Source organism: Lysobacter brunescens (assembly GCF_042677005.1).
Lineage (GTDB): Bacteria > Pseudomonadota > Gammaproteobacteria > Xanthomonadales > Xanthomonadaceae > Lysobacter_I > Lysobacter_I brunescens.
The window spans coordinates 113647-171133 of sequence record NZ_JBHTIF010000001.1 but is presented as its reverse complement, the minus strand read 5'-3'; the positions used below and the strand labels follow the sequence as shown (position 1 = coordinate 171133).

Below are 57487 nucleotides of genomic sequence, written 5' to 3'. Positions count from 1 at the left end.
CAGGCATGCCGGCGGAGCAGGCCGCAGCGGGGCATCGGTGAACAAGGGGGGCGCGCGATGATCGACAACGACCATCTGCCTGCGGGCGAGGTTTCCGCGGTTCGCTGGCGCGCGCCCGCCTGCCCGGCCATCGCACCGGGGAACCGGCGTGCCCGGGGGACCGGCCCGCGCGGATGAGCACGAGCATGGCCCGCATCGAACAGCCCCTGGGCTGGTTCCGTGCCGTCGGTCTGGCGGTGCTGGTGCTGCTCGCGCTGGCGAACGCCTTCATGCCGGGTGCGCACCTGCCGGACGAGGGCGTGGCGCCGCTGCCGCTTTCGGTGATCCCCCAGCCGGACAACATCGGGCGCCTGCCCGCGCTGGGCCACGAGGGCCGCGCCCTCCTGCTCGGCGTGGACGAGGCCACCCGCACCGCACGCGCGGAGCTGCGCTTCGAGATCCCGCCGCGTACGCCGGAATCGCCGCAGTGGGTGCTGTGGATGCGTCGGGTGCCGGTCGAATCCCTGAAGGTGGATGTCGACGGCGTGTGGCGGGGCGGCGAGCGCAGCTTCCTGCGTCCCGATGCCGAGCACGTGCCGCTGCCGGTCGGCTATGCCTATCGGTTGCCGTCCACCTGGGAAGGCGAGATCCGCCTGCAGCTGTCCGCCACCGCGCTGCGCACCACCGCGCTGCAGCCGGAGGTGATGACCGAGGCGCGCTACGACCGCGAGGTGCAGCGCACGACCCTGCTCAACGCCTTCGGCTACGCCAGCGTGTTCACGCTGGGCGTGGTCGGGCTGGCCCTGTTCTTCGCCTCGCGCGACCAGAGTTTCCTCTGGTACTTCGTGTTCTGCCTGTCGGCGGGCCTGCTGATGGCGGCGTTCGACGGCCATGCCTATCTGTTCGATCCCTTCGGCCTGACGCTGGTGCTGGGCGGCGCGGGCATGCATGCGATGTCGCTGGTGTTCGAAGTGGCCGCGCTGTGGGTGCTGCTCGACTACGCCGAGACCCGCCAGTCGCGGCCGCTGCTGGAATCGGCGCTCAACCACGCCTGCGTGTTCCTGCTGCTGGTGGCCGGCGTGCTGCTGGCCTGGCGGCAGGCGCTGGACGGCTTCTCCGCGTGGTTCATGCCGCTGGCCTGGCTGGGCGGCTGCGTCGCCGGCGTGGTGATCACGGTGGATGCCTGGCGTCGCCGGGTGCCGCTGGCCGCGCCCGTGCTGCTGTCGGTGCTGGCGCTGGGCGCGGGCATGCTCGCGTGGGAACTCGCCGCGCGCGGCGTGCTTGGCGGCACCCTGTGGACGCTCTACGGCTACCAGGCGGGCCTGATGCTGTGCGCGGCGATGCTGGGCGTGGGCCTGATCAGCCGCATCAGTCGGTATCGCGAGCAGCGCGACCGCGAACAGCGCGCGCGCGCCGATTCCGAGCGGCGCATGTACCGCGAGGCGGTGCGCACCGAACTGCTCACCGCGCTGCAGACCTCGCTGCGCGGCGCGCAGGAGGACGCCATCCAGCCGATCGTGTTCCGGCTGCTGCTGGAGCACCTCCGGCGCGTGGTGCCGACCACCACGGCGGTGGCGGCGGCGCGCGGCTACCACGGACGCGACACCCTGGTGGTGCAGCCGGCGTCGTACCTGGCGGAGATCGAGAACACCATCGGCCAGCGCCTGCAGACCCTGCGCCGGCAGATGGCCGGCAGCCTGGAGCTGCAGCGCCCGGTGACCAAGACCGGCGGCGCGGTGCCGGTGGCGATCGAGGCGCTGGTGGCGTTGCCGGTGCGGCCGCCGGGCTGGGGACTGATCGTGCTGGAGCGCGCGGGCGCGACCGTTTTCCATCCCGACGAGCTGACCGTGGTGCGCGAACTGGCGCGGCTGGCCCTGCTCCAGGCCGACGAGGCCATCGCCGCGCTGCACCTGCGCTACACCGCCGAGGTCGATGCGCTGACCGGTGCGCTCAACCGCCGCAGCCTCGACCAGGCGCTGCTGCGCACCTTCCAGGAGGCCGGGCGCAAGTCGGCGCCGCTGTCGGTGCTGTTCGTCGACATCGACCGTTTCAAGTCGATCAACGACCAGCACGGCCACGCCTGCGGCGACCACTGCCTGCGCGAAGTGGCGCGGATCATCAACGAGCAGCTGAACGAGGAAGACGTGTTCGGTCGCTACGGCGGCGAGGAATTCCTCGTCATCCTCCCCGGCCGGCAATCGGAGATGGCGCGCGCCGTCGCCGAAAACATCCGCGTCGCGCTTGAATCGACCCTCATCGAACACCAGGAACTGTCGCTCGGGCTCACGGTCAGCATCGGCGTGGCCTCGCAGTCGCCGGGCGAACAGCAGCCGCACGCGGCGGTGGATCGCGCCGACAAGGCGCTGTACGCCGCCAAGCGTGCCGGCCGCAACCGGGTGAACGTGGCGCCTGCGGTGTTCGCGCCGCGCGCCAACACGGCCTGAGCCGCCGCGTCGCCCTCAACGAAGGAGAATCCGCATGTTCGAGTCGCTGCTGGGAATCGGTGCGTGGAAACAGCGCATGCCGTCGCCGGACCGCGCCCTGCCGGGCCGCAGCGAGGCGATGCCCCTGCGCAACGTCCACCATGTCCACGGTCGTCCGCTGCGCGACGCCTTCGAGGGCCTGTCGCAGGCGCAGTTCGGCATGGGCTGTTTCTGGGGCGCCGAGCGCAAGTTCTGGTCGCTGCCGGGCGTGTTCACCACGGCGGTCGGCTATGCGGGCGGCTACACGCCGAATCCGACCTATCGCGAGGTCTGCAGCGGCGAGACCGGCCACACCGAAGTGGTGCTGGTGGTCTACGACCCCGCGCAGGTCGCCTTCGACGCGCTGCTGAAGACCTTCTGGGAAAACCACGACCCCACCCAGGGCATGCGCCAGGGCAACGACACCGGGACGCAGTACCGCTCCGCGATCTACAGCAGCACCGAGGCGCAGCATGCGGCGGCGCTGGCCAGCCGGGATGCGTTCCAGGCCGGTCTGACCGCAGCCGGTTACGGTGCCATCACGACGGAAATCGTGCAGCCGGCACCGACGTTCTACTACGCCGAGGACGAGCACCAGCAGTACCTGTCGAAGCATCCGGGGGGCTACTGCGGTCTTGGCGGCACGGGCGTGAGTTGTCCGGTGGGGCTGGCCGGCTGATTGCAGCGGTGATCCAGGCCCCCTTTGGAAAAGGGGGCGAGCGCTTCGATGCATCGGAAGCATGTTTTCTCGGGGCAGGGTGGGCAACGCGAAGCGATTCCGGCTGCGCTCAGCCACCCGTCCAGCGCGGCGGTGCCGCGTGTTCCGGGAGCAGGGCGCGGAGTTCCTTGAACAGCAGCCGTGTTTCGAGCGCGTTCCACACGCGCAGGGCGACTTCGAACGGGTCGAAGGGCTTGGTCAGGTAATCCTTCGCGCCGAGACCCAGCGCGCGATGCCGGGCGGAGCGGCTGGGGTCGGCGGTGAGCACGATCACCGGCAGGAAGTCGCGCGGATCCAGCGTGCGGCCCAGCGCCTCCAGCACGGCGTAGCCGTCCATCTCCGGCATCTTCAGGTCGAGCAGGACCAGGTCCGGCGAGAACGCGCGCACCAGGTCGGCGACCCGGGTCGGATCGGTGGTGGCGACCACCTGGTGGAAGCCTTCGCGCGCGAGCAGGTCTTCGAGCAGGCGCAGGTTGGCGTCTTCGTCGTCGACGAGCAGGATCCGGGAGGCGAACACGTCGTCGCGATTCATGCCAGCAGCCGTGCGAGGGTGGCGTGGAAGCGCGCCACGTCGATGGGTTTGGTGATGACCTCGTCGGCGCCCGCCGCGCGCGCGGCGGCGAGGGTGGCGTCGGTGGCGTCAGCGGTGACCGCGACCACCGGGATGCGGGCCCAGCGCCCTGAGGCGCGCATGTGCGCGATCAGCTGTTCGCCGCGTCCGTCGGGCAGGTGCAGGTCCAGCAGCACCAGGTCGGGCGCCTCCGCCGCCAGCGCCTCGCGTGCGGCTGCCAGCGTGTCGGCGTGGCGCAGGTGCCAGCCCGCTCGGCGCGACAGCAGGGTCTCGATCAGGGCCTGGTTGGACGGGTTGTCCTCCACGCTGAGCACGTGACGCGGCGTCTGCGCTGCGCGATCGCGCGCCGGCGCGGCCTCGTGCGCTGCGGCCGGTGCGCGCGAGGACAGCGGCAGCGCCAGCCACACGCAGGCGCCGCCGCCCGGGGCGTCGTCGAACCCGACTTCGCCGCCCATCGCTTCGACCAGGTGCTTGCTCACCGCCAGGCCCAGGCCGGTGCCTTCCACGGCGGAGCGTTCCGCACCGAGGCGTTCGAAGGGGACGAACAGCCGCGCGCGACGCTCCGGCGGCACGCCGGGGCCTTCGTCGCGGACTTCGATCCGCACGCGTCCGGCCGCCACCGACGACACCACCTCGACCCGTCCCTGCTCGCGGTTGAACTTGATCGCGTTCGACAGCAGGTTCACCAGCACCTGGCGCAGCCGCTGCGGGTCGGCTTCGACCGTGGCCGCGTCGGCATGCACGGCGATCGACACGCCGCGCGCGTCGGCGTTGGGCTGCACCAGCGCCACCGCTTCGCCGAGCACCGTCGGCAGATCCACGGCTTCCGGCGCCAGGTCCAGCCGGCCGGCTTCGATCCTGGCGATGTCGAGCAGTTCGCTGATCAGGCCGAGCAGATGGCGCCCTGCGGACACGATGCGCTGCGCGTAGCGGTGTCCGTCGCGGCCGGCCAGGTCCTCTTCCAGCACCTGGGCATAGCCGAGGATCGCGTTCAGCGGCGTGCGCAGTTCGTGGCTGCTGCGCGAGAGGAATTCGGTCTTCGCCTGGTTGGCCGCTTCGGCGTCCTCGCGGGCACGACGGGTTTCCGCCGCGCGTTCCGCCAGCAGCCGGCTGGCGTCGGCCAGGCGCATCGCGACCTGGGCGAGTTCGTCGTTGCCGTGCGCGTCGGGGGCGAGCGCTTCGCCTTCGCCCAGACGCGAGGCGTCCATCGCCAGCCGCCGTGCGCGCCGCGCGAGGCCCGAGGTGAACCACATCACGGCCGCCACTGCGCCCAGGCCGGCCAGCACGGTCGCGATCTGGGTGATGACCAGGTTGCGTTGGCGCAACAGCTGCGCCGTGCGCGTGCGCCGTTCGAGCTGGCTGGTCTCGTACTCGCGCATCGCACGCAATTCGGCGCGCAGGATGTCGAGCTTGGCCTTGCCCTGGATCAGCTGGCGGCGTTCCGCGTCCGGCTGCAGGTCCGGCGCCAGCAGTTCGCGCCAGCCCTGCATCTTCTCCTCGAACAGCGGGCGCACCCGCGCCATCCGTGCGGCCTGCACCGGATCGGTGATCTCGCGCTGCAGGCGGTCGAGCAGCTCCTGCAGACGCGGTTCGGCGAGGCGGTAGGGATCGAGGAAGGCGTCGCGGCGCACCAGCCGGTAGCCGCGCAGAGCGGCGGCGGTTTCGGCCAGCAGGCTGTGCGCCTCATGCAGGTCGCTCAGCACCTGCAGGGTGCGGCGCACATCCTGCTCGGCGCGCGCGGTCTGTTGTTCGAGACGACCGATCGCCACCACCGCCACGACCAGCAGCAGCATCGGCAGAGCCACCGCCGCCAAGCTCTTGCGCAGCATCGAACCGGCCAGCCAGCGGCGCGCGGCGGCCAGCGGACCCATGCCGGTGCCCGCGCTCATGTCGCCACCCCCTGGCGCATCGCGAACACGGCCGCCTGGGTGCGGTCGGCCAGCGCCAGCTTGTGGAGGATGCGTTCGACGTGGACCTTGGCCGTGCCCGGTGCGATGCCCAGCTCCTCGGCCAGTGCGGCATTGGTCAGTCCGCGCGGCAGCAGGGCCAGCACCTGGCGTTCGCGCCGGGTCAGGCTGGCGAGGCGCGGGTCGGCGCTGCGCCGGGTCCGGCGTGGCGTGGGAGCGGTCGCGACGACATGCGCCGCCAGCATCGCCGCCAGAGCGCCGAGCGCGCGGCGGTCGTCTTCCGGGCAGGGCGCTTCCGGCGCGATCGCGATCGACAGCACGCCGTGGGTTTCGCCGCAGATCGCGATGGGCGCTTCGATCATCCGCATCGGCGTGCGCGGGCCCATCCACCAGTCGAGGGCCCGCGTCGCGCGCGCGGCGATGACGTCGGCCGGGGCGCCGGGCCAGCCGCCGGGCAGGCTGGCGCCGGGCGGCAGTGCGCGGCCTTCGGCGGCGAGCACCTGCCAGCGGTCGCCGCGCAGGCCGAGCACCACGCCGTCGCGCGCCGCGTGCAGCGACAGCGCGGCCGCGAGCAGGCGCTCGCGGGCCTGGGCGGGATCGGTGATCGACGGCAGCGCTTCGGCAGCAGCGAGCAGGCAGCGGAGGCGGGTGGTGTCGCCGGCGTCGCGGCGCAGGGAGGCGCGCCATTCGCCGGCGATGGGGCGGGGGGGGGCGTGTCTGCTGTTCGGCATAGCCCAATGTACGCCGGTCGGCAGACGGTTGCCAAGCGCGGCGCCGGGACACTGGCCCCGTGTTCCGGACACCCGTTCCGGCCCGCAGTCCCACAAAGTCCCTTGACCCTCCCACAGAAGGAAGATCCGCATGCGCATGCTCGCCACCACCCTGTGTCTCAGCCTGTCCCTCGCCGCCGGTACGGCCGTGGCCAAGGACCACAAGGGCAAGACCCACAACGATGCCCAGACCCGCGAGATCGCGGCGCTGTTCGACCGCTGGAACGCCGCCCTGGCGACCGGCAAGCCGAAGCAGGTCGCCGCGCTGTACGCGCAGAACGGCGTGCTGCAGCCGACCGTCTCCAACGAAGTGCGTGTCGGCCCGGCCGCGATCGAGCGCTATTTCGTCGACTTCCTCAAGGCCAAGCCGCAGGGCGTCATCGACGATCGCGAGATCCGCATGCTCGACGCCGACACCGCGCTGGACGCGGGCGTCTACACCTTCACCCTCACCAAGGACGGTAAGCCGGTCAAGGTGCAGGCGCGCTACACCTACCTGTACGAGAAGATCGACGGCGAGTGGAAGATCATGAACCACCACAGCTCGGCGATGCCCGAGCCGACCTCCGCCAGCATCGCCCGTCGCTGATCGACGCGGTTGCATGCCGTTCCCCGGCGCCCTCCGCGCGCTGCGCGGGGGGCGTCTTCGTTCGGGGGACGGCTGGACACGCTCTAGAAGCGCGTCACCGCGCAGACGTAGACCACTTCGCAGGCGCCCGCGCCGCTGTCTTCGCGGGTGAGCGAGCTGCGCCACTGCCAGCCATCGCTGGCGCGCACCTGCACCAGCCAGCCGTCGATGCGCACGCGGTCGTCCGCGTCGATGTCGTCGAGCGCGGCACGCACGGTGTCGTCGGCGGGAATCAGATGCATGTTCGCGCTGCTGCGAATGAGTTCGTCCGGCGGCAGCGGCGGTTCGCCCTGCCAGCGGTAGCGGTAGAAGCGTCCGGACTGCGAGATGTCCAGCTGCGAGAGCACCTGGTCGTCGCGCATGCGGCCCCAGGCCAGGGCCAGGTCGAGCGGCGCGTAGCGCGCTTCGCGATCGTGGCGGTAATCCTCGCGCGCCAGCACGCGTGCGGCGACGCTGAAACCGGCCAGCGGCTCGGCGCTGGCGTCGGCGAGCGCGAAGCCGGGCATGTCGCCGGGGGCATCGCTCTGCAACGTGCCATCGTCGCCCACGCGCTGTATCGGCAACGGGCAGCCGGTCGCGCGCAGCGTGGCGCCGGCCGGCGCGCTGGCTACGGGATCGGGCGCGCCCAACCACCAGGCGCCGGCCGCGACGACGATGAAGATCAGCAGCCAGCGGAGCATCGCAGCGGGCATCGGAACGGACTCAGTCGAAATCGCGCAGCAGCGCCGCGCGCAGCGCAGGCGTGGTGTCGACGCGCAGCGGCATGCGCGCATCGTCGATGCCGAAGGCGAGTCCGGCCCCGGCGCGCAGCGCGGCGATCGCGTCCGCAGTGAAGGCGCAGCGCAGGAAATGCACGGCGGCGGTGCGCGCATCGGTGCTGCGCGGCAGGTCCTCGTCGGCATGCGTGGTCGCGCGACCGAGGCCGTCGACTTCGGCGAAGACGCCATGCTCGATGCCGCCCAGCGCGGCCAGCGCATCGCGTCGCTGCGCCGCGTCCGGATACTCGATCAGCAGGGTCGCGCGCAGGTCGCCGCCGCCGGGCACGAGCAGGTTGTAGGCGTCCAGCTCGGCCTGGATCCCGGCGGGTTCGAAGATGCGCTCGATCCGCAGCATCTCCTGCACCTGGTACTGCACCGTCAGGCGGTCCTCGAATAGCAGCGTGGCGTGCGCCCCCAGCGACAGCCGGCGTGCCCGCTTGTGCGCCAGCACGCGCGCGCGGAACGCCGGGCGTTCGACGGCATAGGTTTCCAGCGGCATCAGGTCGGCGCGGGTGAGCGGCTGCATGGCGCGACGCGTTCAGTCGAGCGCGTTCAGCGCTTTCTGGAAGCGGTTGGCGTGCGAGCGTTCGGCTTTCGCCAGGGTCTCGAACCAGTCTGCGATCTCGTCGAAGCCTTCATCGCGCGCCACTTTCGCCATGCCCGGGTACAGGTCGGCGTATTCGTGGGTTTCGCCTGCGATCGCGCTGCGCAGGTTGCTGGCGGTGTCGCCGAAGGGCAGGCCGGTGGCCGGGTCGCCGCAGACTTCCAGATATTCGAGGTGGCCGTGCGCATGCCCGGTTTCGCCCTCCGCCGTGGAGCGGAACACCATGGCCACGTCGGCGAGGCCTTCGATGTCGGCCTTCTGCGCGAAGTACAGGTAGCGACGGTTGGCCTGGGCCTCGCTGGAGAACGCGAGTTTCAGATTGGCTTCGGTCTGCGAGCCTTTGAGACGCATGCCTTCGGGATGCATGGGGAACGGTGTCCTGCGATCGACGGAGCCGGGCGACGATGCCCGGCGTCGAGGATAGCGCGGAGACTGCGCGCTGCGTCCTGCTCAGCGCTGCGCGCGCACGAACGGCGTCGGTGCCGTGGCCTGCAGGTGATCGGTGTCGAGCAGGTCCGGCGGCAGCGCGCGGAAGACCTCGGCCAGGCGCGACAGGAATTCGGCCATCGCCGAACTGCGCCGCCAGACCATCGCGATGCGCCGGCTGGGGGGCGGGTCGCGGAACGGCAGCAGGCGGATGTGCTGGGCCGGCGCCACCGGCGGCTTGACCGCCAGGGCCGGGAGCAGGGTGATGCCGACGTTCGCCGCGACCATCTGCCGCAGGGTTTCCAGCGAGGTCGCGCGGAAGCCGGATTTCTCCCCGGCGCCGGCCATGTGGCACACGTCCAGCGCCTGGTCGCGCAGGCAGTGGCCGTCTTCGAGCAGCAACAGGCTTTCCTGGCTGAGGTCCTGCATCGTCAGCGGACCGGGCGCGCGGGCCAGCGCGTGCGCCTCGGGGACCGCGAGCACGAAAGGCTCCTCGAACAGGGATTCCACGTGCAGCTGTTCGTCGTGCAGTGGCAGCGCCAGCACGCCGGCGTCGAGCCGGCCCTCGCGCAGCTGGCGCAGGATGACCTCGGTCTTTTCCTCGACCAGCAGCAGCTCCAGCGCCGGGAACCGGCTGCGCACCTGCGGCACGACGTGCGGCAGCAGATAGGGGCCCAGGGTCGGGAAGATGCCCAGGCGCACCGTGCCGGCCTCGGGATTCCGGCTGCGGCGCGCGGCTTCCTTCATTTCCTCCACGTCGGCGACGATGCGGCGCGCGCGTTCGGCGGCGTCGCGCCCGGCGGGGGTTAGCATGATGCGTCGCGGCGCGCGTTCGACCAGCGAGATGCCCAGCTCGTCCTCGAGCTTCTTGATCTGGGTCGACAGCGTGGGCTGGCTGATGAAGCAGGCCGCCGCCGCACGACCGAAGTGCTTGTGATCGGCCAGGGCCACCAGGTACTTCAGGTCGCGCAGGTTCATCGGCGCAGTCTCCTCGACGTGCGGGCCGCCGCGTGGCGGTCCGATGGCGCGGCCTTGCGGGCCGCATCGATACGATGAACGCGCTTGCCATCGTATCGGGGACCGGTCCCGTCAGGGACCGGCGCGGTGTTCAGGATGTCATGCATGCAGTGCGCGCCGGCCAGCCGCATGTCCTGCGCGGGCGGGTGCGATCCGCCTCCGACTTTCGACGACGCATGCGCATGCCGGGTACTGTCCCTTCTGACAGGTTGGCACCGCAGGCGACGAACGCGCCACGACAGGTCAACCCGGTCGTTCAGCTTGCCTGCGCCACGGCGCTTTCCGCGGGCGCGCTGTGCCGGATGAGGTGGTCGAACGCCGACAGCGCCGCCTTCGAGCCTTCGCTCATCGCAATGACGATCTGCTTGTAGGGCACCGTGGTCGCGTCGCCCGCCGCGAACACGCCCGGCAGCGAGGTCTGGCCGCGGTCGTCAATGATGATCTCGCCACGCGGCGTCAACTCGACCGTGCCCTTCAGCCACTCGGTGTTGGGCAGCAGGCCGATCTGCACGAACACGCCTTCCAGCGGCACGACGTGGGCCTCGTGGGTGGTGCGGTCGACGTAGGCCAGCGCGTTGACCCGGCGGCCGTCGCCCAGCACTTCGGTGGTCTGGGCCGAGACGATCACGCGCACGTTCGGCAGGCTGCGCAGCTTGCGCTGCAGCACCTCGTCGGCGCGCAGCTTGCTGTCGAACTCGATCAGGGTGACGTGCTCGACGATGCCAGCCAGGTCGATCGCAGCCTCCACGCCGGAGTTCCCGCCGCCGACCACCGCCACGCGCTTGCCCTTGAACAGCGGGCCGTCGCAGTGCGGGCAGTAGGCCACGCCCTTGTTGCGGTACTGCTCCTCGCCGGGCACGTTCATCTGCCGCCAGCGCGCGCCGGTCGACAGCAACACGGTCTTCGACTTCAGCGAGGCGCCGCTGGCCAGCTGCACTTCGACCAGGCCATCGTCGCCGGCCGGCAGCAGGCGTTCGGCGCGCTGCAGGTTCATGATGTCGACCTCGTAGTCGCGCACGTGGCGCTCCATCGCGGCGGCCAGCTTCGGGCCGTCGGTCTCGGGCACGGAAATGAAGTTCTCGATCGCCATGGTGTCCAGCACCTGGCCGCCGAAGCGCTCGGCGACGATGCCGGTGCGGATGCCCTTGCGCGCGGCGTAGATGCCTGCCGCCGCGCCGGCCGGGCCGCCGCCGACGATCAGCACGTCGTACGGCGCCTTCTCCGACAGTTCCGCCGCTGCGCGCGCGCCACCGCTGGCGTCGAGCTTGGCGAGGATCTCGTCGATGCCCATGCGCCCGTAGGCGAAGATTTCGCCGTTGAGGAACACGGCCGGCACCGACATCACTTCGCGCGCGGCGACCTCGTCCTGGAAGCGGGCGCCGTCGATCGCGACGTGGCGGATGCGCGGGTTCAGCACCGCCATCAGGTTCAGCGCCTGCACCACGTCGGGGCAGTTGTGGCAGTCGAGCGAGAAGAAGGTCTCGAACGCGTAGTCGCCTTCGAGGGCACGGATGCGGTCGATCGTCGCCGCATCGAGCTTCGGCGGATGGCCGCCGACCTGCAGCAGCGCCAGCACTAGCGAGGTGAATTCATGGCCCAGCGGCGTGCCGGCGAAGCGCAGCGAGATGTCGTGGCCCGCGGCCGGGCTGGCGATGGCGAACGACGGCACGCGGTCGCCTGGTTCGCGCGCTTCGCGCAGCGACACCTTGTCCGAGAGCTGGGTCAGTTCGACCAGCAGTTCGCGCAGCTCGCGCGAACCTTCGCCGTCGTCGAGCGCGGCGACCAGTTCGACCGGACGGGTGAGCTTCTGCAGGTAGGCCTGCAACTGGTCTTTCAGATCGGAATCGAGCATGGCCGGGGCCTCGCGGAAATACGGATGGGGGGAGAGACGGCGTTCGCAGCAGCGGCCTGCGGGGCCTGGGCGGGCGCATTCGCGAGAGGGAAGGACTCGCGATACCGGAAGAGAACGGTGCGGCAGGGCGCCCGAGGGCACAGGCCGCTGCTGCGAACGACGCGGTGCGTCGGCGGGAGGGCGGTCCCGGCGAAGCGGACTTCGCCGGGAGGCCTTGGAGGTTGCGCTACGGAGGTACTGCGGGGGTGGAACACGCGTGGAACGTAAGCGGTGGAACGGCCTTGCGACGCACCGGACGGACTGCACGATCCGTCCGGGCGTTGATGCGGTACTGCGTCAGATCTTGCCGACCAGGTCCAGCGACGGCTTCAGGGTCTTGGCGCCTTCGTTCCACTTGGCCGGGCAGACCTGGCCCGGGTTGGCGGCGACGAACTGGGCGGCCTTGAGCTTGCGCAGGGTCTCGGTCACGTCGCGGGCGATGGCGTTGTCGTGGATTTCGAGGGTCTTGATCACGCCTTCCGGGTTGATCACGAAGGTGCCGCGCAGCGACAGGCCTTCTTCCTCGATGTGCACGCCGAAGGCGCGGCTGAGCTGGTGGGTCGGGTCGCCGACCAGCGGGAACTGGGCCTTGCCCACCGCCGGGGAGGTCTCGTGCCACACCTTGTGCGAGAAGTGCGTGTCGGTGGTGACGATGTAGACCTCGGCACCCAGCTTCTGGAACTCGGCGTAGTTGTTGGCCGCGTCCTCGACTTCGGTCGGGCAGTTGAAGGTGAAGGCGGCCGGCATGAAGATCAGGACCGACCACTTGCCCTTCAGGGACTCGTCGGAGACCTGGACGAATTCGCCGTTGTGGAAGGCAGTGGCCTTGAAGGGGACGACCTGGGTGTTGATCAGGGACATCGTGTTCCTCGATGGTGGTGGGTAATGGGTGGGAAGAAAGGGTGCATCAATCGCAATGGTGGCTAGTTTAGGCAGCATCTATTGATACATCCAATGAATTGGCGCAATTGAATCAATAGTCGTTGCCTATCGTTTGGGTCTGCAGTCCGTCGCGGCCTTTCCGATATGCTTCCGCGCCCGGCCCGGATCAAGGGCAGGCCCGCCCCTGATGTCCGGAATCGAGATGCCCGTCGCCACCGTGCAATCGCTGCTGCAGGCCCCCGACGCCCGGGATCCCGCACTCGACGCCGCAGATGCCGAACTCCTGCTCGCCCACGTTCTGGGCCGCTCGCGGTCCTGGCTGTATGCCCATCGCGACGATCAGGTCGAGGCCGTCGATGCCGAGCGCTTCCGTGCCCTGCTGGCGCGACGCGCGGCGGGCGAGCCTGTGGCCTACCTGACCGGGCGGCGCGGTTTCTGGTCGTTCGACCTGCGGGTCACGCCCGACACCCTGATTCCCAGGCCCGAGACCGAATTGCTGGTCGAGCTGGCCCTGGCCCGCATCCCGCCGGAGGCGACGGCGCCCCGGCTGGCCGACCTCGGCACCGGCAGCGGGGCGATCGCGCTGGCGCTGGCGCACGAGCGCCGCCGTGCCCGGGTGATCGCGGTGGACCTCAGTCCGGGTGCTCTGGAGGTGGCCAGGGGCAACGCGTCCGAGCTGGGGCTGGTCAACGTCGAATTCCGCCAGGGCGACTGGCTGGCGCCGCTGGCCGGCGAGCGCTTCGACCTGATCGCCAGCAACCCGCCTTACATCGCCGAGGGCGATCCGCATCTCGACGATCTCCGCCACGAACCCGCGCCGGCCCTGTCCTCGGGCCGCGATGGCCTGGATGCGATCCGCACCATCGTCCGCGAGGCGCCCGCGCACCTGCTGCCGGGCGGCTGGCTGCTGCTCGAACACGGCTGGGACCAGGGCGAGGCGGTGCGCGACATCCTCGACGCTGCGGGCTTCAGCGAGGTCAGGACCGATCGCGATCTCGAAGACCGGGATCGGGTGAGCTCGGGCCGCTGGCCCGGCTGACCCCTCCGCTACACTGCGCGCTCGTTTCGCATCCCCCGACTTCCGAGATCGCCCATGCGCACGCTCTATCCCGAGATCGAACCCTTCGACACCGGCACCCTGCAGGTCGACGACCGCCACGTCCTCTACTACGAGCAGTGCGGCAACCCCCACGGCAAGCCGGTCGTCCTCCTGCACGGCGGCCCGGGCGGCGGTTGCAGCGCGAAGATGCGCCGCTTCCACGATGCCTCGAAATACCGCATCGTCCTGTTCGACCAGCGCGGCGCCGGCCGTTCGACGCCGCATGCGGACCTCGTCGGCAACACCACCTGGGACCTGGTCGCCGACATCGAAAAACTGCGCACGCATCTGGGCATCGAGCGTTGGCAGGTCTTCGGTGGTTCGTGGGGCTCCACGCTCGCGCTGGCGTATGCGGAAACTCACCCGGAGCGGGTCACCGAACTGGTCCTGCGCGGCATCTTCATGCTGCGTCGCTGGGAGCTGGAATGGTTCTATCAGGAAGGCGCGTCGCGCCTGTTCCCGGATGCGTGGGAGCACTACGTCAACGCGATTCCGCCGGTCGAGCGCCACGACCTGATCTCCGCGTTCCACCGCCGCCTGACCAGCGAAGACGAGGCGACCCGCCTCGCCGCCGCGCGCGCGTGGAGCGTGTGGGAAGGCGCCACCAGCTTCCTGCATGTCGACCAGGACTTCGTCGCCGGTCATGAAGACGCGCACTTCGCGCTGGCCTTCGCGCGCATCGAGAACCACTACTTCGTCAACGGCGGCTTCTTCGAGGTCGAGGACCAACTGCTGCGCGACGCCCGCAAAATCGCGCACATCCCCGGCGTCACCGTGCACGGCCGCTACGACGTGGTCTGCCCGATCCAGAACGCCTGGGACCTGCACAAGGTCTGGCCCGCCGGCGAACTGGTCATCACCCCCGCGTCCGGCCACTCCGCGTTCGAAGCCGAGAACATCGACGCGCTGGTCCGCGCGACGGACAAGTTCGCGGGCTGATCTGCGGGGCTGGCCGACGTGACGGCCGTGCAGGATCCACGATGCCTGTGCAGCCTGCACGAAAAGCGCGGCACGCCATGCGTGTCGCGCTGCGAAACTGAATGCCGGTGTGTTCGCGACATGCGATGCACTTGAGTCGCGGCGGATGGCGTCGACAATCGATACGCACACCCACTGTCGCCGCCATCACGCGGCGCAGGTCGTCTCATCCATCGCAGGAGATCGCCATGAGCACCATCGATCGTCTTTCCGAGCGAGGCACGAGCCTCGTGACCCATGCGCGACAGGCCCTCGGGTCGGGCGCGTCGAGTCTGCCGAAACTGCTGGAGGCCGGTGCGATGCTCGGCGTCGCGAAGACAGGACTTCGCGCGGCGACGACGTTGGCTCGTCGCAACCCCGCGCTCGCCATCACTCTGGGTGTGGTCGGTGCCGGTGTGCTGGCCTATCGCTTCCATCGCAGGCGTGCGGATGCGAAGGCGGCGTCGACGCCGATGAAGCTGACTGTGCATCGCACGGCCGATCGTGATGGCGATGCTGGCGATGCGCACGCGGATGGCAAGGCGGCGAAGAAGACTCCGCGCAAGGCGTCGGGAAGCCGAGGCGCCACGCGCGCGAAGTCGGCTTCTCGCGACGAGTGAGCGCCTCATGCATAACGCAGCAGACACCCCGCGCGAGCGGGGTGTCTGCTTTTCTGCGTCACGGCATCAACCGCACTGCGGCGCGGTGGTCGCCAGGTTGGTGTTCGCACCGGCGGTGCTGAACACGATGCACTTCACCTGTGCGGCCGGGGCGATCTGCAGGCTGTAGGGCAGGGCTTCCGGAAAGGCGCGCGTGGTCTGCCAGTTGGTCGCGTTCACGCCGCCGCTGCCGGGCGAGGTCCAGGTGATGCCGCTGCCGACGAAGTTGTTGCGCAGGTCCCAGTAGCCGATCTGCGAGCTGTCGCGCGAGGTCACCGGATTGGCGACGTTCTCGAAGTAGTTCGCCTGGATCAGCGACACGCCGCCCATGCGCACGTTGATGCCCGAGGTCGAGACGTTGCCGAAGTAGTTGTTGGCCATGTGGGTCAGGCCGAAGCGCTGCAGCGGCAGGCGCGACTGCACGTTCTCGAAGCGGTTGCGGTAGTAGGTCGTGCGCGCGGCGCTGTGTTCGGTCGAGCTGTCGCTGTGGCCGTTGAGCGAGACCTTCTGGTAGGTGTGGATGTGGTTGTACGACAGCGTGACGTTGAACGCGCCGCGCTTGATGTCGATACCGCCGTCGAAGCTGGCGTCGCCCGCGCCCGGGCACTTGGTCAGCGAGGCGAAGATCGTGTTGTGGTCGATCCAGATCTTCGACGGGATGCGTCCGCTGCCACGGCCTTCGACGGTGATCGAGTCCGCGCCTTCGCCGCCTGGCAGCAGGCCGATGGTCATGTTGCGGACGATGATGTTCTTCGAGTTGCCGACGATGAAGATGCCGAAGTTCGCCGATGACCCGGCCGCGCCCAGGATGGTGATGTCGCTCTTGTCCTTGATCTCGACCACGTTCGGCGCCTTCTGCCACTGCGCGCAGACATCGGTGATGCTGCTGTAGCTGAAGCGACCGGTGTAGTTCAGCACCAGTCCGCCGGTGCCGCTGTAGGCGTTGATCGCGGCGCGCATCTGATCGGGGGTGCTGACGTTGACGGGCGTGCGGCCGCCGCCGCCGGTGGTGCCTGCCGCGTAACCCATGGCCTGGGCGCTGGCGTTGCCCGCGAAGGCGAGGCCGAGCATGACCAGGCTGGCCAGAAGACCGGGGCGTCGCTGGATGAGGGCGTTGCGAAGGGTGTGCATGAGCGTCTCCCTGCTGGAAGTGATGGGGGAATCCCTGTTCCGCTGCCGCGCTCCGCGAATGCCTGCGCGCGTCGTCGTGGCAGGCGGCATTCACCGCTGAATGACCACCGGTGTCAATTTGCGCCGCAGCAGGCATCCGGGCATGAAGCGTCGCGATCGTTTTCGGCATGGCGCGTGGTCCCGCGTGTGCGTGCCGGCGCCTGTCCGCGAAATCCAGCGACGAAACAGTCGATTGCATGCATTGCTGTCCTGCAGCGCACGGCTCGTGCGAATGCGTCGCGCAACCGTGAATCGTGATGGACGCCCGTGATCATGGCGATTCGTTATGTCTGCAGGGACATCGGAAAAATGTGCTGGCGTCGCCGCGATCCGCGCGGCGCATGCGCATCTGCGGGCGAACCCGAGGGCGCAGCGCGGCAGCCGTCACCCTGCCGGATGCTGGGCGAGGCGTCGGCGCAGCGCCGGCAGTTCACCGACGGAGGCCATCTCCTGCAGGTGCTGCAGCCAGGTGTCGACGCTGCGGCAGGACAGCGGTTGCGAGGCTTCGGGGCGCCAGCGCACGCGATCGCTGGCCAGGGCCTGCAACTCGTCCTGCACGGCCTGCAGGCGTGCCTGGGGCCAGCCGGCCGCCTCGCCGATCTTCAGCCCCAGGGCCAGCGCCTGCGTGGCGTCGCTGTGCGCCACCAGCATCCCGGCCAGCCTCCGGCATTCGGCCTGGCGGCCGGGGGCTTGCTCGACGCAGCGCGTCATCAGGAAGCGTTCGCCGGGCGAGGGCAGGGCGGCGGCGCGAACGTCGACCTCGGCGGCCAGCGCAAGCCGCAGGTAGCCGGGCACGTCGGCAGGCAGGGCCTGCTGGGTCACCAAGGCCAGCGCCTGCGGAACATCCTGCCAGCGGCGCGCGCGCAGCAGGCCCTGCCAGGCCTCGTCGGCGGCCGCAGGATCTTCCTCGGCCAGCGCAGCCCAATGGCGGGCGTTGTCGGGCTCGATGCGCAGCCTCGTTCGGATCAGTTCGCGACGGCAGGCGCTGCCGAGATCGCCCTTGTCGGTGCCGATCAACCGCCCGCAGGCGTCCTCGGCCCAACCCAGCGCGACCGGATCGGGTTCCGCCATCGCCGACTGCAGCGTGGCCTGCGCCCAGGCGTGCCAGACGAGCGGGTCCTCTGTGTCGGGACGATCCAGCAATTGCGCCGCGACGCGGGCGCGCGCACGGCCATCCTGGCGCAGCGCTGCCAGCAGTCGTGCGCGGGTCTGCGCCAGCGGGTCGCTGCCTGTCGATGTCGAGAGGGCTGCCAATCCGCCCGCACCGTCGGCCGTCAGCGGTGCATCGCGCAGCCCGCAGACCTCGACAGGCTGCGGCCCGTGCGCGTCGACGACGGCGGCCGCTGGTGCGTGTCGCGCGTCCGGCGTGCGAGATGGGCGGGCGCCGCGCACGCCCGGATCGGCGTCGCGATCGATCGCAGCGCTTGATCGCACTTCGGCCGGATCGGCCCAGATCCATGCGCCGAGCGCCGCGACTGCGGCAGCCAGCGCCAGCGCATGTCCTCGCGAGGCTCGCGAGGCCCGCCAATCCTGCGCGCGGTGTTCGTCGCCATCGCGGCGCTGCGGGTGCGATCCGTGCACCGGGGACGTCATGGCGTGTCCGCAGGCATCAGCCGCACGAGCCGCGCGCCGTACAGCAGCAGCGCGCCGTCGGCCGGATCCACCCAGACGCCCTTGAGGTGCTCCCGGGTGTGGGTGAACACCGCGCGCCAGCTGCGGCCATCGTCGTCGCTGCGCAGCAGGGTGCCGTCGCGACCGGGCATCCACCAGGCGCGGCGCTGCGGGTCCCAGGTGGGGCGGCGCAGCGCGGCGGTGGTCGGCACGTCCACGGCGTGCCAGTGCAGGCCGCCGTCCGTGGAGCGGATCAGCGCGCCGACCGAGCCGCCGAGCCACACCGCCTCGCCAGCGGCATCGTGCTGCAACCAGGACCAGGCGGCATCGGGAAGCGGCTGCGCCACCGCGACCCAGTCGGGCGCAGCCGGCGGCGTCTCGTCGTCGGGCGGGGCGATGGTGCCGTCGTTCGGCAGTTCTGTGCGCAGCACCACGCCGCCGTCGCCGGCCAGAAGCAGCGCGCGGCGATCGGGCGTCGGCCCACCGGTGCGCAGCACGTCCGACCCGAGTGTCTGCAGCGCCCACTGCGTGCCGTCGCGGCTGCCGCGCTGCACCGTCCCCTTGGCCTGCTCGCCCAGCCCGCCGCCCACCAGCCACGGACGACCATCGGGACCGGTGAAACTGCCGTACACCGGGTCGGGCGAGGGCAGCGGCACGTCGTGCCATTCGCCCAGTCCGCCGTGCACGCGGGTCAGCTGGCCGCCGCTGCCGTGCAGCAGCACGACCGGCGTGCCGGGCAGGGGCAGCAGGCCGAGATGTTCCCGGCCATGGCCGGTGCTGTGGGTGCGCCAATGTTCGCCATCGGGTGCGACCATCACGGCGCCCTGGCCGCCGCCGACCACCACGCTGCCGATCGCGCGATCGGCGTGCAGGGCGAACAGATAGGCGGGTTCGTGCAGCTGCGTGAAGGTGTGGCTGCGCCAATGGCGACCGCCGTCCTCGGAGCGCGCCAGGGTGCGATGGCTGAGTGCTGCGAGCAGTGCCGAATCGCCTTTCGGCGAGACGACGTCATGCACGTACAGGCGCGGCGCGTCGTGCGCCACCGTCCACGTGGCGCCATCGGCGCTGCCGTGCAGGACCAGACCGCCCGGCCCCACTGCGACGAAGCCGCGCAGCGCGTCGCTCCACGCGACGGCTTCCAGGTCCGGCCGGCTGTCCAGCGCCGGCAGCTGAACTGCCCGCCACGCGCGGTCGGGTGGCCGGCCATGCAGCAGCAGGCCCCCTTCGCCGGCCAGCACCCAGTGGCGACCATCGGGGCTGCTGGCCGCGCCGCGCAGGAAGCGTTCCGGCAACGCGCCGCAGTCGCGCCACGATGCGCCGGACGCCTCGCGCCACGCGCAGGCGCCCGCACTGCCGGTAGCCACCCAGCCGCCCGGCGCAGGCAGTGGCGAAAATCGGGTGAAACTACCGCGTGCGCTGCGGTAGACGCTGGCTGCAGTCGAAGACTTCGATGCATCGGCCGACAACGCGAGCAGTCGGCCGTCCGCCATGGCCAGCAGCACGCCGCCGTCATCGGCGGCCAGCGCATCGATGGCAGGCATGGTGGCGTTGTCGGCGGCGGGCAATCGGCGCTCGCGCCAGGCGCTGTCCGGGCCTGCGTCCTGCCAGAGTCGTCCGTCGGCGCCGCCCACCCAGGCCGAACCGTCGGTGGTCAGGACCACGGTCGTGAACGCGCCCTGCGGGCGATCGGGCATGCCGGCCTCGGCCGCGATCCCGTGCCATTGCGCGCCGCCGTCGATGCTGTGCAGCAGTGTGTCCTGCGGCCCGACTGCCAGGCAGCGCCGGAGGTCGCAGGCCACGGCGGCCAGATCCCGTTCGGGCGCCAGCCGGCTGGCGCCGGATGTCGTGTGTACAAGAGCGTGGTTCCAGCGCCGACCGCCGTCGGCACTGTGCAGGAGCAGCCCACCATCGCCGACCGCGACGAGCGAGGCACCGGCGGTACGGTCCGATGCTTCGGCGACCGCGCGGATGCGCCGGTCGTGGAATGTCTGCGCTGGTTGCCAGGCACCCTTTTCCGCGACATCGGGCGAAGCCGCGTCGTATCGCCAGAGGCTGGCGTCGCTGCCCCAGACCAGCAAGGTTCCGTCGGCGCTCGCCGTGATCCCGGCGAGGTCGGGATTGAGCACCGTGACCGTCGCCGGCAGCTCGGGATCGTGTTCGAAAGAGAGGGCTGCATCGGCCGTGCCGGCCATCCAGGCCAGCACGGCCGCGCAGCCGATGAAGCGCATCGGACACATGGTCGGTCTTCCGCTTCGCGTGATGCGGGCTCAGAAGCGGGTGATGTCCGCCCGCGTCACGTTGCAGTTGGCGGTGCCCCACTGCGGACCGATCTTGGTGGAACTGCCCTGGCCCTTGATGACGCCGCGATACGCGATGCAGGCTGCGTTGGAATCGCTGGTGCTCGTGGAATTCCAGTTCTTCCAGCGGATGCTGCGGATCGTCGCCACATCGCCGTAGTTCGTGTTGATGCCGGCCATGCCCGAGCTGAGCGTGCCGTTCACGGTCACGTTGCTGATGTTGACCGTGCGCTTGCCCTGCGAGCTGCAGTCGCCGCAGGCGCGATAGAGCTTGCCGTTGGAGCCGTTGACCGCGAAGTTGGTGATGGTGACGGTGCTGCCGATGCCGTTGTGCTGGAAGATCTTGTCGTTGCCGGCGTTCGCGCTGCCGCCGGTGATCACCATCGTCTTGCCCGAGCCACCCTTCATCGTGGCGGCGTCCTCGCAGACATCGGCCCAGGTGACGTTCTCGAGGCGGCAGTTGCCTTCGCAGTGGATGCCGTCGGCAGCCGCGCCGGCCTGCAGCCTCACGTTGCGCACGATGCCGCCGTCCTTGACCAGGATCACCGGCTGCTGCGATTCGCTGCCGCCGTTGCACGAGGTGCCGACGGTGGCGCCGCCGAAGTCGCGGGTGCCGGTGACGGTGATCGTGGCGCTGGCGGCGAAGGGCACGCCGATCAGCAGTGCGGTCGCGAGGATCTTCTTCAGTTCCAGTTGCATGTCTATCTCCTTGCAGGTGCGGATGGAAGGAAAGGATGGGAACGAGCGCTGTTCCGCTGCCGCGTCTGTCTGCGCCGGATCTCTGCATGGCATCGTCGCGGCCGGGCCATTCACGGAAAAAATGACTACCGGTGTCAATTTGCGCTGCAGCAAATGCGCATGCGCCGGATCCGCCGCCGAGCGAGTGCGCGCGCGATGTCCGGCGTCCGGAGTTCGCGCGGCTGTCCGTCGAAATCATCGAGAAAACATGGGTATGCGCCTGATGCTGTCCTGCAGCGAGCGGATCGTGCACAGGCTGCGGTCGACCAGGAATCGTGATCGATGTCCGTGGTCATGGCGATGCGAAATGTCCGCATGGACATCGAGAAATCAGGGCGCGTGTCGTGTTCGCCGCGCGAAATCCGGCACCCGGATGCGCGACGCCCGCACCCTTGCGGGCGCGGGCGTCGATGCTTGGGCACGTCGAAACCCTCAGTCTTGGACAGCGGCTTCGCGTCGCGCCGTCACGCTCGCCGATGCACGGGCAGGAAGCAGTCGCGCCTTCAGCGCATCGTCGTCGGCCTTGAGCGCTTCGCCGTGCGCCGGGCGCGCCAGGCATGCGGCGAGCGCGGGCGGCGGCGGCACGGCGTGGCCGACCAGCGGTTCGACGATGGTCTCGAACTTCGCCGGGTGCGCGGTCGCGACCACGCTCCACGCGCGCTGGTCGCCCTTCGCGCGCAGGATCTCCAGCACGTGCAGCGCGCAGGCGGTGTGCGGGCAGGCGACGATGCCGTGGCGCTCGGGCGCAGTCGCGATCGTCCTGCGGATCACGTCGTCGTCGACGGCGAACGCGCGCAGGCTCGCGCGCAGCGACTTGTCGTCGCCGAGCCAGCAGGTCAGGCGTTCGAAATTGCTCGGTGCGCCCACGTCCATCGCATTGGCCAGCGTGGCGCGCGTGGCCTGCGGCGAGTACGGCGCGCCGGCGAAATAGCGCGGCAGCACGTCGTTCGCGTTGGTGGCCAGCACGATCTCGCCGATCGGCAGGCCCATGCGCCGCGCCAGCCATGCGGCGGCGGCGTTGCCGAGGTTGCCGGTGGGGACGATCAGGTTCAGCGCTTCGCCATGCGATTGCATGTGGTGCAGCGCGGTGTGCGCGTAGTACGCCACCTGCGGCAGCAGGCGACCGAGGCTGATGCTGTTCGCCGAGGTCAGCGCGCGCTTCTCGCGCAGGTCGCGATCGGCCAGCGCGGCCTTGGCCATGCGCTGGCAGTCGTCGAAGGTGCCGGCGACGCGGAAGGTGCGCACGTTGTCGCCCCAGCATTCCAGGCCATGCGCCTGGCGCGGCGACACGCGGCCGTCGGGATAGAGGATCACCACCTCGAAACCCGGGCGCTTGTGGAAGGCCCCGGCGACCGCCGCGCCGGTGTCGCCCGAGGTCGCCACCAGGATCGTGGTCGGCTCGGTGTCGCCGCGTGCCGTGCGCAGCGCGCCGAGCGCTTCGGCGAGGAAACGCGCGGCATAGTCCTTGAACGCGGCGGTGGGGCCGTGGAACAGCTCCAGCACGTGGTCGCGGCCATCATGCTGCGGACCCGTCAGCGGCAGCAGCGGCGCATCGAAATCGTAGGCGCGCGCGCACAGTGCGGGCAGCGCCTCGCGCAGTACCGAGCCAGCAAAGTAAGGCGCGAGCACCCAGGCCGCAGTTTCGGCGAGCGAAACCGGCGGTTTCCCCGGAAGGGTCAGCTGCAGGATGCGCTCGGGCACGTACAGGCCGCCATCGGGCGCGAGGCCCGCGATCAGCGCGTCGTCGATCGGCGTCGGTGCGGTGCCGTGACGCGTGCTGACGAACGACAGCGGCTGGGACAGGGATTGCGAACTCACGGCAGCACCTCTGCGCGCGGACCGGCGACGGGAGAAACGTAGGCGCGGGCGTCGTAGCCCGCCGAGACGAAGCCCTCGCGCATCGCTGGGGCGGCGGCCTCCGCCTGCGCCTTCGAGGCGAACCAGGCGAACACGCTGGGTCCCGCGCCGGAGATGCTGGCGCCGAGCGCATCGTGATCGAGCGCGGCCTGCTTCACCTGCGCGAAGCCCGGGATCAGCTGCGCGCGGCGCGGTTCGACCAGCACGTCGATCAGCCCGTCGCGGATTAGCTGCGCGTCGCCGCGCTGCAGGCCGGTAAGGAACAGCGCGAGATGCGAGGTCTGGTGCACCAGCTGCGACAGCGGATAGGGCTCGGCCAGCGCGGCGCGCGCGCGGCGGGTCTCCAGCACCTGGTCGGGATGCACGACGACGCAGTGCAGCCAGTCGGGCACGTCGAGCGCGATCATCCGGTGCGGCGGCGCCAGGACCACGCCGCCGAGCAGCATCGGCGCAACGTTGTCGCCGTGGACGCTGCCGCTGGCGACCGATTCGCCCTGCAGCGCGAAGGGATACAGCGCGTCACGGGACAGCGGCGCGTCGAGCAGGGCATTCGCGGCGACCAGCGCGGCCACGCAGGAGGCCGCCGAACCACCGAGGCCGGAGCCCAGCGGAATGCCCTTCTCCAGTTCGACCTCGAAACCGAAAGGCAGGGACAGCGCATCGCGCAGCGCGATCAGGGCACGACCGGCGGTGTTGCGCTCGGCTTCGAGCGGCAGGCTGTCGGCGCCGGGCACGTCGCCGCGGATCGCGCGGATGCGCACGACCGGCGCATCGATGCGGCGCACGCTGGCGATGTCGCGCGGGCCGTCGATGGCGTGGCCGAGCAGGTCGAAGCCGACGCCGATGTTGCCGACGCTGGCGGGAGCGAACGCGCGCACGGCGACGTCGGCGGCAGGAGGTTGCGGTGCATTCATGGCGATGGGCGAGTTCATGCGAGGGCTCCCGGGTGACGGGCGCCGAGGGTGCTGGCGATGGCGAGGATATCGCCGAACACGCCTGCGGCGGTGACATCGGCGCCGGCGCCCGGGCCCTGCACCACCAGCGGGTTGTGCGCGTAGCGGCGTGTCCGGAACTGGATGAGGTTGTCGGTGAGGCGACTGCTGAGGCTGGCGTGGCCGGCTTCGGGCGTGGCCAGGCCGACGCGGGCCGCGCCTTCGCTGTCGAGCCGGGCGAGGTAGCGCAGGCTGCCGCCCTGGGCGCGGGCGGCGTCGAGGCGCGCCTGCATCGGTGCGTCGAGCTCGTGCAGGCGATCGAGGAATTCCTCGCGCGAGACCTGCTGCAGGTGCGCCGGTACCAGGCTTTCGATCTCGACATCGGCCAGCGACAGCGTCGCGCCGGCCTCGCGCGCGAGGATCACCAACTTGCGCGCGACATCGGTCCCGCTGAGGTCGTCGCGCGGATCGGGCTCGGTGTATCCGAGTGATTTGGCCTCGGCGACCAGTTGAGAGAACGGCACGCTGCCGTCGTAGCGGTTGAACAGCCAGGCCAGCGTGCCCGAGAGCACGCCTTCGATGCCGGTGAGCGTGTCGCCGGTGTCGAGCAGCGAGCGCAGGGTCTGGATCACCGGCAGGCCGGCGCCGACCGTGGCTTCGTAGCGGAACAGGCCGCCGCGCTGCTCGGCTTCACGGATCGCGCGGTAGCGCGACCAGTCGCCGCTGCCCGCATGCTTGCTCGGCGTGACGACGTGGATGCCCATCGCCAGCCATTCCGGATAGCGCGCGGCGACCGTGTCGCTGCCGCTGCAATCGACGATCAGCGCATGCGGCAGGTGCTCGGAGCGCACGTGTGAGACGAAGCGGTCGAGGTCGAGCGCTTCGCCCGATGCCGCCAGCGTGCCGGCGGCCGAGGCCGGATCCAGTGCCGTGTTCGACAGCAGCATGCGCTGGCTGCTCGCGACCGCGCGCAGGCGCAGGTCGAGGCGGTGTTCGCGCTTGCTCGCGTTGGCGAAGCGCGGCAGGGCATCGGCGAACTGCGCGAGCAGGGCGCGGCCGACGTTGCCGGGGCCGATCACGCCGACGGACAACGTCGCCGGCGACAGCCAGAAGGCGCTGTGTGCCGCGCGCAGGCCGCGCACCGCGTGCTCGGCGGCGATCGCGACCGAGATGTTGCGCTCGCTCGCGCCCTGGGCGATCGCGCGGATGTTCACCCGAGCCCGCGCCAGGCCCTCGAACAGCCGTGCGGAGATGCCCGGCTGGCCGACCATGCCGTCGCCGACGGCGGCGAGCACGGCGATGCCGTGGGTGGTGTCGACGCCTTCCACCTGGCCATCGCCGATCGCTTCGGCGAACGCGGCTTCCACCGCTTCGCGGCCGCGTTCGGCATGCGCGGAGGGCACGACGCAGCAGATCGAGTGTTCGCTGGAGCCCTGCGAGATCATGGTGACGGAGACGCCGGCCTCGCGCAGCGCGGCGAACATGCGCTCGGCAGTGCCGGGCACGCCGATCAGGCCGGCGCCGCTGAGTTCGAGCAGGGCCATGTCGCCGACCAGGCTCAGGCCCTTCACCGGCGAATGCGCCGGGTCGCTCTCGCTCTTCTCGGCGATGCGCGTGCCGGGCGCGGCGGGATTGCGCGAATTGCGGATCAGGATCGGCAGGCCGGCCTGCATCGCCGGTGCCATCGTCTGCGGATGCAGCACCTTCGCGCCGAAATAGGCCAGTTCGCAGGCTTCGGCATACGACATCGAGGGCAGGCAGACCGCGTCGGGCACCAGGCGCGGATCGGCGCTGAGCACGCCGTCGACGTCGGTCCAGATCGTCAGGTCCTCGGCGTCGAACAGAACAGCGAAGATCGCGCCGGAATAGTCGCTGCCGTTGCGGCCGAGCGTGGCGCAGCGGCCTTCGGCATCGCGCGCGACGAAGCCGGTGACGACCACGTCGCGCTGCGGATGGGCGATGCGCCACCCCGCGAAGCGTTTTCGCGTTTCGTGCCAGTCGACCGCGACGCCGAGTTCGCCCGGATGCACGACGAGCACTTCGCGTGCATCGAGTCGTGCCCAACCTGCGGCCTCGCCGCCGAGCGCGGCCTGCATCAGCCGCGATGACCACACTTCGCCCATGCCCTGGATCTGCGCGAATTCGTGCGACTGCAGTGCCGCGCGCGAGGCGACCGCGTCGAGTACTGCGGAAAACGCCGAGAACTCCGCGTCGAGCCAGCCGATCAGGCCGTGCTTCGCGTCGGGATCGAGGCGCAAAGCCTCGCTGAAATGACGGTCGCGCAGCTTCGACCATGCGTCCTGCCATTCGCCGCCGTCGCCGGCGATGCGCGCGAGTGCCGTCAGCGCATCGGTGACGCCCTGCATCGCGGAGACCACGACCGCGCGCGGCGCGGGCGAATCCTGGATCAGTGCGGCGACGTGCCGGTAGCGCTCCGCGTCGGCGACGCTGCTGCCGCCGAACTTGTGCGCGCGACAGGCGGAAAGCGCAGGCTCGGCGGCATCGCGATCCATCGCATGCGCCGCGGCGGGATGTGGGTCGAACGAATCCATGTGAAGCTCCAGGTTGGAGCCCCGTGCCGAGAGAGTGCGGGTGTCTTCCCCCCGCGACCCTGTTCGGGTGCGGGGCGGAAGGGGAAGGTTTTACACCGTTTCGCCGTCGCAGCCCGCACCGCCGGTGGTACCGGTACCGGTGAAGGTCATGGTGGTGGTAATGACGGTGCCGCCCGCAACGACGGTCCCGCGCGTGGCGCGGAAGGCGATGTCGGCGAGGGCGGTCGTGTTCGGCATGGGACAAGGTTTAAACGAAGGAAAGGCGGGGCGTCAAATGGTTTTTGGTTGTCTCTGATCGACGGCGGGGTATGGAGACGGCATCGCGGAGGCGTCGCAGGCGATGAAACATGACGTGGGTCGCGATAAAGGGGCTGTACGGCGAGATGCGTGAGGCTGAAACCCATCCCCACCCAACCCCTCCCCTTGAAGGGGAGGGCTTCAAAGCAAACCGCTCTGCTCCCTCCCCTTCAAGGGGAGGACTGGGGTGGGGATGGGTTTGACGTGCCGGGCGTTCCGATTGCCTTCAATCCCGCATCACCACCGCTTCGCATTCGGTTTCCAGGCGCTGCAGCACGGCCTTCGCCATCGCCAGCGTGTCCAGTGCGGCGCCCTGCGGCGCGAGGTCGGCGGTCAGGCAGCCATCGTCGATGGCCTGGGCCACGGCCTTCTCGACGCAGCGCGCTTCCTGCTCCAGGCCCAGCGAATGCCGCAGCAGCATCGCCGCGCTGAGGATGGTGCCGCAGGGGTTGGCGATGCCGCGGCCGGCGATGTCCGGTGCCGAGCCGTGGATCGGCTCGTACAGGCCGGAGGTGCCTTCGCCCAGCGAGGCCGAGGGCAGCAGGCCCATCGAGCCGGCCAGCATCGAGGCTTCGTCGGTGAGGATGTCGCCGAACATGTTCTCGGTGACGATCACGTCGTACTCGCGCGGACGGGCGATCAGGTGCATCGCCATGCTGTCGACCAGCTGGTGCTCCAGGCGCACGTCGGGGAATTCCTCGGCGGCGACGCGCGAGGCGACCTGGCGCCACAGGCGCGAAGTTTCCAGCACGTTGGCCTTGTCGACCGAGACCACGTACTTGCGGCGACCGCGTGCGAGCTGGCAGGCGCGACGGACCACGCGCTCGATCTCGGCGACCGAGTATTCGCATAGGTCGCTGGCGGTGGTGTCGGTGCGGGTCTTCTCGCCGAAGTACACGCCGCCGGTGAGCTCGCGCACCACGATCATGTCGACGCCGGTGAGCAGGTGCGACTTGATCGGCGAGGCGGTCAGCGCGACCGGATGGGTCTTCACCGGGCGCAGGTTCGCGTACAGACCCAGCGCCTTGCGCAGCTTCAGCAGGCCCTGTTCCGGGCGGATCTTGCCGTCGGACCACTTCGGGCCGCCGACCGCGCCGAGCAGGATCGCATCGGCCTTGCGGCAAGCGTCGAGCGTAGCGTCGGACAGCGGCGCGCCTTCGGCGTCGATGGCGGCACCGCCGATCAGGCGATGGGTGAAAGCGAAGGTGTGGCCGTAGCGACGGCCGACGCTTTCCAGCACGGAGACGGCGGCGGCAGTGACTTCCGGGCCGATGCCGTCACCGGGCAGAACGACGATTTCAGCGCGCATGACAACGTTGCTCCTCGAAAGACTGGATGGCGGAAGATTGTTTCAACAGGTAGCCGAGCTGATCGACGCCTTCGAGCAGGCAGGTGCGCGCGAAGCCGTCGATCGGGAAGGCGAAGCTGCGGCCGTCGGGCAGGGTGACGGTGCTGGCGGCGACATCGATGTCGAGTTCGATGCCCGGATTGGCCAGCAGTTCGTCGACCACGGCGGCGTCGAGCACGATCGGCAGCAGGCCGTTCTTCAGCGAATTGCTGCGGAAGATGTCGGCGATCTCGGCGCTGATCACCGCGCGCAGGCCGAAGTCGAGCAGTGCCCACGGTGCGTGCTCGCGCGAGGAACCGCAGCCGAAGTTGCGGCCGGCGACGAGGATCTGCGCGCCCTGCGCTTCGGGCCGGTTGAGCGCGAATTCGGGATCGGGCGTGCCGTCCTCGCGGTAGCGCCAATCGTTGAACGCGACCGTGCCCAGGCCGGCGCGCGTGGTCGTGGTCAGGAAGCGCGCCGGGATGATCCGGTCGGTATCGATGTTGGCGTCGGGCAGGCAGACGGTGCGCGAACGCACCCGGGTCACGGCCTGCGTGGTGCTGGCTTCGGCGCTCATGTGGCGACCTCCTGCAGGTAGCTGCGAGGATCGACGACTTCGCCGGCGATGGCGCAGGCGGCGGCGGTGTACGGCGAGGCGAGCACGGTGCGTGCGTCGCGACCCTGCCGGCCTTCGAAATTGCGGTTGCTGGTGGATACCGCGAGTTGGCCCGGCGCGACCAGGTCGCCGTTCATCGCGATGCACATCGAGCAGCCCGGCTCGCGCCATTCGGCGCCGGCCTCGCGGACGATGCGATCGATGCCCTCGGCCTCGGCGTCGCGCTTGACCTGCACCGAACCCGGCACGACGAGCATGCGCACGCGCGGATGCACTTTCTGGTCGAGCAGGAGTTCGGCGACCTGGCGCATGTCGCTCAGGCGGCCATTGGTGCAGCTGCCGACGAAGACCACGTCGACCGGCTGGCCGATCAGCGTGTGGCCGCCGGTGAAGCGCATGTAGTCCTGGGCGCGGCGGGTGTCGTCGTCGTTGGCGACCGGGATGCGCGCGTCGATCGCGGCGACCTGGCCCGGATGGGTGCCCCAGGTGACGGTCGGCTTGATGTCGCGCGCGTCGATGCGCACGACGCGGTCGAACGTCGCGCCGTCGTCGCTGCGGAGGGTGCGCCAGTGTTCGATCGCCTTCGCGAAGTCGTCGCTGTCGCGCTGTCCACCGCCGGGCGCGCGCGGCGTGCGGGCGAGGAATTCGAAGGTGACCTCGTCCGGCGCGATCAGCCCGGCGCGCGCGCCGGCTTCGATCGACATGTTGCAGACGGTCATGCGTTCTTCCATCGACAGCGCGCGGATCGCGCTGCCGCGGTATTCGATGACGTGGCCTGTGCCGCCGTCGACGCCGATCACGCCGATGACATGCAGGATCAGGTCCTTCGCGGTCACGCCGGCGCCCAGCGCGCCCTCGACTTCGATCGCCAGCGTCTTCGGCTTGCGCTGCAGCAGGCATTGCGTGGCCAGCACGTGGCCGACTTCGCTGGTGCCGATGCCGAAGGCCAGTGCGCCGAACGCGCCGTGCGTGGCGGTGTGGCTGTCGCCGCAGACGATGGTCATGCCCGGCTGGGTCAGGCCCAGTTCCGGGCCGATGACATGGACGATGCCGCGATGGTCGCTGCCGAAGTCGAACAGTTCGACGCCGTGGCGCGCGCAGTTGGCGCGCAGGGTGTCGACCTGGGCGCGGGCCTGGTCTGTGTAGTAGGGCAGCACGCCGTCGGCGCCGGCGGGCAGCGTCGGCGTGGAATGATCGAGCGTGCCCTTGGTGCGCTCGGGGCGACGCGGCGACAGGCCGCGCGCGTCGAGTTCGGCGAAGGCCTGCGGCGAGGTGACTTCATGGATCAGGTGCAGGTCGATGTACAGCACGCCGGGCGCGTCCGCGCTTTCGGGCACGACCAGGTGCGATTCCCACAATTTGTCGAACAGGGTTTTCGGTTGAGTGGACATGATGAGTGAAGTGGCTCTGTGGAAATTCGGATGGAGTCGGGCGTCAGACGCCGACCGCGATGTCGCGCGGCAGTGCGCTCGCGGCGCGTGGCGCCACGTCGCCAGCGGCCTTGCCATGACGGCGATGCAGGCGGTTCGCGACATCCAGCCAGGCCAGCGCGCTGGCTTCGAGGATGTCGGTGCTGGTGCCCGACCCAGTGACTTCGTCATGGCTGCCATCGGCGCAGCGCACGCGCGTGGTCAGGCTGGCCTGGCCCTGCGCGTCGTCGCCGGTGGTGACGTTGGAGACCTGGTAGCTCTCGACTTCCAGGTGCAGCGCGGTCGCGCGACCCAGCGCGGCGAACAGCGCATGCACCGGGCCATCGCCGGTGGCGGCTTCGGTGACGCGCTCGCCCTCGGGCGAACACAGGTCGACGCTGGCCGTGGGCAGGATGCCGTCGCCGACGCCGGTGCTGACATGCAGTCGGTTCAGGCGCCAGCCGCCGACGTTGCGCGCGTCGCTGCCCAGCGCCAGCGCTTCGAGATCGGCATCGAAGACTTCGCGCTTCTTCTCGGTGAGCGCCTTGAAGCGGCCGAAGACCTGGTTGAGCTGCGCCTCGTCCAGCGCGAAGCCCAGTTCCTTCAGGCGGTCGGCCAGCGCGGCGCGGCCGCTGTGGCGGCCCATGATCATCTGCGACTTCGCCCAACCGACTGCCTCGGGACGCAGGATCTCGTACGTGCCGCGATGCTTGAGCATGCCGTGCTGGTGGATGCCGGATTCGTGCGCGAACGCATTCGCGCCGACGATGGCCTTGTTGCGCTGCACGTTCATGCCGGTGATGCGGGTCAGCAGGCGCGAGGTCGGCACCAGGCGCGTGGTGTCGATGCCGGTGGTCGCGTCGAAATACGCGCGCCGGACGTCCAGCGCCATCACGATCTCTTCCAGCGCGCAGTTGCCGGCGCGTTCGCCGATGCCGTTGATGGTGCACTCGACCTGGCGCGCGCCGCCTTCGATCGCGGCCAGGCTGTTGGCGACCGCCAGGCCAAGGTCGTCGTGGCAGTGCGCGCTGAACACGGCCTTGTGCGCGTCCTTCACGTTAGCGCGCAGGTATTCGAACAGCGCGCGGATCTCGCCCGGCGTGGTGTAGCCGACGGTGTCGGGGATGTTCAGCGTGCGCGCACCTGCGGCGATCGCGGCGCTGCAGATCTCGGCGAGGAATTCGGGCTCGGTGCGCAGCGCGTCTTCGGCGGAAAACTCCACGTCCTCGACGTATCTGCGCGCCAGGGTCACGCCCATGATCGCGCGCTCGATCACCTGGTCCCTGCTCATCTGCAGCTTGTGCTCGCGGTGCAGCGGGCTGGTCGAGATGAACACGTGGATGCGCGGGCGTTCGGCGTCTTCCAGCGCGCGTGCGCAGGCTTCGATGTCGCCGGTGTGGCAGCGCGCCAGGGTGGCGATGCCGGCGCCGCGCACGTCGCGGGCGATCTCGGCGCAGCCCTGGAGGTCGCTGTCGGAGCTTGCGGGGAACCCGGCCTCGATCATGTCCACGCCGAGCTCGGATAGCGCATGCGCGAAGCGGAGCTTCTGTTTCGCGGTCATGCTGCAGCCGGGCGATTGCTCGCCATCGCGCAGGGTGGTGTCGAAGATCGCGACGCGTGCGCTCTCATTGCGCGCGACGTCGGCGACGTTGGGGTCGTTGTCCATCAGGCGATTGCCTCCAGAGCTGTGACGAAGGTGTCGGGGGATGCGGCAGGTGTGCCGGGTGAGTTGCCCAGTGATGTGCCGGGGGGTGTCGAAGTCGATGCGACCACCGCCGGACGGGCCGGCAGTCGAGCGATGCGATTGCGGTATTCCGAAGGACGTGCATCTGAGGGTGGCGCGGGATCGTGCGCGCGGCGGCGCGGCTTGCGCGGTGCGCGCGGACGCACGTCGGACAGCAGACCGGCCAGCACCATCGCGTCGATGTTGCCGCCGGAGACCACGGCGCACTTGCGCTTGCCGGCGACGCGGCGGCCGGCGGCCAGCGCCAGCGCGCCCGCGCCTTCGGCGATCACGTGTTCTTCCAGTGCGAGCCGCACCAGGGTCTCGCGCAGTTCGGCTTCGCGGACGATGACGATGTCGTCGATCAGTTCGGACAGGATGCGGCGGGTCAGCAGGCCGGGTTCCTTCACGCGCACGCCGTCGGCCAGCGTGGCCACCGGCGGTGCGCCGGGCGCTTCGTTGCGCAACGCGCGCGCCATCGCATCGACATGCTCGACCTGCGCGCCGACGATGCGCACGCCCTGTGCTTTCAAGGCCAGTGCGACGCCGGCCGCGAGACCGCCGCCGCCGATCGGCACCAGCACCACGTCGGGCGCCAGGGAGGCGATCTCCAGACCCACGGTGCCCTGGCCGGCGATCACGTCGGGATCGTCGAAGGCGGACAGGAAGCGGTAGCCGTTGCGTTCGGCCAGCTGCAGCGCGAATGCGCGCGCTTCGTCGAAGGTGTCGCCGTGCAGGCGCACGGTCGCGCCCCAGTGCGCGACGCCGGCGATCTTGGTCTGCGGCGCGCCGTGCGGCATCACCGCGATGGCCGGCACGTTCAGGCGATAGGCCGCCCAGGCCAGGCCCTGCGCATGGTTGCCGGCGGAGGCGGCGATGACCGGACGGTCGTCGCCGCGTTCGCGCGCGGCCAGCAATGCGTTCAATGCGCCGCGCACCTTGTAGGAACCGGTGCGCTGCAAGTTCTCGAGCTTCAGCCAGCAGCCGAAGCGTTCGGCATGGTGCAGCGGCGTCGGCGGCAGGTAACGCCGCAACCGGGCCTGCGCGGCCAGCACGTCCATCGCACCGACCGATGCGATGGGTGCGGCCGCGCCGCTGGTCGCGGTGCGGTTAACGTCTCCGACAACGTCGCTGCCTTCCATGCTCAGACCTCCGTGAGCCAATGCGCGCCGGTGCGGCTTTCGCCACGCACGGCGGCCGCATAGGCGGCGGCGATCTCGCGGGTCACCACGCTGTCGCGGAATGCGTGGCCGTCGATCTCGGCGATCGGTGCCACTTCCGCGGCGGTGCCGCAGGCGAAGACTTCGTCGGCCTCGACGAATTCCTCGAAACGCACCGGACGCGATTCGGCGCCGGTCAGCTGGATCAGGGTGTCGCGGGTGATGCCCGGCAGGGCATCGCGATGCTCGACCGCGGTGACCTTGCCGCCACGCACCATGAACAGGTTCGCGCCGGTGCATTCGACTACGAAGCCGTCGGCATCGGTGAACATCGCCTCGTCGAAGCCGCGACCCTTGGCATCGCGCTTGGCGAGGATCGAGTTCACGTACGCGCCGCACAGTTTCAGCGGCGGCAGCGAATCGGCGGGATTGCGCCGCCACTTCGACACCGACACGCGGGTGCGGTTGCCGCCCAGGTGCACGTTGGTCGCGGTGGTGGCGACCATCAGGTGTTCGGGCTTGCCCTCGACATCCAGCCCGAAGCCGCCGTCGCCGTACCAGGCCAGCGGGCGGATGTAGGCATCGCCGTGGCGGTTCGCGCGCATCGTCGCCAGCACGGCCTCGGTTGCCTGGGCCGGGTCGAAGCGCATGCCCAGGGCCTCGGCGCCCTTGCGCATGCGTTCCATGTGCTCCGCGAGGCGGAACACGGCGGCGCCTCGCTTGGTCGCGTAGGCGCGGATGCCTTCGAACACGCCGCTGCCGTAGTGCATCGCATGGGTGCCCAGCGTGGCCTGCAGCGCGCGCGGGTCGGCGAGTTCGCCGTCGTACCAGAGCTTCTGCGTCGTGGCCGTCGCGCTCGGCTGCGCGGCGGCTTTCGGACGTTCGAGCGTGGCGGATTCCGTCATTGACATGGCTGCACCTGCACGTCGAGGCAGTCGTAGAGCTTGGCGAGCTGCTGGTGCAGGCCGTCGGCGGCGCGATCGCCTTCGACGGTCATCTGCAGGTGCCAGCGGTCTCCTTCGGGCCTGGTCTCGCCTTCCACCGCGACGGGCTTGAAGCCGCGTCGTTCGGCGGTGCCGAGCACCCGGGTCAGCGCGCCTTCGGAATGGCGCAGGGTCAGATCCAATCGGTAGCGCATGGGGGAGCTCCTCAGGACGATGCGGGGGTGATGAGTGCCGGATTGGCGAGCGAGGGATTGGCGAGCGCGGGTGTGTCGGTCTGCGCCGTGCCGATCTGCTGCAGCGCGTCGGGCATCAGGCTGCCGATGCATTCCAGCGCGACCGGTTCGTCGGCGTCGGCATGCATCATTTCGGTATTGCTGCGGTTCGGCGGGACCAGTGGCCACACGTTCGCGGCCTGGTCGATCGCCACGTGCAGCAGCACCGGGCCGGGTTCGGCGAGCATCGCCTGCAGCGTCGCTTCCATGTCGGTGGCGCGATCGAGTTTCAGCGTCTTCACGCCGAACGCCTGCGCCAGCGCGCAGAAATCCGGGTTGTCGGACAGGTCGATCTCGGAATAGCGACGCTCGAAGAACAGTTCCTGCCACTGGCGGACCATGCCCAGTGCCTGGTTGTCGAGCAGCACGATCTTCACCGGCAGGCGGTAGCGCGCGACGGTGGCCAGTTCCTGCACGTTCATCAGGAACGAACCGTCGCCGCTGACGCAGATCACCTGCGCGGATTCGCTTTCCATCTGTGCGCCGATCGCGGCCGGCAGGCCGAAGCCCATCGCGCCCAGCGCGCCGCTGGTCAGGTGATTACGCGGATGGTCGAAGCGCCAGTGCTGCGCCACCCACATCTGGTGCTGGCCCACGTCGCAACTGACGATCGCCTGCGGCGCCAGTTCCGACAGGCGCTTGAGCAGCGAGGGCGCGTACACCAGGTCGCCGGGTGCGTCGTAGCGCGGCGCGGTGGTCTGCTTCGCATGCAGGCAGGCATCGCGCCAGGCATGGCGGGTCACGCCGTGGCGACCGCGCAGGTGCGCGGCGGCCGCAGGCATCATCCGCTGCAGGCTGATCGCGATGTCGCCCTGCACGGGCGCGTCGGCGAAACGCAGCTTGCCCAGTTCGCAGGCATCGACGTCGAGATGCACGACGCGCGCATGCGGTGCGAATGCAGCCAGCTTGCCGGTGGCGCGGTCGTCGAAGCGCGCGCCGACCACGAACAGCAGGTCGCATTCCTGCACAGCCAGGTTCGCCGCACGTCCGCCGTGCATGCCGAGCATGCCCAGGTTCAACGGATGCGCGGCCGGCAATGCACCCAGCGCCTTCAGCGTGAGCACGGTCGGGATCTGCGTGGCGTCGACGAATTCGCGGAACGCCTCGATCGCGTTGCCCAATGCGATGCCGCCGCCGCCGTAGATCACCGGCTTCTGAGCGAGTGCCAGCTGCGCCAGCGCCGCATGCAGCGCCGCGTCGCTGGCGCCGGGCACCGGCGACACCGGCGCCGGTGCATGCGCGGGCAGATGCGAGGCATCGGCGATCTGCACGTCCTTCGGCAGGTCGATCAGGACCGGTCCCGGCCGGCCTTCGCGGGCCAGACGGAACGCTTCGCGCACCACTTCAGGCAATTCGTCGATCGTGCGCGGCAGGAAGTTGTGCTTCACAATCGGCATGGTCATGCCGAACACATCCAGTTCCTGGAACGCGTCCGTGCCCATCAGCCCGGTCGCGACCTGGCCGGTGATGCAGACCATCGGCACCGAGTCCAGCATCGCATCGGCAATGCCGGTGACCAGGTTCGACGCCCCCGGGCCGGAGGTCGCGACGCAGACGCCGACGCGACCGCTGGCGCGCGCGTAGCCGTTCGCGGCGAACGCGGCGCCCTGTTCGTGCCGGACCAGCACGTGTTTGAGCGCGGAGCCATGCAGCGCGTCGTAGAAGGGCATGATCGCGCCGCCCGGATAACCGAACAGCGTGTCCACGCCTTCCGCACGCAGCGCTTCCACCAGCCAGCGGGCACCGTTCATCACGCAGTCTCGGCAATGGGATGGGTGGATGGCTTCTGCGCGGACTGCGCAGCGCCCTGCTGTGAAGCCGCTTGCGACGCGGCGCCCTGCTGCAGCCACTGCATCTTGGCGCGCAGCTGCTTGCCGACGGCTTCGATCGGATGATCCTTGTCGGCCTGCTGGTAGCGCTTGTAGTTCGGCAGGCCGGCGTCGTATTCGGCCACCCACTTCTGCACGAACGTGCCGTCCTGGATCTCGGTCAGGATGTCCTTCATGCGCGCCTTGGTGTCGGCGTTGATCACGCGCGGGCCGCTGACGAAGTCGCCGTACTGCGCGGTTTCGGACACGAATTCCAGCATGCGGGTGATGCCGCCTTCGTAGAACAGGTCGACGATCAGCTTCAGTTCGTGCAGGACTTCGTAGTAGGCGATCTCCGGCTGGTAGCCCGCTTCGACCAGCGTCTCGAAGCCCGCCTGCACCAGCGCGCTCGCGCCGCCGCACAGCACGGCCTGTTCGCCGAACAGATCAGTTTCGGTCTCTTCCTTGAACGTGGTCTTGATCAGGTTGGCGCGCGCGCCGCCGAGGCCGCCGGCGTAGGTCTTCGCGAACTCTTCGGCGCGACCGCTGCGATCCTGGTGCACGGCGTAGATGCAGGGCACGCCGCGACCGATCTCGTATTCGCGGCGGACCAGCGCACCCGGGCCCTTGGGCGCGACCAGCACCACATCCAGGTCCTCGCGCGGCGAGATCATGCCGAAATGCACGTTCAGGCCGTGCGCGAACAGCAGGCAGGCGCCCTGCTTGAGGTTCGGCGCCAGCACCTCGTTGTAGAGCTTCTTCTGCACCATGTCCGGGGTCAGCACGGCGACGAGATCGGCGTTGGCGACGGCTTCGGCGGGCGTCTTCACGGTGAAGCCGTCGGCTTCGGCCTTGGCTTCGGTCGGGCCACCCGGGCGCAGGCCGACGACGACATCGAAGCCGGAATCGCGCAGGTTCAGCGCATGCGCGCGTCCCTGGCTGCCGTAACCGATGACTGCGATCTGGGGCTTGGCGACACTGTTCATTTCAGGATCCTTGGGGAAGTTTCGAGAGAGGGAGATGGGTACTGCGTCTTGCGCGGCGCCCCGGTGCGGGACGCCCGGGATTCAGGCGGGAACGGCGTCCTCGCGTGGTTCGGTGGCGAGCGCGGCGTCGATGCGACGGGTGTCGTCGAGCGGACCCGGCGAGGTCACCGCACCGCGCGAGGCGGAGCTGACGTCGCGGGCGAACTTCGCCAGCACGCCGTGGCGCACGCGTGGCGTGATGCGCGCCGCGTTGCGCGTCAACAGGTCGGCGGCCACGTCGAGGCGACGCGAGACGACATCGATCGTCACCACGTCGCCGTCGCGCAGCTTCGCGATCGGACCGCCGCGCGCGGCTTCCGGCGACACGTGGCCGACCATGAAGCCGTGGGTCGCGCCGCTGAAGCGGCCGTCGGTGATCAGTGCCACGTCGTTGCCCAGGCCCTGGCCGACCAGCGCGGCGGTGACCGCGAGCATCTCGCGCATGCCGGGGCCACCGGCAGGACCTTCGAAGCGGATCACCACCACGTCGCCGGCCTGGATCTGCCGCGCCTGCACGGCGGCGAACGCGGCTTCCTCGCTGTCGAACACGCGCGCCGGGCCGCTGTGCTTCTCGCGACCGTGGCCGGCCAGCTTCACGATGCAGCCTTCCGGCGCGAGGTCGCCGTAGAGGATCGAATAGCCGCCGCGCGGCTTGATCGGGTTGTCGACGGTGCGCACGACGTACTGCGTCGGCGAGACCTGCGCGGCTTTCGCGTCCTCGAAAAAACTGCGGCCGGCGACCGTAGGGATATCCTCGATCAAGCCGGCCGCCATCAGCGCCTGCGCCACCAGTGCGGTGCCGCCGAAGTCGAACATTTCCGCCGCCGTGTAGCGGCCGCCCGGCTTCAGGTCGGCGATCACCGGTGTGTTGGCGCTCGCCGCTTCGAATTCCTCCAGGTCGAACTTCACCCCGGCCTCGTGCGCGATCGCCAGCAGGTGCAGCGCGGCGTTGGTCGAACCCGCCGTCGCCGACACCGCGCGCGCGGCGTTGCGCAGCGCGGACAGGCTCAGCAGCTGGCGCGGCGTCGGGCCGCCGTCGCGCAGCAGCTGCATCACGCGCTCGCCGCAGCGTTCGGCCGACTTCGGCTTGTCGGGATGCGTGGCCGGGATGTCGTTCTCGCCCAGCGGCGACAGGCCGAGGAAGGTCAGCACCATCGCCATCGTGTTCGCGGTGAACTGGCCACCGCAGGCGCCCGCGCCGGGGCAGGCCTTGCGCTCGATTTCGTCCAGTTCCGCATCGTCGATCCGGCCGGCCGAATGCGCGCCCACGGCCTCGAACACGTCCTGCACCGTCAGCGCGCGTTCGGCGCCCTCGCTGCCGTCTGCGTGCTTCGACTTGCACTTGCCCGGCATGATCGTGCCGCCGTAGAGGATCACCGTCGGCACGTCGAGGCGCGCGGCCGCCATCGCGGCGGCGGGGATGGTCTTGTCGCAGCCGACCAGCAGCACCATCGCATCGAGGCAGTGGCCGGTCACCGCCAGTTCGATCGAATCGGCGATGGTCTCCCGCGAGGCCAGCGAGGCGCGCATGCCGTCGCTGCCCATCGCGATGCCGTCGGTCACCGCGATGGTGTTGAACTCGATCGGCGTGCCGCCTGCGGCGATCACGCCGCGACGCACGTCCTGGGCCAGGTCGCGCAGGGTGATGTTGCAGGGCGACACGTCGGACCAGGTGTGGATCACGCCCACGAAAGGCTTGGCGATGGCCGCATCGTCCAGGCCCGTGGCGCGCAGCATGGCGCGCGCCGGTGCGCGTGCGGGGCCTGCTTTGATCGCGTTGCTGTGCATCTGTTTCGGATTCCTCGTGAACGTAAGAGCGTCTGGTTCGAGAAACCCGGGTCCTGAAAAGCGAAAACCCCCGCACCTTCTTCAGGTGCGGGGGTTTTTTTGAACCCGGGTCGTTAGTCGCGCAACCCTATCCCGCACCTGATGGCGTGGTAATAAGAACGACGACGACAAGAATGAGCGCCTGTGCGGCGATGACGGTGTTGATGAGTAGCGGCTGCGACACGATCGCCTGCGCCGCACGCATCGGTGCGGTGTCGCGGGTCTGGAAGTGGTTGCTGCGCTGCGTCATGTTTTTCAGAGGAACATGCGGGTGTGTGGATTGTCAAGCCGGGTCGTTGTGACGATTTGGAATGTCACCCGAGCGGCCGAAAGTGCGTCCATTTTCTTCTTTCGAATCAAGGGTATGGCCCATTCGCGGGCGCATGCTTTCGTTGCATTCGAAACCGTTTTCGGGCTCGCTCAATCTTCGGCCAGCACGATCAGCTGGTCGTTCGGCGCGAAGACGATGCGTTCGGACTTGTTCGGATTGACCTTCACGCCGAAGCCCTTCGATGCATCGTTGCCGTCGGCGACGACGCGGTAGCCGATCGCGGTCTCGCCGCGCTGCGCTGCGGCTTCGAGCACGGTGTGGAAGTCCACGTCGCGGCCGATGGCGATGTAGTCGCGGGCCGGCCGGATGTAGATCTCGGAGCCTTCCGAACTGAACAGGTTGCGGAACACGAGGTCGAGGTGTTTGTTCTCCGACAGCTGCGACAGCATCAGGCTCACCAGCTTGTCGCTGACGATGAAGTCGTCGGCCTTGGCGACCTGGGCCAGCGCGCGGTTCCGCATGTCCATCATCTCGCTGACGATGTTCAGGTTGCGGCCGCTGGCCTCGGCGATGTTGCGCAGGTGCAGCAGGCAGATCAGGGTCTGGGCGTCGGCTTCCTGGATCGGCTGGCGGGTGTCGCTCATGACGATGATGTGGTCGTAGCCGGCGACATCGACCTGTTCCAGGGTGTCGCGGCTGGTGATGTCGCCGGTCAGCAGCGCCATGCGCTGCCGGGTCAGCGACGCGGCGGCGGCCAGGCTGGCGTCGTCCTCGCTCCAGCCGCGGATCACGGTGACCTTCGAGCCGCGGGTGACGTAGTTGTCGAGTTCGCGGATCACTGCTTCTGTCTTCTCGTTCCAGCCGAGCACCAGGGTACGTTCCGGCACGGGCTCGGCGGGCTCGCCGCGGACGATGCAGGACAGGTCCGGTGCCGGCGGCGCGGTCTTCGACGGGATCAGGGTGTCGTCGTCCTCGCTGATCGCGATGATCCGGTCGTCGGCCTGCAGCCCGGTGTCCATCGGTGGATTGATCAGCGCTTCGCCGTCGGCGCGCATGATCCCGATGACCGTGGAGTCCTCGAAGCTCGACAGCACTTCGCGGTAGCGACGACCGGCCAGTGTGGCGGCCTCTGTGAAGTAGATCTCGGCGCCGTCGAAATCGAGCAGTTCGGTGTAGACCACACTCAGGCCGGACTGGCGGCAGGTCTGCGCGGTGACGCGGGCGATCAGGTCGCCGCCCTGGACGAACACGGCTTCGTCGCCGCCGACCAGATGCGCGGCTTCCAGGTTATGCGCATCGCGGATCTCCGCAACGATGTGATACGGCGTCTCGCGACGGTCCGGGTTGTTGGTGATCGCCAGCACCGACTTGATCACGTGGATGTCCGGATTCTCCGTCTCCGGCGCCAGCACGATGATCGAGCGCGCCTCGTGCGGTGCGGCCACGGCCAGGTCGTCGAGGTCGAGCGGGTTGCCGCTGCGGCAGATCACGCGCGTGTTCTTCGTGCTCGGGAACTTGGCGCGGATGTCGTCCTCCATGTCGACCTTGTCCATGTCGGCGAGGATGACGATGCACGGGTTCTTCTGGTTCTCGTTGGCGATGATCAGTTCGCCGATGATCGAGTACACCTTGCTCGACCAGCCTAGGATCAGGGTGTGGTTGCGCTCGATCACCCGTGAGCGGCCCTTGCGCATCTCGTGCAGGCGCGACTCCAGGCCGGAGGTGATCGTGCCGATCAGCATGCTGACGATGAAGATGCCGCCGAGGGTGACCGCCAGCATCAGGGCGCGCAGGGCCCAGCCCTGGTCGCCGGCCAGCGTGCCCGGGTCCATCGCGTGCAGCATGCTTTGCCAGGCGCCTTCCAGCGGGCCGATCTCGCTGGCCGTGTCGCCGGGTGTGGTGCCCAGGCGCAGGGCCCAGATCGCCGCCGTTGCCAGGGCCACGATGCCGGCGGAGAGCAGGGCGAGCCAGCCGATGATGGCGATGGGGCCGCGGGAGAGGGTGTTTTCGAAGCGGTATCTGAGCAGGTCTCGCCAGGAAGCGCGGCTGGAGTGCGGCATGGACGTTCGGAGGGGTACGGACGGAGGAGGCCGATTGTCGTCCCATCCCGCGGAAAATGAACAGGGTCGAACTGTCAGGTGCGTGCCCGGGCACGGCGGCTCGGCTGGCAGCCCGGCGCCGGGAATGGTTCAATGGACGCTTGGAAGCGGGGGTATCGCCGGTCCACCCGGCGATTGAGACACACCCTTCGAACCTGATCCGGTTGAGACCGGCGTAGGGAAGCTTCGCAAGCGCGCCGGGCGTTCCGTCCGGCCGCCCGCGCCGCCGCTTCGTCCCGATCCCGCCACCGCCCGCGCGGAGGCCCTTTCCACAGGACGATGTCGATGAATGCCGTACCTTCCACCCTCCTGCAGCAGACCGAGCAGTTGTCCGAGTCGGTGACCCGGCCGATCCCCGGCTCGCGCAAGATCCATGTCGAAGGCTCGCGGCCCGACCTGCGCGTGCCGATGCGCGAGATCGCGCTGAGCCGCACGCCGACCCTGTTCGGCGGTGAGGACAACCCGCCCGTCACCGTGTACGACACCTCCGGCCCGTACACCGATCCCGATGCCCGCATCGACCTGGCCCTCGGCCTGCCCGCGCTGCGCGCGCGCTGGATCGAGGAGCGCGGCGACACCGAGGTGCTGACAGCGCTGACCTCCGAGTTCGGCCGCGCCCGCGAATCCAACGCGAAGCTCGACAGCGTGCGCTTCCCGAACCGTGCGCTGCCGCGTCGCGCGAAGGCCGGCATGAACGTCTCGCAGATGCACTACGCGAAGCAGGGCATCATCACCCCGGAGATGGAGTTCGTCGCGATCCGCGAGAACCAGCGTCTCGAAGCCGTGCGCGAGGCGCACCTGCTGATGCAGCATCCGGGCGAGAACTTCGGCGCGAACATCCAGAAGATCATCACCCCGGAATTCGTGCGCGACGAGATCGCACGCGGTCGCGCGATCCTGCCGAACAACATCAACCACCCGGAAAGCGAGCCGATGATCATCGGCCGCAACTTCCTGACCAAGATCAACGCGAACATCGGCAACAGTGCGGTGTCGTCGGGCATCGCGGAAGAAGTCGAGAAGCTGGTCTGGTCGATCCGCTGGGGTGGCGACACGGTGATGGACCTCAGCACCGGCAAGCACATCCACGAAACCCGCGAGTGGATCATCCGCAATTCGCCGGTGCCGATCGGCACGGTGCCGATCTACCAGGCGCTGGAGAAGGTCGACGGCCGCGCCGAAGAGCTGACCTGGGAGATGTTCCGCGACACGCTGATCGAACAGGCGGAGCAGGGCGTCGACTACTTCACCATCCATGCCGGCGTGCTGCTGCGCTACGTGCCGCTGACCGCGAAGCGCACCACCGGCATTGTCAGTCGCGGCGGTTCGATCATGGCCAAGTGGTGCCTGGCGCATCACAAGGAGAACTTCCTCTACACGCACTTCGAGGAGATCTGCGAGATCATGAAGGCCTACGACGTGGCCTTCTCGCTGGGCGACGGCCTGCGCCCGGGCTGCCTGGCCGACGCCAACGATGCCGCGCAGTTCGGCGAGCTGGAGACGCTCGGCGAACTCACGAAGATCGCGTGGAAGCACGACGTGCAGACCATGATCGAAGGCCCCGGCCACGTACCGATGCAGCTGATCAAGGAAAACATGGACAAGCAGCTGCGCGAGTGCGGCGAAGCGCCGTTCTACACGCTCGGCCCGCTGACCACCGACATCGCGCCGGGCTACGACCACATCACGTCCGCGATCGGTGCGGCGATGATCGGCTGGTACGGCACCGCGATGCTCTGCTACGTCACGCCGAAGGAGCACCTGGGCCTGCCGAATCGCCAGGACGTGCGCGACGGCATCATGGCCTACAAGATCGCCGCGCACGCCGCCGATCTCGCCAAGGGCCATCCCGGCGCGCAGATCCGCGACAACGCGCTGAGCAAGGCGCGCTTCGAGTTCCGCTGGGAAGACCAGTTCCACCTCGGCCTCGACCCCGAGAAGGCCAAGGAATTCCACGACGAGACCCTGCCCAAGGACGCGCACAAGGTCGCGCACTTCTGCTCGATGTGCGGCCCGCACTTCTGCTCGATGAAGATCACCCAGGACGTGCGCGACTACGCTGCCGAGCACGGCGTCGACGAAGCGAAGGCGCTGGAAGCGGGCATGGCCGAGAAGTCCCAGGAATTCCGCGAGAAGGGTGCGCAGGTGTATCACAAGGAGTGATGCGGCGCGTTCCCGATACACGAAGGTCGCCCTCGGGCGGCCTTCATCGTTGCGCGGAACCGTGCGTCGGCGGGTCAGTCGACGACGTCGAACGTCAGCCCTGCCAGTGCCCGCAAACGCTCCACCAGCGTCATGCCCATCGCCGCGCCGGAGGTCCACACGCCGCCGGGCGTGCGCGTGCGGTCGACGTCGCGCAGCAGGCACAGCGCGGATTCGGCGATCATCTTCGAGGTCGAGCCGTAGCCGGGATCGCGGTCGCCGGTGACGCGGGTGGTGATGCGCCGGCCGTCGGCGGTCTCGCCGAAGAACAGGAGTTCGTAGCGGCCTTTCTCGCGCTGTTCGCGGTTCGGGCCGTCGCCGGGCTTGGGCAGGGCGAAGCGCTTGAGCAGGGCGCGCGTGGGCGCGAAGGCGAGCAGAACGTTCTGCAGGTTCGTCTGCCGCTGCATCTTCTTCGCGCGTTTCTCGCCCGTGGTGCCTTCGCCGGTCAGCATGCGTTCGCTGTACATGAAGTCCGCGCCCCAGGGGTGGCCGAGCAGGGCATGGGTGCGGTGCACGTTCTTGGTGTTGATCGTCGCCATCACGAACGGCGCGGTCCACTGTTTCGCGAGTTCGTCGTAGGCAGCGACATGGTCGGCCGGCTGGCGCGCACCCTTGAAGCCCGGCGTCAGCGCGAACGGGTCGACCAGCGTGCGGCGCAGGCCAGGGTCGCGTTTCATCGCTTCGATCGTGGCCAGCATGCTGGCGATGGTGCCGCCGGAGAAGGTGCCCTTCATCGTCTTCACGCGGCCGTGGACGCGGGCCAGCGGTGCGCCGAACCGCGCCAGCGCCTCGTGCTGCGCGTGGACGACGCCGAGATCGAACGGAATGGAGTCGAAGCCGCAGGAGAACACGATGCGCGCGCCGCTGGCCCGTGCGGTGTCCTGCAGCTGCGGGATCATCTTCGCCATCCAGCCCGGTTCGCCGCAGAGGTCGACATAATCGGTGCCGGCTTCGGCACAGGCGCGGATCAGTGCCTCGCCATGCAGCTGGTATGGGCCGACGGTGGTGATGACGGCCCGCGCGTTGCCGACCAGCCTGCGCAGGGCATCGGCATCGCCCGCGTCCGCGACCAGCAGCGGCAGGTCTGCGGGCAGGCCGAGGGCGTCGCGTACTTCGGCCAGTTTCGTCGCGCTGCGTCCGGCGATGGCCCAGCGCAGCGAGGCGTCGCCGCCGTGGGCGGCCTGGAGGTACTCGGCGACCAGCCGGCCGGTGAAGCCGGTGGCGCCGAAGACGATGAGGTCATAGGGTCTGTCCATGACCCCATCTTGGCATGCCGACAGGGGGCGCGGCCACGCGGGGCGACCGCGCCGGTGCCGTCACTCGGCCGTGACCGACCCGGTGCGCGGGTAGATGCGGTAGTTGCGGCCATACCCGTTGTCGCGGACGCGGATCTCGTCGCCGGCGGCGCCGTCGAGATTGACGTAGTTCAGCAGCGACCACCACCTCCCGGCATTGAAGGTGTTGCTGCCGTTGATGAACTGCACGTTGCCGGTGCGCGGGTAGATGATGTTGATGTTGCCGTCGCCGCGGGCGACCGCGATCTCGTTGCCGGTGGTGCCGTCGAACTGGCGCACGCCGTCGCTGAGGATCGCGTACTGGGTGTTGATGGCGTAGTTGCTCATCGACCCGGTGACATAGCTGTAGACGCTGATGTAGTTGGGCTGGATCAGGATGAGTTCGGCACCGGCCGTGCCGTTGAGATCGCTGACGCAGTTGGGGATGCCCGGGTCGTTGCAGATGGCCCAGCTGCCGCCGCTCACCGGCGTGCTGCTCATGCTGCGCGTACGGTAGTTGTAGACGCGCAGCGCGGAGCCGTTGGCGATCGGGATCTCGGCGCCGGGCTGGCCGTCGAGGTCGCGGATGCCGTAGACCGCGATGGCATAGGTGCCGGACATCGGCTGCGAGCTGGTGCTGCGTGCGCGGTGATCGACGATCCGCAGCGAATCCGACGCCACGATGACGATCTCGTTGCCGGCGACGCCGTTGAGGTCGGTGATGCCGTTGGGCGACGCAGCCCATGAGCCGGTGCTGATCTGGTAGTTGTAGCTGCTGCGCGAATTGTGGTTGATCACTTTCAGCGCGCCGCCGATGTTGATCGGGATTTCGGCGCCGGGCGTACCGTCGAGGTCCTGCACGCTGGTGAAGTTGCCGTACAGCAGGGCCCACGAGCCGCTGCTGACCTGGTAGTTGTAGCTGCTGCCGTTGCTGCTCCTGACGGTGATGTAGGCACCGTTGTTGTAGACCGTCTCGGCGACGCTGTCGCCGTCGAGGTCGGCGCTGCCCATGAGGACGCCCTGGGCGGATGCGGTGCCCGGCAGCCATGCGCAGGCGATGAGGGCCAGCGCGGCGAGCGTGGCGCCCGCGCGCCTCGCGCTGGCCTGGATGATTGTGTTCTGGATCCATGTGAATCGCATCGAAAACTCCTTGTCTCTTCGGGGAAATCCGGCTGGGGGATGTGGATGCGTGCCGGATGCCGGTTCGCGGCACGCACGGCGCCGGCGGACGATGACCTGTCCGTCGACGTGTTCGGCGATGGGGGCGGCGCGCAATGCGCCTGTGCGGTGGCGGATTGCGATGTACGGCTCGTCTCCTGTGGGCGTCCTTTCCGGGGCCGGCCAGTGCCGGGATCGATGACGGTCTTCCTTGCGGCTTCGCATCGCGATGCGCACCGCGCCGTGGTCGACAGGGTGACCGCTCGGCGTCTCATTCTTCAAGCGCGGGCATTGCCGCACGGTAGACTGTGCGGGCCGTTCGTCGGCCCTGCATGGGCCGCTTGAGACCGAACGTGACGCCGTGCCGACATCCGTGTTCGAGGGAATCCGCGTGCCCAATCCCCTGTATGACCGCCTGTTCGCTCCGCTGGCCGATCGGCCTGGTGCGTTCCTGCATCTCGACGGCGACACCTCGCTGTCCGGACCGGACTTCCTCGCGATGGTGCATCGCGCCGCCGCCGCGCTGCGCAGCCTGGGCGTGCGTGCCGGCGACCGCGTGGCGCTGCAGGTGGCGAAGACGCCGGAAGCGCTCGCGATCTACGGCGCGACGGCGGCGACCGGCGCGGTGCTGCTGCCGCTGAACACCGCGTACACGCCGAGCGAGGTCGAAGCGTTCGTCGCCGATGCGACGCCGCGCGTACTGCTGGTCGACCCGACGTGTGCCGAGGCGCTGTCGCCGGTGTGCGCGCGCCACGACGCGACGCTGACGACCCTCGATGCCTCCGGTCGCGGCCGCTTCCGCGAGCTGTGCGATGCGCAGTCGTCCGGGGCGGTGGTCGAAGCCCGCGAGGCGAGCGATCTCGCGGCGCTGCTCTATACCTCGGGGACCACCGGGCGCTCGAAGGGGGCGATGCTCAGCCAGGGCAATCTGCTGTCGAACGCGACGACGCTGGCGCAGGAATGGCGCTTCGGGCCATCGGACGTGCTGCTGCATGCGCTGCCGATCTTCCACACCCATGGCCTGTTCGTCGCCTGCAACGTGTCGCTGGCCAGCGGCGCTTCGATGATCTTCCAGCCGGGCTTCGACCTCGATGCGATCCTGCTTGCCCTGCCGCAGTCGACCGTGCTGATGGGCGTGCCGACGTTCTACACGCGCCTGCTCGACGACGATCGTTTCGATCGCGACCTCGTCGCGCACATGCGCCTGTTCGTGTCCGGATCGGCGCCGCTGCTGGCCGAAACCCATGTCGCCTTCGAGGCGCGCACCGATCATCGCATCCTCGAACGCTACGGCATGACCGAGACCAACATGAACACCTCGAACCCCTACGACGGCGAGCGCCGCGCCGGCACGGTCGGCCGGCCGCTCCCGGGCGTCGAGGTGGTGGTGACCGATCCCGCGACCGGCGCGCCGCTGCCGGTCGGCGAGACCGGCATGGTCGAAGTCCGCGGGCCGAACGTGTTTTCCGGCTACTGGGGCATGCCGGAGAAGACCCGCGAGGAGCTGCGCGACAGCGGCTTCTTCATCACCGGCGACCTCGGTCGCTTTGACGACGACGGTTATCTCGCCCTGGTCGGCCGCCAGAAGGACCTCATCATCACCGGCGGCTTCAACGTGTATCCGAAGGAAGTCGAACTGCTGCTCGACGAACAGCCGGGCGTGCTGGAGTCCGCGGTGATCGGTGTACCGCATCCGGATTTCGGCGAAGCGGTCTTCGCCGTGCTGGTGGCGAAACCCGGACACACCATCGATCGCGACGCCATCGACGCGGCGCTGCGCGAGCGCCTGGCGCGCTACAAGCAGCCCAAGGGCATCGAGATCGTCGATGCCCTGCCGCGCAACACGATGGGCAAGGTGCAGAAGAATCTGCTGCGCGATCGGTTCGGCGATCGGTTCGTCTGAGTGCTTGCGGCGCAGCACCCGATTCCATGCCAAGGGGCCAACCCATCCCCACCCCAGCCCTCCCCTTGAAGGGGAGGGGGCAAAGCGCTGTGCTTCGAAGCCCTCTCCTTCAAGGGGAGGGTTTGGGTGGGGATGGGTTCGATTCAGCGGTTTTAGTTTTGCTCGTGGTGCGGGTGCATCCGCTCACGACGCGTAGGTGTACACGAAGTACAGGTGCATCAGCGCCAGGGCCGCGAGCAGGCAGCCGGCGGCGATGTGCAGGGCGGTGGTCCATTGGCCCCATGAGGCGAGCTTCTCGCCGGGCAGCAGGTTGAGCAGCGCGCCGGCGACCACGACGAGCATGGTGACGGCGAAGGTGACGTGGAGGAAGCCCGTGTGCGCGAAGCCGGCGTGCAGCACCAGCATGACCAGCATCGCGAGGCCGAGGATGCGGTGCGCCAGCTGCAGCGTGCGCAGCCATGCGGCCTGGACCAGGCGACGCTTGATCAGGGCCAGCGACAGGTCGAAGGCGAGCAGGCCGACGAGGATGTAGCCGGTGAGCTGCTTGTAGGCGTCCATCCGCTGTAGCGGGACCAGCGCGTTCAGGCGCGGCGGCCACAGCCAGGCGATGCAGGCGATGATCACGCCGATCAGCGCGCACCACGATGCGGCCATCAGCGCGGTCTGGTACGCGGATTTCGGGCGGGACAACCGCGGCGCCTGCGCGCTCATGGCGACAGCCCCGCCGTGCCGGAGAGCGGCGGCTCGCTGCCGTCATTGCCCTTGTCCTTGTCCTTGCTCTTGCCGCCTGCGCGCGCGCTGTCCCCTTCGGTCCGCGCCAGTGCGCGCGCGCCATCGCCGTGCGCCTGCATCAGCAGGTTGAGCGTCGCCATCGAATTGCGCGCTTCCACGCGCTGGCGGAAGGTGTCCAGGTCGGGCAGATAGCGGCCATCGCCCGGCCAGCGCGTGCCGAGTGTCGGGCGCGCGGCGTCGGCGAAGCCTTCGGTCTTCTTCAGGTAGGCCGCATAGGTGTCGATGGCCGACGCCCGGTAGGCCGCGAGGATGTCGATCAGCTCCTGCGTGGACACCTTGTCGCGCGCGAACGACCAGGTCGTGGCACCCATGGTGTCGTTGAGTTTCCAATCCTTGCGCGGGCTCTTCGGATGTTCGTTGTGGCAGGTGACGCAGGCCGGTGCGCTGGCGATGTCGGGGAACATCGCGGTGTGGCGGCCGGTGCTGGCGTCGCGGAAGAACTGCGGCTCGCCGCTGCGGTCGATCTTCGCGAAGTAGTCGTTCTGCACGCCCTTGAACGCGTTCGAGGTTTCGATCGGGAAGTTCGAGCCCAGGAACAGGCTCAGTTCGGGCACGCGCTGCTGCAGGCGGTTGGCGGTCTCGCGCAGCAGCAGTGCAGGCAGCGGGCCGGCCTCGACATGCTTCTGCTTCCAGTCCTCGGCGTATTTGAGGCCGTTCTTCAGCCCGGGCGTGACGATGTCGGCGGTGTAGATCGCGCGCACCGAGGCGTTTTCGGCGTCGAGCATGCGGAACATCACGTCGACCGGCACGTCGCGCCCGCCGCCGGTGGTGGCGTCGAGATCGGCGGGTGCAGTCACGAACAGGTAGATGCCGAGCACCGACAGCGCGGCGAGGGCCAGCACGGAGCGGGGGATCTTCGGCAGGGTCATGGCGAGGTCTCCGGCGACTCGGCTTTGAGGATGCGCTCGCCGTAGGGCGAATCGGCGCGACGCAGGTAGGCGGTGACGGCCTCGGGCGTGATGGCGTCCTTCAGCTCGTGCGGCGGCGTGTGCGGATGATTGCCGTGGAAATCGTGGCAGGCCAGGCAGGTGTCCCAGCGTTGCTCGCGCACCAGGACCGCATGCGTGGGGCGCGTCGGATCGTCCTTGACTGCCATGTCGCTGTGGCACGCGGCGCAGAAGCCGGCGTTGGTCTGGCTCACGCGGGCGCCGGTGTGCTCGCGATGGCAGCTGACGCAGGTCTGCGGCGCCAGTTCGCGCCGCGCCTGCTCGAAGCGCGGTTCGAGGAAGCGGTGCGGCGCATGCCGGTCGTCGGGGTTGTCGTGGCAGCCGGCGCAGGTGGCGTTGTCGACATCGCGCATCCCGAAATCGGCACCGTCGCCGCGCAGGCCGACCAGGTGCTTCACCTTCGCCTGCAGCTGCTGGCGCATCGTGCCGGGTGCTTCGCGATGGCAGTCGACGCAGGCCAGGTCCTCATGGCCCGGCGCGTGGGCCGCATTGGGCACGAACTTCGCCAGTGCCGGCGCCAGCAGCACCAGCGGCACGAAGGCGACCGCCAGCCCAGCGGCGTAGGCCAGCTTGCGGATGCTCGGACGCGGGCGCGCGTTGGTCTTGAGGAAGAAGGCTTCGACGCGCACGTCGGCATCGGGCACCTCGGCCTTGTGCAGGCCTTCGAGCAGTCGGCGCGTGTAGCCCGGCGGGCCGCAGACGTAGAAGCGCGCACCGGGGAACTGGCGGACGGTTTCGAGGATGTCCTCGTTGTCGATGAAACCGTCGGCGTCATCCGCGCGCAGGTGGCAGCTGATGTCGCCGCTGCTCGCGGCGGAGGCTTCGATGTGGTCGGCATAGACCATGTCGCCGCGATGCGCGGCGCTGTAGTCGATGTGCAGGCTGCGGCCGGGGCGCAGGCCGTGCAGCAGCGACAGCGCGAGGGTGACGCCGACGCCGGCCGAAAAGCAGACCACGGCGCGCCCGTCGTCGGCATCGGCTTCGCCGGCGGGCACGGCGATGCGCATCGGGATGTCGGCGAACGCGGCGTCGTCGGCATCCAGCAGGCGCGCGCTGAGCTGGCCGTCGGGAATCCGCCGCATCGCGATGCTGACCGTGTTGCCGTCTTCCGACTGCCTGACCACGGTGTAGGTCCGCGTGACCCAGGTGTCGTCCAGCCAGGCCTGCACCACGACATGCTGCGCCGGCAGCGCCTGGGGGTAGGGCGGCCAGCCGGCGAGCTGCATGTCGATCTGCACGATCCGTCGCTGCGGATCGCGGTCGTCGGTCAGCGTGGTGCGGGTCGCATTGGCGACTTCGTACCAGGGCGACTGGCCGAGCATTTCCTGCACCAGCGGGCGGCAGCAACCGCAGTGCAGGCCGCAGCCGAGCTGTGCGCCGAGCGATTCGAGGGTGGAGGCCGGTGCGGTGGCGATCGCGGCCTTGATGCGCCCCCGGCTCACGCCGGCGCAAAGGCAGACCAGATCGTCCTGGTCCTGCGATTGACGGAGGGGAATCGCTTCCATGCAGGTCCTTTGCGGCCGCCCGTGAACGGAGGTCGCGGCAAGGTGACGGCCCGGCGGGCCGCTCGAGTCCATTCGATGCGCGGTGCATCGAAACATCCGATGCATCGCGCGGTGTGCGGGCCTCCTGTGGCGCGCCATGTGCCCGGCGTGCCTCCCGCGAACGTCATGGTTAACAATCCAGCGACACTTTTTCAAGCGGCGCTGTCGGTGCGATGCAACAAATTGCGAACGTCTAGTCGCTTCGGCGCATCCTGCGCAGGGCGGTCCTGCTTCCCGGCGCGCGATGTCTTCCGATATTCCTGCTCACGCGGAATCGCACGGGCGACGGACAGCCGGCGCGATCCATGGCAGCATGCGCGTCGACGCCGCCGATGGCCTGCGGAAGAGGATGCATGGACAAGACCCTGCTCAGATCGATCGCGCATCTGCGTCGCCATCCGGCGGGCCTGCTGCTCGCCGCGCAGCTGTGCGCGGTGGTGCTGTATCCCGTGCTGGACGATTCGGGTGCCGGCCGGCTGGTCTTCGGCACGTTCAGCATCGCCGTGCTCGCACTCGTGCTGTGGGTGGTCAACCGCAGTCCGACGATCAACTGGATCGCGTGGCTGCTGGCCGTCCCGGCGGTGCTGCTCTCGCTGCTGGCCGACATCGTGGATGCGCCGCAGTTGCTGGTGGTCGCGCACATGCTGGAGGCGGCACTGTATTTCTATGCCGCGATCGGCCTGATCATCTACATGTTCGGCGACCAGCGCGTGACCCTGGACGAACTGCTGGCGGTGGGCGCGACCTTCACCCTGCTGGCCTGGGCCTGGGCCTTCGCGTTCTCGGTCTGCCAGGCCTGGTATCCGGGCAGCTTCACCGGACCGGCCGGCCTGGATACGCCCCGGACCTGGATGGAGCTGCTGTTCATGAGCTTCAGCGTGCTGTCGGGGGTCGGATTGAGCGACATCACGCCGATGACCGCCCCGGCGCGCGCGCTGGTGATGCTGGAGATGTTCGCGGGCGTGATGTACATCGCGATCGTGGTGTCCCGCCTGGTCGGGCTGTCGGCGGCGCGCGTCCGGGGCGGCTGAGTCCGTTCAGTCCTGCCTGCGGCGCCCGCGCCGGCGTACGCCCGTGACTTCCGGCATCGGTGCCGGGGGCCACGCCTGATAAGCTTGGGCCACGCCTCTCGATACGGCCATGCTCAAGTCCCATCAGAACCTCCTCCAGCCGCGGCCGTCCGACCGCGTGCGCATCGGCGACCGCGTCGTCGATATCCCGTTGCGCGAAATCGCGCCGGCGGATGGGGGCGAGCCGGTGCGGATCACGCTGAAGGCGCTCGGCGTGCTGCTGACGCTGGTGGCACATGCAGGCAAGCCGGTCAGTCGCGAGGCCCTGTTCGAATGGGTCTGGCCCGACACCCTGCCGACCGACGACGTGCTGACCCAGGCGGTCACCCAGCTGCGCAAGGCGTTCGGCGACGACCGCGAGCGTCCGCGCTACATCGAGACCATCGCCAAGCAGGGTTACCGCCTGGTGGCGCCGGTGGCCTGGGTGCTCGATGAACCGGCGGCGGACCCGCAGATCGATGCGCCACTCGCCGCCACCGCGCCCGTTCCGCCGTCGGCGCGAATACACCAGGCCTGGCGTCTCGCCGGCGGGATCGCGCTGGTCGCGCTGGTCGCCGGCGGCCTGTCGTGGATCCGGCGTCCGGACGCGCCGGCCCCCATCGTGTCCGCCACCGCTGCGACGGCGCCTGCCATCTCCCGCGTCCTGGCCAGCTTCGTGCGCATCGCATCGCTGCCGCAGTCGGAAGAGTGGCCGAGCCTCTCGCCCGACGGCGCGCTGGTCGTCTACAGCCGGGTCAATGCCGACGGCGGCGCGTCGCTGGTGCTGCAGACCGCATCGGCCACCGCGCCGCGCATCCTGACCCCGCCGCAGCCCGGGCAGAACGACGTCATGCCGGCCTGGTCCCCGGACGGCCAGCGGATCGCCTTTTCCCGCGTCGTCGGGACGCGCTGCCGGATCATGCTGGTGCCGGTGAGCGGCGGGCTGGCCCAGGAAGTCGGCGACTGCCTGGCCGACGACGTGCATCCGGTGTCGTGGTATCCCGATGGTCGCGCCCTGATCGGCGCGCAGCGCCCGGGCGGCAAGTCCAAGCCGGTCGAGCGCGCGCTGCATCGCATGTCGCTGGCAGAAGGGCGCTGGCGGCGCATCGACTACGTGCGCTCGCCCTCCGACGAGGACATGTCGCCGGTGGTCTCCCCCGATGGCCGCTGGATCGCCTTCCACCGCAATCTGTCGATCGCCGACATCTGGCGCATGCCCGCCGAGGGCGGCACGCCCGAGCGCCTGACCAATCTGCGCACCAACCTGTATGGCCTGGCCTGGGCGCGCGACAACCGCCACCTGGTCTTCGCGCGCTACCGCGAGGGCCGGATCTACCTCAATCGCCTCGATACCGAGACCGGGCGCATCGTCGAAGCCGTCGCCGGCAACGACAACATGACCTACCCCTCGGTCGCGCGTTCGGGCGATGCCGTCGCCTTCGAGGTCGACAGCCGGCAGTCGCGCATCCGTCGGGTCGTGCTGGCCGATGGCGAGTCGGCGATGTCCACCTCGCGCCAGCTGTTCGAAAGCAGCGGCTCCAATCTGTTGCCGGCGATCTCCCCGGACGGCCACCAGGTCCTGTTCTACTCCAGTCGCACCGGCGACCAGCGCCTGTGGTGGCAGGACAAGCGCGATCCCGACAGCCTGCGGTCCTTCGATGGCTTCGTGCCCGTGCCCCGCTATCCGGCGATGTGGCATCCGTCGTCGGGCACGGCGCTGGTCATCGGCAAGGAGCGCGGCAAGCCCTACGGCATCTATGAGGTCGATCCCGCGCGCGGCCGGATCACGCGCCTGCCCGCGCCTGATCGCCAGCCGGTCCATGTCGCCTGGCATCCCGATCCCGACCGCCTGCTGGTCGTCGCCGATCGCGGCGAGGGGCGCCTGGGCCTGACCCTGTACGACCGCAGCCAGTCGCCGTGGCGCCCGCTGGCCCATCTGTCCGACGTGGCCTCGACCGTGGTCGATGGCCGTCGCGGGCGGATCGTCATGTCCATGGCCGCCAGCCCCGAGATCCGCAGCACCGACCTGCAGCTGGGGGATGTGCGCCCGGTGGATACGGTCACCATTCCGCGCCGGGCCCGCTCGATGGTGATGACCGGGGACGGCGTGCGCGTGCTCGACTCCGACCCCGACTGCCTGTGGCGCTGGCGACCGGTGGGGGAGGGCAGGAGCGAGGGTGCGGTCTGCCTCGGCAAGGTCGAATGGTTCCTCGAAGGGGTCACCCACGACCCGGCCTCCAACGCGCTGTACCTGTCCGTGGTCGAGGAGATGCGGGCCGATATCGGCATGCTGCGGCTGTCCGCATTCGATGCGCCGCCGGCCGACAGCAGCGCGTCTTCCGCCGTAACGCCTTGATCTGCAAGGTTTCGGAACGATTTCGGATCGACTTCGTGTCGATTTAGGAGAAATCTCAGGGGGATTTCCTGCCGATGTGCCGTCTTTGGCCCAAACCGTGAGGCCTCATTCGGCACGGAGCGGACCCCCATGTACGCGAACCCTTCCAGCGCAGCTTTCGCCACCCCCTCGCTCGTCCCCCCGGCACTCGCCCCCAGGGGCGTGATGCCGCTGGCCCTCCCGATGACCCGGCGCCCGCCCGGCATCGAGCTGTCGACGCACCCCGCCGAATCGCTGGCGCGCTGGTGCACGGTCGGCCGGTCCGGCCACCTGCGGCCGGCGGAGCGGGGCTTCTCGATCTGGTTCCAGCTGCGCGGACGGACGCGTCTGACCGCCCGAGAGGGTGCGTTCGACCTCGGTCCCGGCGAATGGCTCGCACTGGAGCGCGACTCGGCCCCCGACCTGCAGGCGGGCGCGCACGGCGCGACCCTCGGCCTGGTCCTGACCGGCGACGCCGCCAGCCGCAGCCGGCCCGACCTGCTGCCCGGACACGGCCGGATGACGTCGCGCGACCTGCGCATCGCGCTGCGGCTGTGGCGCAACGGCCAGCGCCTCGCGACCCTCGCCGGCCGAGACCCGCTGCAGGCGCAGCGCGCCCTGCAGTCCCTGCTGGTGCACCTCGCGACCCAGCAGCGCGGCATGGAAACCGCCATCGCCCGCTGCCCCGGTCGCTCGGTCCGCCGCAAGCGCCAGGTCTTCGGCCGCATGCAGCGCGCCCGCCTGTTCCTCGAAGGCAACCGCCATCGCGTGGTGCGCCTGACCGAACTGGCGGAACTGACCAGCTTCTCCAGCTGGTATCTGTCCAAGACCTTCCACGCCATCTACGACGAAAGCCCGCAGGCCGCTTCGGTGCGCCTGCGCCTGGAACGCGCCTGCGAACTGCTGGCCCAGTCGGACTGCGCCATCGGCGAAGTCGGCGCCGCCTGCGGCTTCGACAACAGCTGCAGCTTCGCCCGCGCCTTCCGCGCCCGCTTCCGGATCACCGCCAGCGCCTACCGCGAATCCGTCCGCGCGGAGCGTCACGCCCGGGGCTGACGGTTCCGGCCCGGGCCGGGATGTCATCATGTCCGCCGAGCCGCGCGGTAGCGAGCAACCGCGCGCTGGCAACGTGAGGGGTGGGGCATGGGTGTGGAGAACACGGGCGGGCCGCGCGCGTCGCGCGCATGGCGCCTGATTGCAGCGCTGCTGCTGTGGGCGCTGGCTTTCGATGTGCTGGCGATGCGGGAGATCGAGCCGGGTGAAGCGCCCGAGCTCGGGCCGGGCGAAGGCTTGCTCGCGATCGTGTTCGACTCGGATTTCTACATCGACGGCGCAAGGTTCGAGCGCGTCGACCGTGCGTTCTCCCCGGGCTTCATCCCGAAGCTGCAGGCAGGACGCACGATCAAGCTCTACGCCGTGCCTGCGGGAACCTATCGCTGGACGAAGATCACGTTCGATCGCGGCTGGCATTCCTACCGTTACATCGACCTGAGCAAGGACCGCGAATACCGCTTCGAGGTCAAGCCCGGCGTGCTGGGCTACGCGGGCGATGCCGTTTTCCGCGCGCCCGCGGGCAGATCGATCTCCGTCCATATCGCCAATCGATCGTTGCCCCTGCTCGACTGGCTCGCGAAAACGCACCCCGCATCGCTTGAGCGCTACGGGTTCGCCTACAGCGGCATGTTCCCGGATCCGTTCCCTGACTTCTATCGCGCGGCGCTCGCCCGCCTGGAGCGCGTCCCCGACGATCTCGACAAGGGCCTGGAGCCTCCGATGCCGGGCGTGCTGCCGATCCCTGCGGCGGACATGTGGCGCAGGTCGCAGACGCGCGATTTCGCGCTCAGCCCGGACGGCACGCTGATCGCGATGGAAGTCCGCCTCGAATCCGGCGGCGTCGGACTGGATCTGGTCGACGTGGTCTCGGGCACGGTCGAACGCATCTTCACGGCACCGCTGGCGTTCGGCACCGTGCGATGGGAAAGCGAGGGCGTGCTCATGGCGGGCATCGCCGGCAACGGCATGGAATCGCTGCACATCTTCCGGGTCGGCATGCAGCCGGGCGGGGATCGCAAGGTCGTCCATCTCGCCGGGCCCGCCGGCAACATTGTCGACGATACGCCCGACAAGCCGAACCATGTTCTCTTCCAGGATTACGACCGTACCGGGAAACTGATGGTCCACGCGTTGCGCCTGGACAATCAGGAATCCCTGCGCGCCTTCCGTCGCACCAGTTCTACCCAGCGACTGAACAAGGGCGTGGTCGACGATCGCCTGTGGTTCGCGGATGGCCATGAACGCCTGCGTGCCGCGCTCGCGGTGCGCGGCGACGACATCGTGCTGATGCACGGCGAGGGCGCCACCTTCCGCGAAGTGCTGCGCCTCGGGGCCGACAACGAATTCACGCCGGTGATGCTGTCCTTCGACGGCGATCTCATCTATGGGCTGAGCGATGAAGGTCGGGGGCAGCGCGATCTGGTCGTCTTCGATCCCGCGCAGGGGCGGATCACGGAAACGGTGTTCACGCGCCCCGGTTCGGATGTCCATTCGCCGATCTTCGGGCCCGACAGGCGGCCCATCGGCGTGAGGTATTACCAGGGTGGCCGGCTCACGAGCGAGTACTTCGATCCCGGGCATGCGGCACTAGATGCGAGATTGAGCGCCGCCTTCCCCGGCAAGCTCGTGGTCCCGGTCAATCGCAGCCGGGACAATCGCAAGTTCCTGGTCTGGGTCGATGCCAGCGATTCGCCGCCCAAGCTGTTCTACGTCGACCTGGACCGCAAGCACGCGGAGCTGGTCGACGATTTCTACCCCGGGCTCGCGGCGCGCAGGATGGTGGCGGGGAAGAGTTTCACGGTGAAGAGCCGGGACGGCATGCAGATCGAAGCCTTCCTGACGCTGCCGCCGGGCGAAGGCAAGCGGCCGCTCGTGGTGATGCCGCACGGCGGCCCGATCGGCGTGGCCGATCGCCTGCACTTCGACCC

General features: G+C 69.4%; 45 protein-coding genes, 1 pseudogene and 1 riboswitch (1 of these 47 cut by a window edge). Of the genes and pseudogenes, 12 read left to right on the top strand and 34 right to left on the bottom strand.

Features of this window, described 5'->3' with window-relative positions:
* Nucleotides 1-185 precede the first annotated feature (185 nt).
* The gene (locus ACFQ0E_RS00735; protein ID WP_386821793.1) at nt 186-2423 is read left to right on the top strand and encodes a sensor domain-containing diguanylate cyclase; all 2238 of its coding nucleotides are present in this window, start codon (nt 186-188) and stop codon (nt 2421-2423) included.
* A gap of 46 nt (nt 2424-2469) precedes the next feature.
* A complete protein-coding gene (gene msrA / locus ACFQ0E_RS00730) occupies nt 2470-3120 on the top strand; it encodes a peptide-methionine (S)-S-oxide reductase MsrA (protein ID WP_386823990.1) in 651 nt (216 codons plus the stop codon).
* A gap of 109 nt (nt 3121-3229) precedes the next feature.
* Here the strand turns inward: msrA and ACFQ0E_RS00725 are convergent, their stop codons facing one another.
* The 3 genes from ACFQ0E_RS00725 to ACFQ0E_RS00715 are packed head-to-tail and all read right to left on the bottom strand — an operon-like array spanning nt 3230 to nt 6368.
* A complete protein-coding gene (locus tag ACFQ0E_RS00725) occupies nt 3230-3691 on the bottom strand; it encodes a response regulator (RefSeq protein WP_386821792.1) in 462 nt (153 codons plus the stop codon).
* Nucleotides 3688-5619 carry an ATP-binding protein gene (locus ACFQ0E_RS00720; RefSeq protein ID WP_386821791.1) on the bottom strand — a complete coding sequence of 644 codons (1932 nt, stop codon included), beginning with the start codon at nt 5617-5619 and terminating at the stop codon, nt 3688-3690. The genes ACFQ0E_RS00725 and ACFQ0E_RS00720 overlap by 4 nt, the downstream gene beginning before the upstream one ends.
* Nucleotides 5616-6368: a helix-turn-helix transcriptional regulator gene (locus ACFQ0E_RS00715; RefSeq protein WP_386821790.1), complete on the bottom strand. Its 753-nt coding sequence runs from the start codon at nt 6366-6368 to the stop codon at nt 5616-5618. Before ACFQ0E_RS00715 ends, ACFQ0E_RS00720 begins: the two co-directional genes overlap by 4 nt.
* Before the next feature lie 136 nt (nt 6369-6504).
* On the opposite strand from ACFQ0E_RS00715, the gene ACFQ0E_RS00710 reads away from it, so the two are divergent.
* The gene (locus ACFQ0E_RS00710) at nt 6505-6996 is read left to right on the top strand and encodes an SgcJ/EcaC family oxidoreductase (RefSeq protein ID WP_386823988.1); all 492 of its coding nucleotides are present in this window, start codon (nt 6505-6507) and stop codon (nt 6994-6996) included.
* Nucleotides 6997-7079: 83 nt separating this feature from the next.
* Here the strand turns inward: ACFQ0E_RS00710 and ACFQ0E_RS00705 are convergent, their stop codons facing one another.
* The 6 genes from ACFQ0E_RS00705 to ahpC form a co-directional block, all read right to left on the bottom strand.
* Nucleotides 7080-7715 (bottom strand): hypothetical protein, encoded by a 636-nt coding sequence (locus ACFQ0E_RS00705; protein ID WP_386821789.1) that lies wholly within the window; start codon nt 7713-7715, stop codon nt 7080-7082.
* 22 nt (nt 7716-7737) lie between these two features.
* Entirely contained in the window at nt 7738-8319 is a 582-nt protein-coding gene (locus ACFQ0E_RS00700; RefSeq protein ID WP_386821788.1) for a DUF3501 family protein, read from the bottom strand.
* 12 nt (nt 8320-8331) lie between these two features.
* The gene (locus tag ACFQ0E_RS00695) at nt 8332-8748 is read right to left on the bottom strand and encodes a rubrerythrin family protein (RefSeq protein ID WP_386821787.1); all 417 of its coding nucleotides are present in this window, start codon (nt 8746-8748) and stop codon (nt 8332-8334) included.
* Between the two features lie 99 nt (nt 8749-8847).
* Nucleotides 8848-9801, bottom strand: coding sequence for a LysR substrate-binding domain-containing protein (locus tag ACFQ0E_RS00690; protein ID WP_386821786.1), 954 nt, complete (start codon nt 9799-9801; stop codon nt 8848-8850).
* A gap of 295 nt (nt 9802-10096) precedes the next feature.
* The gene (gene ahpF, locus ACFQ0E_RS00685; RefSeq protein WP_386821785.1) at nt 10097-11692 is read right to left on the bottom strand and encodes an alkyl hydroperoxide reductase subunit F; all 1596 of its coding nucleotides are present in this window, start codon (nt 11690-11692) and stop codon (nt 10097-10099) included.
* A gap of 336 nt (nt 11693-12028) precedes the next feature.
* The gene (gene ahpC / locus ACFQ0E_RS00680; RefSeq protein WP_386821784.1) at nt 12029-12592 is read right to left on the bottom strand and encodes an alkyl hydroperoxide reductase subunit C; all 564 of its coding nucleotides are present in this window, start codon (nt 12590-12592) and stop codon (nt 12029-12031) included.
* A 223-nt stretch (nt 12593-12815) separates the two neighbouring features.
* Here ahpC and prmC point away from each other — a divergent pair, with 223 nt between their 5' ends.
* From prmC to ACFQ0E_RS00665, 3 genes are all read left to right on the top strand, one after another.
* Nucleotides 12816-13652 carry a peptide chain release factor N(5)-glutamine methyltransferase gene (prmC, locus tag ACFQ0E_RS00675; RefSeq protein ID WP_386821783.1) on the top strand — a complete coding sequence of 279 codons (837 nt, stop codon included), beginning with the start codon at nt 12816-12818 and terminating at the stop codon, nt 13650-13652.
* Between the two features lie 54 nt (nt 13653-13706).
* The gene (gene pip / locus ACFQ0E_RS00670; protein WP_386821782.1) at nt 13707-14651 is read left to right on the top strand and encodes a prolyl aminopeptidase; all 945 of its coding nucleotides are present in this window, start codon (nt 13707-13709) and stop codon (nt 14649-14651) included.
* A 227-nt stretch (nt 14652-14878) separates the two neighbouring features.
* Entirely contained in the window at nt 14879-15289 is a 411-nt protein-coding gene (locus tag ACFQ0E_RS00665; protein WP_386821781.1) for a hypothetical protein, read from the top strand.
* Between the two features lie 66 nt (nt 15290-15355).
* Here the strand turns inward: ACFQ0E_RS00665 and ACFQ0E_RS00660 are convergent, their stop codons facing one another.
* From ACFQ0E_RS00660 to ACFQ0E_RS00565, 20 genes and pseudogenes are all read right to left on the bottom strand, one after another.
* The gene (locus tag ACFQ0E_RS00660; protein WP_386823986.1) at nt 15356-16399 is read right to left on the bottom strand and encodes a pectate lyase family protein; all 1044 of its coding nucleotides are present in this window, start codon (nt 16397-16399) and stop codon (nt 15356-15358) included.
* A gap of 483 nt (nt 16400-16882) precedes the next feature.
* A complete protein-coding gene (locus tag ACFQ0E_RS00655) occupies nt 16883-18091 on the bottom strand; it encodes a hypothetical protein (RefSeq protein WP_386821780.1) in 1209 nt (402 codons plus the stop codon).
* On the bottom strand, nt 18088-20346 hold the full coding sequence (locus ACFQ0E_RS00650; protein WP_386821779.1) for a WD40/YVTN/BNR-like repeat-containing protein: 2259 nt from the start codon (nt 20344-20346) through the stop codon (nt 18088-18090). Before ACFQ0E_RS00650 ends, ACFQ0E_RS00655 begins: the two co-directional genes overlap by 4 nt.
* Before the next feature lie 30 nt (nt 20347-20376).
* Nucleotides 20377-21105, bottom strand: coding sequence for a pectate lyase (locus tag ACFQ0E_RS00645; protein WP_386821778.1), 729 nt, complete (start codon nt 21103-21105; stop codon nt 20377-20379).
* Between the two features lie 471 nt (nt 21106-21576).
* Nucleotides 21577-22935 carry a threonine synthase gene (thrC, locus tag ACFQ0E_RS00640; protein ID WP_386823984.1) on the bottom strand — a complete coding sequence of 453 codons (1359 nt, stop codon included), beginning with the start codon at nt 22933-22935 and terminating at the stop codon, nt 21577-21579.
* 23 nt (nt 22936-22958) lie between these two features.
* Nucleotides 22959-23933 carry a homoserine kinase gene (locus ACFQ0E_RS00635; protein ID WP_386821777.1) on the bottom strand — a complete coding sequence of 325 codons (975 nt, stop codon included), beginning with the start codon at nt 23931-23933 and terminating at the stop codon, nt 22959-22961.
* A complete protein-coding gene (gene thrA, locus ACFQ0E_RS00630) occupies nt 23930-26485 on the bottom strand; it encodes a bifunctional aspartate kinase/homoserine dehydrogenase I (RefSeq protein ID WP_386821776.1) in 2556 nt (851 codons plus the stop codon). The genes ACFQ0E_RS00635 and thrA overlap by 4 nt, the downstream gene beginning before the upstream one ends.
* A gap of 90 nt (nt 26486-26575) precedes the next feature.
* The gene (locus ACFQ0E_RS00625) at nt 26576-26722 is read right to left on the bottom strand and encodes a hypothetical protein (RefSeq protein WP_386821775.1); all 147 of its coding nucleotides are present in this window, start codon (nt 26720-26722) and stop codon (nt 26576-26578) included.
* Between the two features lie 286 nt (nt 26723-27008).
* Nucleotides 27009-28091, bottom strand: a complete 1083-nt coding sequence (leuB, locus tag ACFQ0E_RS00620) for a 3-isopropylmalate dehydrogenase (RefSeq protein ID WP_386821774.1) — start codon at nt 28089-28091, stop codon at nt 27009-27011.
* Entirely contained in the window at nt 28081-28686 is a 606-nt protein-coding gene (gene leuD, locus ACFQ0E_RS00615; protein ID WP_386821773.1) for a 3-isopropylmalate dehydratase small subunit, read from the bottom strand. Before leuD ends, leuB begins: the two co-directional genes overlap by 11 nt.
* On the bottom strand, nt 28683-30116 hold the full coding sequence (gene leuC, locus ACFQ0E_RS00610; RefSeq protein ID WP_386821772.1) for a 3-isopropylmalate dehydratase large subunit: 1434 nt from the start codon (nt 30114-30116) through the stop codon (nt 28683-28685). The genes leuD and leuC overlap by 4 nt, the downstream gene beginning before the upstream one ends.
* 43 nt (nt 30117-30159) lie before the next feature.
* On the bottom strand, nt 30160-31800 hold the full coding sequence (locus ACFQ0E_RS00605) for a 2-isopropylmalate synthase (protein WP_386821771.1): 1641 nt from the start codon (nt 31798-31800) through the stop codon (nt 30160-30162).
* Nucleotides 31800-32999, bottom strand: coding sequence for a threonine dehydratase (locus ACFQ0E_RS00600; RefSeq protein ID WP_386821770.1), 1200 nt, complete (start codon nt 32997-32999; stop codon nt 31800-31802). Before ACFQ0E_RS00600 ends, ACFQ0E_RS00605 begins: the two co-directional genes overlap by 1 nt.
* Nucleotides 33000-33001: 2 nt before the next feature.
* Nucleotides 33002-33922, bottom strand: a complete 921-nt coding sequence (locus tag ACFQ0E_RS00595) for an aminotransferase class IV (protein WP_386821769.1) — start codon at nt 33920-33922, stop codon at nt 33002-33004.
* Nucleotides 33919-34155, bottom strand: a complete 237-nt coding sequence (locus tag ACFQ0E_RS00590; RefSeq protein WP_386821768.1) for an ACT domain-containing protein — start codon at nt 34153-34155, stop codon at nt 33919-33921. Before ACFQ0E_RS00590 ends, ACFQ0E_RS00595 begins: the two co-directional genes overlap by 4 nt.
* 155 nt (nt 34156-34310) lie before the next feature.
* A pseudogene (gene ilvG, locus ACFQ0E_RS00585) lies at nt 34311-35984 on the bottom strand (acetolactate synthase 2 catalytic subunit); the annotation flags it as partial.
* A complete protein-coding gene (gene ilvC / locus ACFQ0E_RS00580; protein ID WP_386821767.1) occupies nt 35984-37027 on the bottom strand; it encodes a ketol-acid reductoisomerase in 1044 nt (347 codons plus the stop codon). The gene ilvC and the pseudogene ilvG, both read right to left, overlap by 1 nt.
* 81 nt (nt 37028-37108) lie before the next feature.
* Complete coding sequence (gene ilvD / locus ACFQ0E_RS00575) at nt 37109-38854, bottom strand: dihydroxy-acid dehydratase (protein ID WP_386821766.1); 1746 nt, start codon at nt 38852-38854, stop codon at nt 37109-37111.
* Between the two features lie 127 nt (nt 38855-38981).
* Entirely contained in the window at nt 38982-39143 is a 162-nt protein-coding gene (locus ACFQ0E_RS00570; protein ID WP_386821765.1) for a hypothetical protein, read from the bottom strand.
* Nucleotides 39144-39313: 170 nt separating this feature from the next.
* The gene (locus ACFQ0E_RS00565) at nt 39314-41224 is read right to left on the bottom strand and encodes a CASTOR/POLLUX-related putative ion channel (RefSeq protein ID WP_386821764.1); all 1911 of its coding nucleotides are present in this window, start codon (nt 41222-41224) and stop codon (nt 39314-39316) included.
* Between the two features lie 138 nt (nt 41225-41362).
* Nucleotides 41363-41463: riboswitch (TPP riboswitch) on the top strand.
* A gap of 85 nt (nt 41464-41548) precedes the next feature.
* On the opposite strand from ACFQ0E_RS00565, the gene thiC reads away from it, so the two are divergent.
* Nucleotides 41549-43426, top strand: a complete 1878-nt coding sequence (gene thiC, locus ACFQ0E_RS00560; protein ID WP_386821763.1) for a phosphomethylpyrimidine synthase ThiC — start codon at nt 41549-41551, stop codon at nt 43424-43426.
* Nucleotides 43427-43500: 74 nt separating this feature from the next.
* Here thiC and ACFQ0E_RS00555 read toward each other — a convergent pair whose 3' ends face one another.
* A complete protein-coding gene (locus ACFQ0E_RS00555) occupies nt 43501-44721 on the bottom strand; it encodes a saccharopine dehydrogenase family protein (protein WP_386821762.1) in 1221 nt (406 codons plus the stop codon).
* A 60-nt stretch (nt 44722-44781) separates the two neighbouring features.
* The gene (locus ACFQ0E_RS00550; protein WP_386821761.1) at nt 44782-45879 is read right to left on the bottom strand and encodes a hypothetical protein; all 1098 of its coding nucleotides are present in this window, start codon (nt 45877-45879) and stop codon (nt 44782-44784) included.
* Nucleotides 45880-46288: 409 nt separating this feature from the next.
* Between ACFQ0E_RS00550 and ACFQ0E_RS00545 the strand changes: the two genes are divergently transcribed.
* Nucleotides 46289-47800: a malonate--CoA ligase gene (locus ACFQ0E_RS00545; RefSeq protein ID WP_386821760.1), complete on the top strand. Its 1512-nt coding sequence runs from the start codon at nt 46289-46291 to the stop codon at nt 47798-47800.
* A gap of 183 nt (nt 47801-47983) precedes the next feature.
* Here the strand turns inward: ACFQ0E_RS00545 and ACFQ0E_RS00540 are convergent, their stop codons facing one another.
* Genes ACFQ0E_RS00540 through ACFQ0E_RS00530 form a run of 3 tightly spaced genes read right to left on the bottom strand, consistent with a single transcriptional unit; the run spans nt 47984 to nt 51044 of the window.
* Nucleotides 47984-48490, bottom strand: coding sequence for a hypothetical protein (locus tag ACFQ0E_RS00540; RefSeq protein ID WP_386821759.1), 507 nt, complete (start codon nt 48488-48490; stop codon nt 47984-47986).
* Nucleotides 48491-48507: 17 nt separating this feature from the next.
* Nucleotides 48508-49461 (bottom strand): c-type heme family protein, encoded by a 954-nt coding sequence (locus ACFQ0E_RS00535; RefSeq protein WP_386821758.1) that lies wholly within the window; start codon nt 49459-49461, stop codon nt 48508-48510.
* Nucleotides 49458-51044, bottom strand: coding sequence for a (2Fe-2S)-binding protein (locus ACFQ0E_RS00530; protein WP_386821757.1), 1587 nt, complete (start codon nt 51042-51044; stop codon nt 49458-49460). The genes ACFQ0E_RS00535 and ACFQ0E_RS00530 overlap by 4 nt, the downstream gene beginning before the upstream one ends.
* A 392-nt stretch (nt 51045-51436) precedes the next feature.
* On the opposite strand from ACFQ0E_RS00530, the gene ACFQ0E_RS00525 reads away from it, so the two are divergent.
* The 4 genes from ACFQ0E_RS00525 to ACFQ0E_RS00510 all read left to right on the top strand — a co-directional run.
* Complete coding sequence (locus tag ACFQ0E_RS00525; RefSeq protein WP_386821756.1) at nt 51437-52114, top strand: ion channel; 678 nt, start codon at nt 51437-51439, stop codon at nt 52112-52114.
* Between the two features lie 109 nt (nt 52115-52223).
* Complete coding sequence (locus ACFQ0E_RS00520) at nt 52224-54488, top strand: winged helix-turn-helix domain-containing protein (protein WP_386821755.1); 2265 nt, start codon at nt 52224-52226, stop codon at nt 54486-54488.
* Nucleotides 54489-54692: 204 nt separating this feature from the next.
* Nucleotides 54693-55562, top strand: coding sequence for a helix-turn-helix domain-containing protein (locus ACFQ0E_RS00515; RefSeq protein WP_386821754.1), 870 nt, complete (start codon nt 54693-54695; stop codon nt 55560-55562).
* Nucleotides 55563-55649: 87 nt separating this feature from the next.
* Nucleotides 55650-57487: the 5' portion of an alpha/beta hydrolase family protein gene (locus ACFQ0E_RS00510; RefSeq protein ID WP_386821753.1), read on the top strand. 712 nt of this gene lie beyond the right edge of the window; 1838 of the gene's 2550 nt are visible here — the first part of the coding sequence; its start codon is at nt 55650-55652; its stop codon lies off the right edge, out of view.

Coding starts and splice junctions, on each gene's coding strand:
- ACFQ0E_RS00735 (WP_386821793.1), top strand. CDS start 186: ATGGCCCGCATCGAACAGCCCCTGGGCTGGTTCCGTGCCGTCGGTCTG.
- ACFQ0E_RS00725 (WP_386821792.1), bottom strand. CDS start 3,691: ATGAATCGCGACGACGTGTTCGCCTCCCGGATCCTGCTCGTCGACGAC.
- ACFQ0E_RS00720 (WP_386821791.1), bottom strand. CDS start 5,619: ATGAGCGCGGGCACCGGCATGGGTCCGCTGGCCGCCGCGCGCCGCTGG.
- ACFQ0E_RS00715 (WP_386821790.1), bottom strand. CDS start 6,368: ATGCCGAACAGCAGACACGCCCCCCCCCGCCCCATCGCCGGCGAATGG.
- ACFQ0E_RS00710 (WP_386823988.1), top strand. CDS start 6,505: ATGCTCGCCACCACCCTGTGTCTCAGCCTGTCCCTCGCCGCCGGTACG.
- ACFQ0E_RS00705 (WP_386821789.1), bottom strand. CDS start 7,715: ATGCTCCGCTGGCTGCTGATCTTCATCGTCGTCGCGGCCGGCGCCTGG.
- ACFQ0E_RS00700 (WP_386821788.1), bottom strand. CDS start 8,319: ATGCAGCCGCTCACCCGCGCCGACCTGATGCCGCTGGAAACCTATGCC.
- ACFQ0E_RS00695 (WP_386821787.1), bottom strand. CDS start 8,748: ATGCGTCTCAAAGGCTCGCAGACCGAAGCCAATCTGAAACTCGCGTTC.
- ACFQ0E_RS00690 (WP_386821786.1), bottom strand. CDS start 9,801: ATGAACCTGCGCGACCTGAAGTACCTGGTGGCCCTGGCCGATCACAAG.
- ahpF (WP_386821785.1), bottom strand. CDS start 11,692: ATGCTCGATTCCGATCTGAAAGACCAGTTGCAGGCCTACCTGCAGAAG.
- ahpC (WP_386821784.1), bottom strand. CDS start 12,592: ATGTCCCTGATCAACACCCAGGTCGTCCCCTTCAAGGCCACTGCCTTC.
- prmC (WP_386821783.1), top strand. CDS start 12,816: ATGCCCGTCGCCACCGTGCAATCGCTGCTGCAGGCCCCCGACGCCCGG.
- pip (WP_386821782.1), top strand. CDS start 13,707: ATGCGCACGCTCTATCCCGAGATCGAACCCTTCGACACCGGCACCCTG.
- ACFQ0E_RS00665 (WP_386821781.1), top strand. CDS start 14,879: ATGAGCACCATCGATCGTCTTTCCGAGCGAGGCACGAGCCTCGTGACC.
- ACFQ0E_RS00660 (WP_386823986.1), bottom strand. CDS start 16,399: ATGCTCGGCCTCGCCTTCGCGGGCAACGCCAGCGCCCAGGCCATGGGT.
- ACFQ0E_RS00655 (WP_386821780.1), bottom strand. CDS start 18,091: ATGACGTCCCCGGTGCACGGATCGCACCCGCAGCGCCGCGATGGCGAC.
- ACFQ0E_RS00650 (WP_386821779.1), bottom strand. CDS start 20,346: ATGTGTCCGATGCGCTTCATCGGCTGCGCGGCCGTGCTGGCCTGGATG.
- ACFQ0E_RS00645 (WP_386821778.1), bottom strand. CDS start 21,105: ATGCAACTGGAACTGAAGAAGATCCTCGCGACCGCACTGCTGATCGGC.
- ACFQ0E_RS00635 (WP_386821777.1), bottom strand. CDS start 23,933: ATGAACTCGCCCATCGCCATGAATGCACCGCAACCTCCTGCCGCCGAC.
- thrA (WP_386821776.1), bottom strand. CDS start 26,485: ATGGATTCGTTCGACCCACATCCCGCCGCGGCGCATGCGATGGATCGC.
- ACFQ0E_RS00625 (WP_386821775.1), bottom strand. CDS start 26,722: ATGCCGAACACGACCGCCCTCGCCGACATCGCCTTCCGCGCCACGCGC.
- leuB (WP_386821774.1), bottom strand. CDS start 28,091: ATGCGCGCTGAAATCGTCGTTCTGCCCGGTGACGGCATCGGCCCGGAA.
- leuD (WP_386821773.1), bottom strand. CDS start 28,686: ATGAGCGCCGAAGCCAGCACCACGCAGGCCGTGACCCGGGTGCGTTCG.
- leuC (WP_386821772.1), bottom strand. CDS start 30,116: ATGTCCACTCAACCGAAAACCCTGTTCGACAAATTGTGGGAATCGCAC.
- ACFQ0E_RS00605 (WP_386821771.1), bottom strand. CDS start 31,800: ATGGACAACGACCCCAACGTCGCCGACGTCGCGCGCAATGAGAGCGCA.
- ACFQ0E_RS00600 (WP_386821770.1), bottom strand. CDS start 32,999: ATGGAAGGCAGCGACGTTGTCGGAGACGTTAACCGCACCGCGACCAGC.
- ACFQ0E_RS00595 (WP_386821769.1), bottom strand. CDS start 33,922: ATGACGGAATCCGCCACGCTCGAACGTCCGAAAGCCGCCGCGCAGCCG.
- ACFQ0E_RS00590 (WP_386821768.1), bottom strand. CDS start 34,155: ATGCGCTACCGATTGGATCTGACCCTGCGCCATTCCGAAGGCGCGCTG.
- ilvC (WP_386821767.1), bottom strand. CDS start 37,027: ATGAACAGTGTCGCCAAGCCCCAGATCGCAGTCATCGGTTACGGCAGC.
- ilvD (WP_386821766.1), bottom strand. CDS start 38,854: ATGCACAGCAACGCGATCAAAGCAGGCCCCGCACGCGCACCGGCGCGC.
- ACFQ0E_RS00570 (WP_386821765.1), bottom strand. CDS start 39,143: ATGACGCAGCGCAGCAACCACTTCCAGACCCGCGACACCGCACCGATG.
- ACFQ0E_RS00565 (WP_386821764.1), bottom strand. CDS start 41,224: ATGCCGCACTCCAGCCGCGCTTCCTGGCGAGACCTGCTCAGATACCGC.
- thiC (WP_386821763.1), top strand. CDS start 41,549: ATGAATGCCGTACCTTCCACCCTCCTGCAGCAGACCGAGCAGTTGTCC.
- ACFQ0E_RS00555 (WP_386821762.1), bottom strand. CDS start 44,721: ATGGACAGACCCTATGACCTCATCGTCTTCGGCGCCACCGGCTTCACC.
- ACFQ0E_RS00550 (WP_386821761.1), bottom strand. CDS start 45,879: ATGCGATTCACATGGATCCAGAACACAATCATCCAGGCCAGCGCGAGG.
- ACFQ0E_RS00535 (WP_386821758.1), bottom strand. CDS start 49,461: ATGACCCTGCCGAAGATCCCCCGCTCCGTGCTGGCCCTCGCCGCGCTG.
- ACFQ0E_RS00530 (WP_386821757.1), bottom strand. CDS start 51,044: ATGGAAGCGATTCCCCTCCGTCAATCGCAGGACCAGGACGATCTGGTC.
- ACFQ0E_RS00525 (WP_386821756.1), top strand. CDS start 51,437: ATGGACAAGACCCTGCTCAGATCGATCGCGCATCTGCGTCGCCATCCG.
- ACFQ0E_RS00520 (WP_386821755.1), top strand. CDS start 52,224: ATGCTCAAGTCCCATCAGAACCTCCTCCAGCCGCGGCCGTCCGACCGC.
- ACFQ0E_RS00515 (WP_386821754.1), top strand. CDS start 54,693: ATGCCGCTGGCCCTCCCGATGACCCGGCGCCCGCCCGGCATCGAGCTG.